The organism is Clostridium sp. 1001283B150225_161107_B6 (assembly GCF_015556325.1).
In the GTDB taxonomy this organism is placed as follows: Bacteria; Bacillota; Clostridia; order Lachnospirales; family Lachnospiraceae; genus Enterocloster.
On record NZ_JADNMD010000006.1, the window covers coordinates 115,344 to 173,014 of the forward strand.

Annotated in this window: 49 protein-coding genes and 1 riboswitch (2 of these 50 cut by a window edge); of the genes, 9 read left to right on the forward strand and 40 right to left on the reverse strand. The window is 52.7% G+C overall.

Annotated elements, in window-relative coordinates; genetic code table 11:
* The 3 genes from I2H39_RS15535 to I2H39_RS15545 form a co-directional block, all read right to left on the reverse strand.
* Positions 1-1,463 carry the 5' portion of a fructose-specific PTS transporter subunit EIIC gene (locus I2H39_RS15535; RefSeq protein WP_195626926.1) on the reverse strand. 475 nt of this gene lie to the left of the window's left edge, so the window shows 1,463 of its 1,938 coding nt (coding positions 1-1,463); it begins with the start codon at positions 1,461-1,463; its stop codon lies off the left edge, out of view.
* 21 nt (positions 1,464-1,484) lie between these two features.
* A complete protein-coding gene (gene pfkB, locus I2H39_RS15540; protein ID WP_138309321.1) occupies positions 1,485-2,387 on the reverse strand; it encodes a 1-phosphofructokinase in 903 nt (300 codons plus the stop codon).
* Positions 2,388-2,591: 204 nt separating this feature from the next.
* Positions 2,592-3,446 carry a MurR/RpiR family transcriptional regulator gene (locus I2H39_RS15545; protein ID WP_195626927.1) on the reverse strand — a complete coding sequence of 285 codons (855 nt, stop codon included), beginning with the start codon at positions 3,444-3,446 and terminating at the stop codon, positions 2,592-2,594.
* A 247-nt stretch (positions 3,447-3,693) separates the two neighbouring features.
* Between I2H39_RS15545 and I2H39_RS15550 the strand changes: the two genes are divergently transcribed.
* The gene (locus tag I2H39_RS15550; RefSeq protein WP_195626928.1) at positions 3,694-4,359 is read left to right on the forward strand and encodes a phosphatase PAP2 family protein; all 666 of its coding nucleotides are present in this window, start codon (positions 3,694-3,696) and stop codon (positions 4,357-4,359) included.
* 70 nt (positions 4,360-4,429) lie between these two features.
* Here the strand turns inward: I2H39_RS15550 and I2H39_RS15555 are convergent, their stop codons facing one another.
* The 10 genes from I2H39_RS15555 to I2H39_RS15600 all read right to left on the reverse strand — a co-directional run bounded on the left by I2H39_RS15555 (position 4,430) and on the right by I2H39_RS15600 (position 13,465).
* On the reverse strand, positions 4,430-5,704 hold the full coding sequence (locus I2H39_RS15555) for an MFS transporter (RefSeq protein ID WP_195626929.1): 1,275 nt from the start codon (positions 5,702-5,704) through the stop codon (positions 4,430-4,432).
* Complete coding sequence (locus I2H39_RS15560; RefSeq protein ID WP_240305327.1) at positions 5,704-6,912, reverse strand: aminotransferase class I/II-fold pyridoxal phosphate-dependent enzyme; 1,209 nt, start codon at positions 6,910-6,912, stop codon at positions 5,704-5,706. The genes I2H39_RS15555 and I2H39_RS15560 overlap by 1 nt, the downstream gene beginning before the upstream one ends.
* A gap of 26 nt (positions 6,913-6,938) precedes the next feature.
* Positions 6,939-7,706: a creatininase family protein gene (locus I2H39_RS15565; protein WP_195626931.1), complete on the reverse strand. Its 768-nt coding sequence runs from the start codon at positions 7,704-7,706 to the stop codon at positions 6,939-6,941.
* Positions 7,707-7,746: 40 nt separating this feature from the next.
* Positions 7,747-9,126, reverse strand: coding sequence for an amidohydrolase (locus I2H39_RS15570; protein ID WP_195626932.1), 1,380 nt, complete (start codon positions 9,124-9,126; stop codon positions 7,747-7,749).
* Between the two features lie 17 nt (positions 9,127-9,143).
* Complete coding sequence (locus I2H39_RS15575) at positions 9,144-9,860, reverse strand: hypothetical protein (RefSeq protein WP_195626933.1); 717 nt, start codon at positions 9,858-9,860, stop codon at positions 9,144-9,146.
* Positions 9,861-9,871: 11 nt separating this feature from the next.
* Positions 9,872-10,606 carry a DUF5058 family protein gene (locus I2H39_RS15580; RefSeq protein WP_347708590.1) on the reverse strand — a complete coding sequence of 245 codons (735 nt, stop codon included), beginning with the start codon at positions 10,604-10,606 and terminating at the stop codon, positions 9,872-9,874.
* Between the two features lie 148 nt (positions 10,607-10,754).
* Positions 10,755-11,234 (reverse strand): MarR family transcriptional regulator, encoded by a 480-nt coding sequence (locus I2H39_RS15585; protein ID WP_195626935.1) that lies wholly within the window; start codon positions 11,232-11,234, stop codon positions 10,755-10,757.
* A gap of 239 nt (positions 11,235-11,473) precedes the next feature.
* Complete coding sequence (locus tag I2H39_RS15590; protein ID WP_138309324.1) at positions 11,474-11,806, reverse strand: hypothetical protein; 333 nt, start codon at positions 11,804-11,806, stop codon at positions 11,474-11,476.
* A 70-nt stretch (positions 11,807-11,876) separates the two neighbouring features.
* Positions 11,877-12,896 (reverse strand): glycosyltransferase family A protein, encoded by a 1,020-nt coding sequence (locus I2H39_RS15595; RefSeq protein ID WP_195626936.1) that lies wholly within the window; start codon positions 12,894-12,896, stop codon positions 11,877-11,879.
* Positions 12,897-13,015: 119 nt separating this feature from the next.
* Positions 13,016-13,465 (reverse strand): CPBP family intramembrane glutamic endopeptidase, encoded by a 450-nt coding sequence (locus I2H39_RS15600; protein WP_195626937.1) that lies wholly within the window; start codon positions 13,463-13,465, stop codon positions 13,016-13,018.
* 184 nt (positions 13,466-13,649) lie between these two features.
* On the opposite strand from I2H39_RS15600, the gene arcC reads away from it, so the two are divergent.
* Entirely contained in the window at positions 13,650-14,579 is a 930-nt protein-coding gene (arcC, locus tag I2H39_RS15605) for a carbamate kinase (protein ID WP_195626938.1), read from the forward strand.
* Positions 14,580-14,795: 216 nt separating this feature from the next.
* Here the strand turns inward: arcC and I2H39_RS15610 are convergent, their stop codons facing one another.
* From I2H39_RS15610 to I2H39_RS15650, 9 genes are all read right to left on the reverse strand, one after another.
* Positions 14,796-15,302 carry a CarD family transcriptional regulator gene (locus tag I2H39_RS15610; RefSeq protein WP_138309328.1) on the reverse strand — a complete coding sequence of 169 codons (507 nt, stop codon included), beginning with the start codon at positions 15,300-15,302 and terminating at the stop codon, positions 14,796-14,798.
* A 161-nt stretch (positions 15,303-15,463) separates the two neighbouring features.
* On the reverse strand, positions 15,464-16,099 hold the full coding sequence (locus I2H39_RS15615) for a hypothetical protein (RefSeq protein WP_195626939.1): 636 nt from the start codon (positions 16,097-16,099) through the stop codon (positions 15,464-15,466).
* A 94-nt stretch (positions 16,100-16,193) separates the two neighbouring features.
* Positions 16,194-16,817 carry a hypothetical protein gene (locus tag I2H39_RS15620; RefSeq protein ID WP_195626940.1) on the reverse strand — a complete coding sequence of 208 codons (624 nt, stop codon included), beginning with the start codon at positions 16,815-16,817 and terminating at the stop codon, positions 16,194-16,196.
* Between the two features lie 170 nt (positions 16,818-16,987).
* On the reverse strand, positions 16,988-17,680 hold the full coding sequence (locus I2H39_RS15625; RefSeq protein WP_207746831.1) for a DUF4253 domain-containing protein: 693 nt from the start codon (positions 17,678-17,680) through the stop codon (positions 16,988-16,990).
* A gap of 235 nt (positions 17,681-17,915) precedes the next feature.
* Positions 17,916-18,380 (reverse strand): RidA family protein, encoded by a 465-nt coding sequence (locus tag I2H39_RS15630; protein WP_195626942.1) that lies wholly within the window; start codon positions 18,378-18,380, stop codon positions 17,916-17,918.
* 29 nt (positions 18,381-18,409) lie between these two features.
* The gene (carB, locus tag I2H39_RS15635; protein WP_195626943.1) at positions 18,410-21,628 is read right to left on the reverse strand and encodes a carbamoyl-phosphate synthase large subunit; all 3,219 of its coding nucleotides are present in this window, start codon (positions 21,626-21,628) and stop codon (positions 18,410-18,412) included.
* On the reverse strand, positions 21,628-22,701 hold the full coding sequence (locus tag I2H39_RS15640) for a carbamoyl phosphate synthase small subunit (protein WP_195626944.1): 1,074 nt from the start codon (positions 22,699-22,701) through the stop codon (positions 21,628-21,630). The genes carB and I2H39_RS15640 overlap by 1 nt, the downstream gene beginning before the upstream one ends.
* Positions 22,702-23,068: 367 nt before the next feature.
* Positions 23,069-24,319 (reverse strand): peptidoglycan-binding domain-containing protein, encoded by a 1,251-nt coding sequence (locus tag I2H39_RS15645; protein WP_138309335.1) that lies wholly within the window; start codon positions 24,317-24,319, stop codon positions 23,069-23,071.
* Positions 24,320-24,454: 135 nt separating this feature from the next.
* Positions 24,455-25,090, reverse strand: coding sequence for a cytidylate kinase-like family protein (locus I2H39_RS15650; protein WP_138309336.1), 636 nt, complete (start codon positions 25,088-25,090; stop codon positions 24,455-24,457).
* A gap of 222 nt (positions 25,091-25,312) precedes the next feature.
* Positions 25,313-25,427, forward strand: a riboswitch (FMN riboswitch).
* Between the two features lie 260 nt (positions 25,428-25,687).
* On the opposite strand from I2H39_RS15650, the gene ribD reads away from it, so the two are divergent.
* The 4 genes from ribD to ribE all read left to right on the forward strand — a co-directional run bounded on the left by ribD (position 25,688) and on the right by ribE (position 29,357).
* Entirely contained in the window at positions 25,688-26,791 is a 1,104-nt protein-coding gene (ribD, locus tag I2H39_RS15655) for a bifunctional diaminohydroxyphosphoribosylaminopyrimidine deaminase/5-amino-6-(5-phosphoribosylamino)uracil reductase RibD (RefSeq protein ID WP_195626945.1), read from the forward strand.
* Entirely contained in the window at positions 26,773-27,453 is a 681-nt protein-coding gene (locus I2H39_RS15660) for a riboflavin synthase (protein WP_195626946.1), read from the forward strand. The genes ribD and I2H39_RS15660 overlap by 19 nt, the downstream gene beginning before the upstream one ends.
* Positions 27,454-27,547: 94 nt before the next feature.
* Entirely contained in the window at positions 27,548-28,747 is a 1,200-nt protein-coding gene (locus I2H39_RS15665; protein ID WP_138309503.1) for a bifunctional 3,4-dihydroxy-2-butanone-4-phosphate synthase/GTP cyclohydrolase II, read from the forward strand.
* A gap of 82 nt (positions 28,748-28,829) precedes the next feature.
* Positions 28,830-29,357: a 6,7-dimethyl-8-ribityllumazine synthase gene (ribE, locus tag I2H39_RS15670; RefSeq protein WP_195626947.1), complete on the forward strand. Its 528-nt coding sequence runs from the start codon at positions 28,830-28,832 to the stop codon at positions 29,355-29,357.
* Between the two features lie 8 nt (positions 29,358-29,365).
* Here the strand turns inward: ribE and I2H39_RS15675 are convergent, their stop codons facing one another.
* The 13 genes from I2H39_RS15675 to I2H39_RS15735 form a co-directional block, all read right to left on the reverse strand.
* Positions 29,366-32,248, reverse strand: a complete 2,883-nt coding sequence (locus I2H39_RS15675; RefSeq protein WP_195626948.1) for a response regulator — start codon at positions 32,246-32,248, stop codon at positions 29,366-29,368.
* Positions 32,249-32,332: 84 nt separating this feature from the next.
* Positions 32,333-34,048, reverse strand: a complete 1,716-nt coding sequence (locus tag I2H39_RS15680; RefSeq protein WP_138309341.1) for a GGDEF domain-containing protein — start codon at positions 34,046-34,048, stop codon at positions 32,333-32,335.
* A gap of 301 nt (positions 34,049-34,349) precedes the next feature.
* Entirely contained in the window at positions 34,350-35,393 is a 1,044-nt protein-coding gene (locus tag I2H39_RS15685) for an NAD(P)-dependent alcohol dehydrogenase (RefSeq protein WP_138309342.1), read from the reverse strand.
* Positions 35,394-35,417: 24 nt separating this feature from the next.
* Positions 35,418-36,902 carry a glycerol kinase gene (locus I2H39_RS15690; RefSeq protein ID WP_138309343.1) on the reverse strand — a complete coding sequence of 495 codons (1,485 nt, stop codon included), beginning with the start codon at positions 36,900-36,902 and terminating at the stop codon, positions 35,418-35,420.
* 28 nt (positions 36,903-36,930) lie between these two features.
* A complete protein-coding gene (locus tag I2H39_RS15695; protein ID WP_138309344.1) occupies positions 36,931-37,869 on the reverse strand; it encodes a transketolase C-terminal domain-containing protein in 939 nt (312 codons plus the stop codon).
* Complete coding sequence (locus I2H39_RS15700; protein WP_195626949.1) at positions 37,862-38,695, reverse strand: transketolase; 834 nt, start codon at positions 38,693-38,695, stop codon at positions 37,862-37,864. Before I2H39_RS15700 ends, I2H39_RS15695 begins: the two co-directional genes overlap by 8 nt.
* A 13-nt stretch (positions 38,696-38,708) precedes the next feature.
* Entirely contained in the window at positions 38,709-39,665 is a 957-nt protein-coding gene (locus I2H39_RS15705) for an ABC transporter permease (RefSeq protein WP_138309346.1), read from the reverse strand.
* A 5-nt stretch (positions 39,666-39,670) separates the two neighbouring features.
* Positions 39,671-41,188 carry a sugar ABC transporter ATP-binding protein gene (locus I2H39_RS15710; protein WP_195626950.1) on the reverse strand — a complete coding sequence of 506 codons (1,518 nt, stop codon included), beginning with the start codon at positions 41,186-41,188 and terminating at the stop codon, positions 39,671-39,673.
* Positions 41,189-41,311: 123 nt separating this feature from the next.
* A complete protein-coding gene (locus tag I2H39_RS15715) occupies positions 41,312-42,376 on the reverse strand; it encodes a sugar ABC transporter substrate-binding protein (RefSeq protein ID WP_138309348.1) in 1,065 nt (354 codons plus the stop codon).
* A 330-nt stretch (positions 42,377-42,706) separates the two neighbouring features.
* Complete coding sequence (locus I2H39_RS15720) at positions 42,707-43,723, reverse strand: LacI family DNA-binding transcriptional regulator (RefSeq protein ID WP_138309349.1); 1,017 nt, start codon at positions 43,721-43,723, stop codon at positions 42,707-42,709.
* An 88-nt stretch (positions 43,724-43,811) separates the two neighbouring features.
* Positions 43,812-44,348: an anaerobic ribonucleoside-triphosphate reductase activating protein gene (gene nrdG, locus I2H39_RS15725; protein ID WP_138309350.1), complete on the reverse strand. Its 537-nt coding sequence runs from the start codon at positions 44,346-44,348 to the stop codon at positions 43,812-43,814.
* Position 44,349: 1 nt separating this feature from the next.
* A complete protein-coding gene (nrdD, locus tag I2H39_RS15730) occupies positions 44,350-46,509 on the reverse strand; it encodes an anaerobic ribonucleoside-triphosphate reductase (RefSeq protein ID WP_195626951.1) in 2,160 nt (719 codons plus the stop codon).
* Between the two features lie 353 nt (positions 46,510-46,862).
* Positions 46,863-47,885 (reverse strand): LacI family DNA-binding transcriptional regulator, encoded by a 1,023-nt coding sequence (locus I2H39_RS15735; protein ID WP_138309353.1) that lies wholly within the window; start codon positions 47,883-47,885, stop codon positions 46,863-46,865.
* A gap of 311 nt (positions 47,886-48,196) precedes the next feature.
* Here I2H39_RS15735 and I2H39_RS15740 point away from each other — a divergent pair, with 311 nt between their 5' ends.
* The 3 genes from I2H39_RS15740 to malQ all read left to right on the forward strand — a co-directional run bounded on the left by I2H39_RS15740 (position 48,197) and on the right by malQ (position 52,945).
* Positions 48,197-50,473 carry a PTS transporter subunit IIBC gene (locus tag I2H39_RS15740; RefSeq protein ID WP_195626952.1) on the forward strand — a complete coding sequence of 759 codons (2,277 nt, stop codon included), beginning with the start codon at positions 48,197-48,199 and terminating at the stop codon, positions 50,471-50,473.
* A gap of 65 nt (positions 50,474-50,538) precedes the next feature.
* Entirely contained in the window at positions 50,539-51,411 is an 873-nt protein-coding gene (locus I2H39_RS15745) for an endonuclease/exonuclease/phosphatase family protein (protein ID WP_195626953.1), read from the forward strand.
* Between the two features lie 34 nt (positions 51,412-51,445).
* Positions 51,446-52,945, forward strand: a complete 1,500-nt coding sequence (gene malQ, locus I2H39_RS15750) for a 4-alpha-glucanotransferase (protein WP_195626954.1) — start codon at positions 51,446-51,448, stop codon at positions 52,943-52,945.
* 91 nt (positions 52,946-53,036) lie between these two features.
* On the opposite strand, the gene I2H39_RS15755 is transcribed toward malQ, so the two are convergent.
* The 5 genes from I2H39_RS15755 to glnA form a co-directional block, all read right to left on the reverse strand.
* Positions 53,037-53,819, reverse strand: coding sequence for an N-acetylmuramoyl-L-alanine amidase (locus tag I2H39_RS15755; protein WP_195626955.1), 783 nt, complete (start codon positions 53,817-53,819; stop codon positions 53,037-53,039).
* Positions 53,820-53,988: 169 nt separating this feature from the next.
* A complete protein-coding gene (locus tag I2H39_RS15760; protein ID WP_195626956.1) occupies positions 53,989-55,209 on the reverse strand; it encodes an LL-diaminopimelate aminotransferase in 1,221 nt (406 codons plus the stop codon).
* A 199-nt stretch (positions 55,210-55,408) separates the two neighbouring features.
* Entirely contained in the window at positions 55,409-56,239 is an 831-nt protein-coding gene (dapF, locus tag I2H39_RS15765) for a diaminopimelate epimerase (protein WP_138309359.1), read from the reverse strand.
* A gap of 81 nt (positions 56,240-56,320) precedes the next feature.
* Complete coding sequence (locus I2H39_RS15770; protein WP_138309360.1) at positions 56,321-56,869, reverse strand: ANTAR domain-containing protein; 549 nt, start codon at positions 56,867-56,869, stop codon at positions 56,321-56,323.
* 45 nt (positions 56,870-56,914) lie between these two features.
* A protein-coding gene (gene glnA / locus I2H39_RS15775) for a type I glutamate--ammonia ligase (protein ID WP_138309361.1) crosses the window boundary here: on the reverse strand, positions 56,915-57,671 show its 3' portion. Its footprint extends 581 nt past the window's final position; the window shows 757 of its 1,338 coding nt (coding positions 582-1,338); its start codon lies beyond the right edge, outside the window — the gene reads right to left on this strand; the stop codon is at positions 56,915-56,917.

Sequence of the window (57,671 nt, forward strand, 5' to 3'; positions counted from 1 at the left end):
ACCATGCCCAGCACAACTCTGCTGGTGCCTCCCATTCCTCCCAGGAAACGGGTCAGGCCGTCATTAATCATACCCATATACGGGTTGATAAAGGTGGTGACCACAGCTGCCAGGAAGATGCCGATAACCGGATACAGAAGCACCGGCTTAATGCCTTCCAGTGACTTTGGCAGTTTCGAGAAAAGCTTCCTCAATCCCACTACAATGTATCCGCCCACAAAGCCTGCAAACAGGGCGCCCAGGAAGCCTGCGTTCACATCGCCCCCGGCGGGATTGGCAAACGTAGCGCCCATCTTGGCAATCAGTCCTGCCACCAGGCCCACTGCCAGTCCCGGACGGTCCGCAATACTCATGGCAATGAAACCAGCCAGGATAGGAAGCATCATTCCAAACGCCTGCTCTCCTACGGTTTTAAGGTAAGCGGCCAGAGGCGTATTCTTACCAAAGTTAGCCGGGTTAATGGAATAATCGTCAAACAGGAACGCCAGGGCAATGAGGATTCCTCCGCCGATTACAAAGGGAAGCATATGGGAAACGCCATTCATCAGGTGCTTGTAAATGGTGCGTCCAATGCTGTCATTGCTGTCGGATACAGACCCGTCTCCGACAGCCCCTGTGTGGTGGTATACAGGCACGGTGCCGTCCACTGCCCGTTTAATCAGCTCCTCCGCCTTGTGAATGCCGTCAGCTACAGGAACCATGATAACCGGCTTGCCGTCAAACCTGGCCATCTCCACATTCTTATCCGCGGCAATGATGATGGCGTCCGCCGCTGCAATCTCATCCCTGGTGAGCACGTTCTGGGCGCCGCCGGAGCCATCCGTCTCAGCCTTCAGCGAAATTCCCAGCTTCTTTCCTGTATTTTCCAGGTTTTCAGCCGCCATATAGGTATGGGCAATGCCGGTAGGGCAGGCCGTGACAGCCAGGACCCGGTATCCGGAGGCTGTTTTCACATCCACATCCGCTTCTGCATTCCGGTCCGCCTCTCCCTCAGGCGCCCCAAAACGCTCCACCTCAGCCCTGTCAATGATGCGTAAAAATTCCTCCTTATCCGAAGCCCCAATCAGCCCTTCCTTGAATCCGGGATTCATAAGCAGGGTGGACAGGCGGGACAATGCCTCCAGGTGCACGTCTGCCCCCTCAGCAGGCGCTGCAATCATGAACAGCAGGTTTGCAAGGGAACCGTCAAAGGCGTCGTAATCAACCCCCTCCGGCACAACCATGGCTGCCAGCCCGGGCTCCTTTACCGCCTCCACCTTTGCGTGGGGAATGGCGATTCCCTCACCAATGGCCGTGCTGCCCAGGGCTTCCCTTGCCAGTATGCCCTTCTTGTATCCGTCTGTGTCCTTAAGCCTTTTGCCTGCATCCATCAGGGATACCAGCCTGTCAATGGCCTCCTCCTTATTGGAAACCTTTACGCCCAGTTCAATGCTCGCTTTCTTTAATAACTCTGTAATCCGCATAAATGCGCCCCTCCTGACCGATTAAAGTGTGTTTAAGAGTCTCATAATTTCATCCTTGGTTCCTATGCCGTCAGAAAATGCAGTCGCGCCGCCGCAGGCTGTTCCCAGCTTCAGGGCGTATGCATAATCTCCTTTTTCCAGGTATCCGGCTATGAAGCCTGCCACCATGGAATCCCCGGCTCCAACGGAATTCTTCACAATTCCCCTGGCAACTCCCTGGCGGTATACGCTGCCGTCCTCAGCCACCAGGATGGCTCCGTCCCCTGCCATGGATACCAGTACATTCACTGCCCCCTGTTCCTTAAGCTTCCTGGCATGGAGAATGATTTCCTCTTCTGTCTTAAGCTCCAGTCCGAACATCTGTCCCAGCTCATGGTTGTTTGGCTTGATAAGGAAGGGATGGTACTTTAAAACCTTTAAGAGTAAATCCTTTTCCGCATCCACCACCATGCGGATTCCCCTGCCGTCCAGGCGCTCCATGATTCTCTGGTAGATATCATTGTCCATGGCTGCCGGTATGCTTCCTGACAGGACCAGCACATCTCCTTCTTTTAAATAGGAAAGCTTCTGAAAAAGCTGTTCCACATCACCGGCCGTAATCTCCGGTCCCATGCCGTTAATCTCGCTTTCCCGGTCTGACTTCAGTTTTACATTGATACGGGACATACCCTTCTCCACCCGGATAAAGTCAGAGTCAAAGCCCAGGCTCCGGACGCCCCTCTCAATCTCCTGTCCTGTGAACCCGGCTATGAATCCCAGGGCCGTGCTCTTATATCCCAGGTTTGCCAGAAGCGCCGAAACATTGATGCCCTTACCCCCGTAAAAGATGTTTTCCCTGATGGTCCGGTTTACGCTTCCCAGTGTGAAATGCTCCACTGCCACCACATAGTCCAGTGCCGGATTAAATGTTACTGTGTAAATCATATATCTCTGCACCGCCTTCTCATGAAATTTTATTTCTTATGTTGTCTATATCATAATACGATATCATATTTTCGTCAATAGTATTTTGTAAGAAAATATTTTTCATGCATTTTTTCGTCGCAATATACAAACAGACGGCCTGTTTCTGTAAAAAGCCGTCTGTTTTTTGTGCATTATTTTCTATTTTATCCTCTGTATGAATCATTACTTCTTATCTGGTGATATGGCTTTTTCATGACGCCGTATATGCTCCACGGATTCCTTCATGCCTGCCCTCAGCAGCAGGTACAGTATCTCCATGACCGCCGTGGCCGTGACCCTGGAAAACCAGAATTCTTCTGTCAGCAGCTTTTCCCTGGTGGCGGTAACAATCTTATAGTCGCTTATTCCGGCCAGAGGCGAATTTCCATTGTTGGTAATGAGGATGACCGTGCATCCGTTTTCCTTTGCCCCCTCCGCCAGGGTCTGAAGACGCTTGGAACTGCCGGAATTGGATATAACCATAACCACATCCTCCGGTCCCAGGTTAAAGGTATAGGCTGTCTGGGTCTCCCATATATCTCCTGCCACGGCCGGGATTCCCAGCTGGTTGAATTTAAAGGCTCCGTCCAGCGCCACAGGAATGGTGTTGCCCACGGCTGCCAGCTGCACCATGCGGGCGTGCTCCAGCTTGTCCAGAATATGCTCCAGATTGGCAGGGTCCATCATGTTCACTGTCTCTGTCAGCTCCGCCACCTTATTGGCCAATATGTTCTGAAGGGACTGGCTCAGGTCGCTGCGGTCAATGTCATTGGACACGTTCCTGTCCTTGTGTTCTTCTTCCAGCACCTCCCTGGCCAATGCCAGCTTCAGGCTGTGGAATCCCTTAAAACCGCACCGCCTGCAGAAACGGGATACCGTGGCGTCGCTGGTCCCGCTGGCCCTGGCCAGCTCTCCCACTGTCATGTCCACCACTTCCGCCTTATGCTCCATCATATAATCCGCTATCTTTTTCTCTGCTTCAAAAAATTCATCATAGGAGGAGCAGATGACTCCCAACGCGCTTCGTGTCTCTCCCATATCATATTCCGCCTGTCTCATGTAAATTTATTTCATGCTTTAAATATAGCACACAAAATTTAAAAATAAAAGTTGTTTTTCGTCATATATTATAATGCTTTCTGAAACTTTATTAACTTTTCGTTACTCCCCTTGTTTTTCCTTTTTTACTGTGCTATAATCTCTAAACGTTAACACATTATTAACAATTTGTTTATATTTAGCCGCATATTATCAGGTCTTCAAATGTGAGAAAGAGGCTGGTATCATGAAAAGTATTAAAACATTTTTATCCAGGTACAAACATGCATGGCTGCTGTGTTACGGCTTCATTTATCTCCCATGGTTCTGTTACCTGGAACGGACGGTCACACGTCATTACCATGTGATGCATGTTGCCCTGGACGACTTCATACCCTTCAACGAATATTTTATTATTCCCTACATGATGTGGTTTTTATACGTGGCGGGAACCATTGTTTTCTTCCTTTTCCGCAATAAGGAAGACTATTACAGGATTTGCACCTTCCTGTTCTCAGGCATGACCATCAGCCTGATTATCTGTACCTTTTTCCACAACGGCACAGATTTCAGACCGGCCATTGACCCGGGCAAGAACATATTTTCCAGCATGGTTGCAGCCCTGTACCAGACGGATACGCCTACCAACGTATTCCCCAGCATCCACGTATACAACTCCATCGGCACCCACATCGCCATCATGAAAAGCGAGTCGCTTAAGAAATATCCCTGGGTCCGGGCCGGTTCAGCCATCCTTATGGTTTCCATCTGCCTGTCCACTGTCTTCTTAAAACAGCACTCGGTCATCGACCTGGTAGGCGCAGCCATTATGGCTTATGTGATTTACGGAATCGTCTACGGATATAACTGGTCCGCAGAAGACAAAAAGGTCACCCAGAAGGCCCTCAGTTAGATGGACAAAAAAACAAAACCGTTGTACGCCAGTATGTGATTACCAGCCGGCGTACAGCGGTTTTTTATTATTATAGTGCCCTGCTGCACTGTTGCAAAACAGCCTGATTATGCTCCCTGTCAGCTCCCATATAGAGAAGGAAGATAACAGCGCTCAGCACCAGGTAGAAATACCAGGCAATGGCATAGGAGCCCGAGGCATCGTAAATCCAGGCGGACATGGAGGTTCCCAGGGCGATTCCTGCCATATTTCCCGCATTGCATATTCCGTAAATGGAAGTAAATTCACGGGTGCCGAAAAAGCGGGTCACCAGACAGGTGGCCGGTATGGACTGGATGGCATTGGCAAGTCCGAAGGCAGCGGCAAACAGATACGGAGCGCCAGGCAAACCTGCCATAATCAGGAATCCCAGGGAAGCTGCCAGTACCAGGCATATGTAGATGGACGCCCCCCTGATTCCCAGGCGGTCGTAGAGGGTTCCCAGTATGACCTTTCCCGCCATCAGGACTCCCATGGACAGTGAATATATCCCCGACGCATACTGCGCCCCATACCCCATATCCGTAAGGTATGCTATCATGTGCTGCTGAATCCCCATTGCCACCGAACTGGCCAGCACCAGCGCTGCCAGAACCAGCCAGAACCGCCTGGTCCCCATGGCCTGGGCCCTGGTAAGCCCGGTTTTTATGTCCGGGTTTATATCAGCCTTTGTATCCGTTTTTGCTGCCTTTCTATCTGCTTTTGCAGCTGCCTTCCCATCTCCCGGCGATTCCTTTATGACAAAGAGAATAACCGGTACCATCAGCAGCAGATACAGGCACCCGATAAAGCGGTATCCGTTCCTCCAGCCATAATCCGCCACAATGTGGGAGAGGACCGGCGTCACCACCATGGCCATGAGCCCGGAACCAGCCAGGGCAAAGCCTACTGCCGTGCCCTTTTTTTTCGTAAACCAGTTGGACAGAATCTTATTTACGGGAATCAGGTTTGAGAATCCGAATACCAGGCCGCACAGGACGGCATTTGCATAAAAGAACCACAGACCCGGGGCAAAGGAATAGCAGAACAGGCAGGCTCCCCCCACCGCTGCTCCGGAAACCATCAGCTTCTTCAGGCTGTACCGCTCCATAAGCCTGCCCTGGAACGGGGCTGCCAGCATGCCGACCATGGAAAATATACTGGAATATAAGGCAATCTGGCTTCTGGATACGCCCAGCTCCATGGAAACCGGCTTTAAGAATACACCTACGGTATTGGACAGGACCCCGATATTACACCCGCATACCACTGCACAGCCAAGTACAACAGACCAGCCATAGAATAATCTGTTATCCCGTTCTTCCATTACGCCGTCCTTTCTCCCCGGATGTGAAACACATGCTGTTCCAGCCGCGACATGGCTTCCTTGCACACCGCCATGGGACAGGCCAGATTGAGACGGATGTGCTCCGGCGCAAGGTAGGATGCTCCGTCATTTCCCAGCACGCCGCATGTCTCCATGTCCTTAAGAACCTGTCTGAAATCCAGGGAAGGCGAAGAACAGTCCAGCCATCCCAGGTATGTACCCTCAGGCAGCTGCATCCTGACCCCTGCAAACCGGTCTGCCACATAGTCATGTACGTATTCCTGGTTTTTCCTGATATAGCGGTTCAGCTGTTCCACCCACTCTCCGCCCTCCTGGTATGCGCCAATGAGCGCCTCGCAGGACAGCACATTGGGGTTGCTGAAATGGGTCATAACCGTTGCCTTCTCCATGGCATCCCGCAGCCAGGGCGCATATGTGACGGCATAGGCGCAGCGCAGGCTTGCCAGATTAAAGGTCTTTGTGGGCGAATACAAACTGATGGTAATTTCTCTTGCAAGACCCGACACCATGGCTGTGGGTATATGCTGCTTGCCTCCGGGTGTAAAATCAGCCCATATCTCATCTGAAATCAGAAGCACATGATATTTCCCGCAAAGGTTTACCACGGCCCGTATCTCATCCTCATCCCAGACCCTTCCCGTGGGATTGTGGGGCGAGCAGAAGATAAATGCTTTGGCCTTATTTTCCAGTATTTTCCTCTCCATATCCTCCAAATCCAGGCGCGGAACTCCTTCCTGGTCCGGCTTCAGCATGCTGGGGCAGAGCACCCGCCCCAGGTCCCCAACGGTACGGATAAATCCGGAATAGACAGGTCCGCTGCACATCACCCTGTCTCCCGGAAGGGTAAAGGCCTGCAGCGCTGCAGCGATTCCCCCCAGCACCCCGTTCTGGTAAAGTATGTGTCCCGCCCGCAGGTCCTGGTTGTGAAAATGTGTCCCATGCCATTTTATGATTGCCTGGTAAAACCGGTCGTCCAGATTAAAATAGCCGAACAGCGGATGCTCCATCCGCCGTTTTACTGCCTCGACCACACAGGGGGCAGTGGCAAACTCCATGTCGGCAATCCCCATGGGTATGATATCCTTCCTCCCCTCGTCAGCCGCCTTCCATTTTATGGTCCCGGTTCCTGTACGGTCCCATTTTTCATCAAATATAGATTGCATGTCTTGTTCCTTTCTGTCATCCATTCCCCGCGGCGTGTGTCCTGCGCCGGTTACTGCCACAGTTCCGGGTCCAGCAGCGCCTGTACCAGATGGCCGGTCACTGCCTCCCACAGTTGTTTTCCCTTTTCCCTGGTGGCAGCATAGCTGTTTCCCAGGATGCCTGTCTCTGTGCGCGTTTCAAACGGCAGGAAGGTATAGGGCCGGCCCGGACGCCCGTGGGGAGTTCCCTTTTGTATATTCCCCCCCTTTGCTTCCATATAGCAGGGGTCCACCAGGCTTTCGTCCAGGGCCAGCATAAGGGAGGTTTCCACCTCATCCGCGTGGAAAATATTGCTCTGGGTATCCAGAATGGCTTCAAAATCCTCGTTGCAGCCAACATAATACGGAACCCAGGAAATATGGATGCCGTATCGGGTGGCAATGTCCATGACAGCCATGTCTGTAGGCGTTCCATTGCCTCCGTGGCCATTGACGCAGCATATATTCCTGAAGCCATGGGACACGATTCCCCTGGCCATACTTGTGAGGCAGTCCATATACAGCCTGGGGTCCAGGGACAATGTCCCCGGATAATTCCTATGGTGCAGTGAATTTGATATGGTGACAGTGGGCGCTATGACTGCACGGCGTCCCATTCCAGCCAGCCTGGCTGCCGCAATATCACAGGCAGCCTCCGCCAGCATGGAATCCGTTCCTGTGGGAAGGTGGGGGCCATGCTGCTCCGTTGCCCCCAACGGTATGAGTACCAGCGCATTTTCCTCTGCCAGCCTTCTCAGTTCTTCCCTATTTAAATTATCCCATCTGTAAGGATGTTTCATCTCTGTCCAAAGTCTCCTTTCTTCTTCCCGCTCCTCTGCCTTATATCCGGAACGGGCACTTTTCGTAGGGCGGCATCTTTCTGGCTTTTCTGGATTCCATGAAGTCCTTCCGGAAATCGTCCGCCAGGCCCGGTTCCCTGAGAATATCAAGGGCGCTCTGTGAAATGATTTTGCTGGCATAAACAGCTGCCTTTTCTCCGATGGCTGTTCCCGCTGCCGCAGTCACGGTCCAGTGGTGGGCCCTGGTTCCCGTCACCTCACCAAGCCCGCTGAGCTGAATAGTGGGCAGGATGTGGCTTACATCCCCCACATCCGAGGTGCCCCTGAAAAATGGAATGGCATCCCAGTCCTTAACCGGAGAAGTCCTTACAGGAATCAGCGCGTCCAACTCACCGGGCGGCTCCTCCTCGAAGAAATTCCGGTGAAGCTTCCTGGCAAATTCATAGTCCTCTTCGCTGTATGTGAGAGGCGGTATCTTCTTTGCCTCCTCATATACATACCGGTTCAGTGCAATGGCCGGGAAATTACCCCTGCAGTAGGTGCGCAGGGTCATCTGCAGCTTTGTCTCCGTCATGATGGCCGCGCCCCGGGCAACCGCCTTTACCCGCTCCACCAGTTCCTTGTTCTCCTCATCCCTGGAACGGATATAATAGAATACGGATGCATGTTCGGGAACAACGTTGGGCATTTCCCCGCCATCCTCATATACATAGTGGATGGAGCACTCCGGCGTCATATGCTCCCTGAGGTAATTCACCCCGATGTTCATGAGTTCACAGGCGTCCAGGGCGCTTCTTCCGTTCCAGGCCCGCACTCCGTGGGCTGTCTTTCCGAAATATTCAAACAGCATACTGGTCAGAGCCATATTGGTATAACCCGCAAACTTAAGCTCATGGCCTCCCGGATGCCACATCAGGCATACGTCCATATCGTCAAAATACCCCCATTTGGCCAGCCACACCTTGCCGTCCAGGGTTTCCTCCGCCGGACAGCCCACATAGATAACCGTACCGGTCAATTCTTCCTTCTCTGCCGCGAATTTAAGGGATGAGGCGGCTGCCGCCCCGCAGCCGGCAATGAGATTGTGGCCGCACCCATGGCCGCAGCCCGGAATGGGGCTGTAATAGGGTACATTTTCCTGCCCCAGTCCCTTTAAGGAATCCAGCTCCCCCAGTATTCCGATAACCGGCTTCCCGCTTCCCCATTTTGCATATACCGTATTATGAGGCGCGGTCTTTGACTCCGGCTCCCTGGCATTGAAGGTTTGCGTCTCAAATCCCTGCGCCTTCATGAATTCCGCCAAACGCCCGGCCGTGTAGTATTCTTCCATGGCAAATTCCGGATGCTCCCAGATATCGTGCATCAGTTTTCTTGCCTCTGTCTCGTATCTGTCATACCATGACTGGATATAATCGTTCATATTTTATGCCACTCCTTTCACTGTGCAGTGCCCTGGCTTTTCCCTGCCTTTGACCGGTGCAGGATATATGCAAAAATACAGGTGACTGCTATGTCCGTCAGCAGTCCGTACCTGGTGAATCCGGTATACCTGCACACAAGGAATACCGCAAATGCCAGGGGGACATATTTGATACTGCCTCTGAAATTCGCCATAAGGCGCATGGTCAGCATGGAGCCGTACAGACACGGGAGCACGTAACCCAGGGCCTTAAGCACCGGCTCAGGCACCACCTGAAGCATGGCGGAACCCACCAGTATAATGACGGTCAGGACTATCAGGCTGAAAAATACGGACATACCCACGCCGATTACCGTTGCCATCTGCCCCCTGGGACTGCTGTTGTCGGAATCAGTGGCGCTCTGTACCGCCACTGCCACAGGCACGCGGGTATTGCCCACATTGCCGGCCAGATAAGACATGTAGGTTCCGGCTGCTCCCAGAATAGGGAAATAGGAAATAGGTTCCGCAATCCACCCTCCCACTCCGGCCGCACAGGCTGCCGCGGCACAAGCCATGTAGGCATCTGCCGGAGCCGTAAACCCTGCAACAAAATGCATGTACAGGACAGGGGAAAACATCAGTATGAAGGCAATGGCCATGGTGGCCCGCCCAATCAGATGCACCTTCTTAACATATACATTGCTGTAGTCTTCCTGAATCTGGTCCTTTGTCATCACGTTCTTCTCTTCCATGACCCTACCTCCTATAAACCTGCGTAATAAGCCACAGTGGCGCAAATCATGCCAGCCAGCATGGCAATGCTCATCGTAAAGTTCCCAAGACTCTTCTTACCGGACTTCTTCACATATTTTGTCAGTGCAAAGGTACAGGCGGCCGAAGCTGCAAATCCCACCAGGTTGGGCGAGGACTTGGATGCGTTATTGGCCCCCAGATAGACCAGCAGGGCCATCATGGCTGCCAGGGAGAAGGCAGGCAGGAAGCTGCGGCTGCTCTTGGCAGCCTTTACCATGGCGTCGTCCATGGGCTTTACCGTAATAAGTGTATTGATAAGGAAGGGCGCAGAACCAAGAGTCATGGTAAACAGGCACAGAGTCAGGGTACTCTCTGTTATGCCTTCGGTTCCCAGGGTTACGCCCAATGTGGAGGCCGCAATCTCCGCCATCTGGGTTTCATAGGCAGCCGACCCAATAACGCCCACTCTCATGAAGGACAGCACCGGTCCTATCAGGCTGACCAGTCCCAGGGCCACCACAATGATGGAACAGGCCGGCGCAATGGCGGATACGCAGCCGATTTTCATGACAGAACGCACTTCGTCTTCCGACAATACCCGGTGTTTCTTGTTAAACATCAATGCGTTGCGAATGAACAATACTGCCTGGATAATAACCAGGCCAATAATTAAAAGGCAAAACAGAAAACAAATTCGGTTTACAGTGACCATGGCTTGACTCATACTCTTTTTTTCCTTTCTCATTTGTCAACTTAGTTTACTTGTTGTAAAGTTACTTTACTTTATGTAAATATTCTATACCTTATTTTGCCCGATGTCAATACACAAAACACAAAAAAAGAAAGCATCCAAAAAAGATGCTTCCAGCTTTTCAGATACTTTATACAATTGACTACTTAAACTCATCCATCTGCATATGATAGTCGCTGTAGGCCTGCAGGACTTGAAAAGCAGATTCAATCTGCTCCTTTGTGAAACGCTGCTCCAGAAAAGCAATGAACTTGCCGAAATTCTCTGTGTCATACACCCGGTGCAGTTCATGCAGCTCAAGCCCTTTCTCAGTGGGATAATACAGGACCTTCTTATCATTATACCGTTCCCGCCCCCGGTAGAGGAGCCCGGAACGCTCCAGCTTGGTCAGCATCTGGGTTGCTGCTGCCCGCGTCTTATTCCAGCTATGGGCCAGCTCAATGGCGGATATTCCCGGATTCTCCACCACATACTTCAGAAAGTGGACCTCAGTGGCTGTGTAGCTTTCCCCGTTCCCATACTCATGGGATGAATTGGATGCCCGGCAGAAACTGGCCGCACGGTGCATGATATCCGAAGCCTCAAATGTTGTAAATGTATAATCCTTTCCTCCCTGCGTCAATCCCTGTTCCTCTCTTTTTCTATTATCTCAGATAAAAATCTTAGTTCCATTCTATCCAGTTTATGGGCAAAAGTCAACCTTTCCCTCAGGAATCTCCCCCGCCCCATCTCCCGCCATGCTGTCCCATTGGCGGGAAACCAAAAAATCCATGGCCCTCCCTGCCAACGGGATTTCCATGGATTTTCATATCAATTTTTGATTGGATGATGCCGGCTTCCCGGACTCCCGGTGCTCCCGGGTTACTGCTCCTTGGAAAAAGGATTCAGCATCTTGTTCACCACTTCCGCCTCAGAAGGGCCTTCGAACAGGGTGCTTCCCTGGTCCTTTGCAGGTATACTGTCAACCCTGGAGCCGTCAATGCTGCCCCTCATCTCTACTTCGTGCTTATAGTCAGCCAGGTATTTTTCAATGGCGCTGATTTTGTCTTCCGGCGCCTCCATACCTTCCCTAGATAGTCCCATGATGTCCATGACCGTATCCAGCTCTCCGTCATCCCAGTCCTTAAGGACAGTGTTGGCAAGAAACTGAATCCGTTCCCTGATTGAATTACACTTCAAAAATTCTTTTACCATTTTATAAGACCTCCATACATATGGAAATTTCCTGATACCGGCTATACTATACTACTCCGTTAAAAAAATGTCAATTAAAACCGTAAAATTTCTGCGTTATTTTATATCCCAGAATCAGCAGTTCCCTTCCGCCCTTGCCCGGAAGATTGCATCCCTGTCCCAGGAAACCCATCCTGAGCCGCAGGAACAGAGGAAGATTCTGCTTTTTCAGATATTGCCACAGCTCCTTCTTTTTCTCCAGGTTTTCTTCTGTCCCGGATTTGATGGCCAGGACAGAACAGATGGTCATCATGATTTCCAGGTACTGTATCATGTAATGGCGCAGTTTTCTGCTGCTTATCTTCATGGCGTCATAATACCCCAGCATCAGCTTGGTGACCCGAATCTGCTGGTCAATACGGCCAATCATCACCTCTTCATTGACTGACTGGTCCTGCCTCCCGATATAATAACGGTAGAAGTTCACATCCAGGTAATAGATATGCTTCACATGGGGCAGTGGCTGGTACACAAAAATATTGTCCACATAAAAGGTGTGCTTGGGCAGCTCCAGCCCGCACTGGATAAGCAGCCCTGTCCTGTAAATAACAGAATGCATCAGGATATACTGCCCTGTCATGAAGAACTTCACGTCATTCCATCCAAATACCTTGTCCTTTGGAAACGCCGTGTGATATTTCATCACCTTTTTCCTTCTGGCGCCCTCCTTTTCATAGACAAAGTTGGTAACCAGCATATCCAGCGTCTCTCCTCCGTATACAAAGCGCCTCAGGGTTGAAAGAACCTGCTCATACGCCTCCTCATTGACCCAGTCGTCGCTGTCCACCACCTTAAAGAAAATGCCTGTGGCATTTTTAAGTCCTGTATTCACAGCCTCCCCGTGCCCGCCGTTTTCCTGGTGGATGGCACGGCAGATAGTTGGATATTCCCGGGCATACCGGTCTGCAAGCTCCCCCGTCCTGTCCTTTGTGGAACCGTCATCCACAATGATGATTTCCACTTCCTCCCCGCCTGTAAGCAGGGTGTTGATGCAGTGCTCCATATAGCTCTCCGAGTTATAACAGGGGATTGCCACAGTCAATAACTTCACGTTTCTACCTCCTCGTTATGAGCGCTTGGAGACCGTCCTTTGGTCTCCTACGCGCGATACATGTCACTGGCGCTTAGCGAGGTCCTTTCGAGCTTAGCGCAGTGGCTCGTTATGAGCGCTTAGCCAAATACTGCCAGGGCTGCCAGATTAGCGGCCCCATGCATCAATACTGCCATAGGATATCTGCGGTATTCACTGCTTTCATAGCCCCATGCCAGCACCATTCCCAGCAGGAATGCATAAGTGCCTTGAATCCAGTTTCCATGATATATGCCAAAGGCCAGGGATGATATGACTGCTGAAGGAAGAAAAGCCATAAAGCGCCTGAGCCATCCGTACAGGACCAGGCGGAAGGCTCCCTCCTCCAGGATGGGGGCCAGGACCAGTGTCATCCACAAAAAGCCTGCTCCCTGAGATACAGCCGGACTCATGGCCTCCTCGTAAGATGAGAGGAGACTGCCCGGCCATGGTATAACCTTTACCAGCAGATTGCCGGCCAGCGCCGCTGCCGCTGCCGCCAGTACACGCTTCTGCCATCCTGCGGGCAAAAGCTGCTTTTCATCCCTCATACGCTCCCTGTCCTTCTGTTCTTATTCTGTGTTTTTATTCTGCGTTCTTATTCTGCTGACAGTATAGCATGGCTCCATGTGTTTTGCCACCATCTTTTTACTCTTTTCATTGCATTTTTTCCCATATTACCCTATAATAAACTTAATTTATATGACAATTTAAAAGACAAGCGAGGTATGGATTATGGCGAAAAAACGCATCGTAATGGCCATTGGCCACAAAGATATGGGAACCAATCTTCCTGAACAAAAGGCAGCTGTGGCGAGAACCGCCAAAATCATCGCTGATTTCATCCAGGAGGGGTGGCAGGTAGCCATTGTACACAGCAACGCTCCCCAGGTAGGCATGATTCACACGGCCATGAATGAATTCGGCAAACAGCATGACGGCTATAGTCAGGCTCCCATGTCTGTCTGCTCTGCCATGAGTCAGGGTTATATCGGATACGACCTTCAGAACGGAATCCGGGCTGAATTGATTAAAAGAGGCATTTACAAACCAGTAAGCACTGTACTGACCCAGGTGACAGTGGACCCATATGATGAGGCTTTCTATACCCCTGTAAAGGTCATCGGACGTGTGATGACCAAGGAGGAAGCTGATGCTGAGGAAGCCAAGGGCAACCATGTGACAGAAGTGGAAGGCGGCTACCGCAGAATCGTTGCATCCCCCCATCCCGTTGCCATAGTGGAGATTGATGCCATCAAGGCCCTTATGGATGCGGACCAGATTGTCATTGCCTGCGGAGGAGGCGGCATTCCGGTTATGGAGCAGGGCTATAACCTAAGGGGCGCCAGCGCCATCATTGAGAAGGACCTTGCCACCGGACTGCTGGCCAAAGAGATTGACGCGGATGTGATGATGATACTTACCAGCGTGGACAACGTGACCTTAAACTACGGTACTCCCCAGGAACAGCCCATCAGCCGCATGACCATAGACCAGGCCAGGGATTATATCAGCCAGGGCCAGTTCGAATTTGCCTCCATGCTGCCAAAGGTATCTGCCTCCATTGATTTCCTGGAGAGCGGCAAAGGCAGGAAAGCCATCATCACCACCCTGGATAAGGCAAAAGAAAGCCTGAAGGGACATGCAGGCACGGTAATTGAATAAAGACCCTGGTTCTGCCAGACAACCGTACGTAAACAACAAAAAGGAATCCATTCATCCCTTAAGAACAATAGGGGTTGATGGATTCTTTTTGTGATTGTTTCTGTTATTATTTCTGTTATTATTTTGCTGTCCGTATACTTTTAATCTGACAGAATCCGGCAGACATGCAGATATATAGCCGGCAGACATGTGAAGCCCTATGCCTCCGCAGCGTCATCATGCCTCCGCCAGCACCCGCTCCGTAATATAGCTGACCATCTCCTCCTTGGGCATCCCCAGGGACAGGGCCAGCTCAGAGTACAGATTATCCTCCGCCGTCTTAAAATACCGCTCGTCCAGGTCCGTCATTTTCTTTCCCTGCTCCATGCGGTCCTTCCGGCGCAGGTACAACGCCTTTATCATGCTAATCCACACCCGGCAGTCACAGGTCTTAAGGGCTTCCTTATACCGTTCCTCCCGCTGCTTATCATTGGTCACCTCCATCTCCTTCACATCAGAGATTTCGTCAATCAGTTCAAGGGCCTCTTCTTTGGAAAGAAGCGGCCTGGTTATGGTTTTCTCCGAATCAACAGGCGTCACAATCTTGCTGTCTTGCTGATAATAGGGACGGAGTACATAATACAGCCGGCCCTTCGGACCGTCAGGCCTGTCAATTTTGATGATATCCATCACCTCGCAGACGCCTCTGATGCCGTATATGATATACTGACCTTTCTGATACATATTTTACCGCCTACTTCCCTTATTTTATAATACATATATTGTATCACTAAAAGGGTGTCGATGTCAGAAGTTTTTTGGCGGCGCCGTAAACTTTGTAAAAAATACACCATGGAGCCGTATATTTTTTTGTATACAATAGCCAGTCTCCGGGGTATATGCATCTATTGTATCTCTTTCTCCATTTGCCCTGAGCCGGACTTTATGGTAATCCTGACCGCAATATTGGCGGTATCTGTTTCCACACAAACCATGTCCCCGGCTTTTACCTCTGCTATATCAGCGGCTTTTCCCTCCGAATCCATAACCTCAGTGGAAGAGGACAACAGGATTGTCACAGCGGCGGCGGAATCTTTGCCATCCCCTGTGTGTTTGTCCGGGCCCCTGCTTCCGGCCTCATTCTGGTTCCGGCCTTTTCCCGTTTCACCGCCCTTATCTCTCCGTCCAGGTCTGCCTCCTGCCCCCTTTTCCGGCCCGTCTCCGGCTTCTTGGGTGTCCGGGACACGGTCTGTGCCTGCCTCATCAGGTCCGCCGTCAGTCTCTTCCCCGTCCATCCTTTTTCCCGCATCGCCCTTCCCCTGCCCGCCGCCTCTGGGGCTAGGTCTTCCGGTAACAAGGGATATCTGTGAATCAGAAATTTCCTTCACCATACCAATGATTTCCGTCGCCTCCGCATTGCTGCTTTCTTCCGGTGCTTCAACAGTATCAGAAGCCGCGGCATCCTCTTTCCCCTGACCTGCGCAGCCGGATGCCAGAACCGCAGCAGCCAGCACTGCCAAAATAAATACTCCTTTTTTCATGAATATACTCCTTTTAATCCTGTAATCCTCTGTCCCGGCGGCACAGGAATGCCGTATATGCATCCCTGGGCCAGTTCCTGCATTTCCTCCATGACTATTCCATGATGTCAATACTGATAATCTGTGTATCCTCCAATATCATTCTTACAATGCTTCCAACTGCCAAATCAGATTCCGTACCTTCCCGGCCCTCCATTCCTTTTGTAATGACAGTGGAACCGGTCAGATAAACGGTTGTTTCATCCGCGCTGAATTCCATTGTCATACCTCCGCTCCCCTGTCTGTCCCAGGGATTCCCGCCCTCCGGCATTGCAGGCATGGTCCCCTCATCTTCAGGTTTTGCAGGAGGGTTCTCCCCATCCGCCGGTTTTTCCGGCGGAGTTTCTCCATCTGCCCGTTTTTCCGGCAGTGTCTCCCCTTCTGCCGGTTTTTCCGGCGGGGTTTCCCCGTCCGGCGCCCTGCCTTCTGCAGGACCGGTTCCGTCACCATCCCTCTGTTCCGGCTTTAAAGCAAATGTCACGGTCAATGAGCCGTCGCCTGCCCCAGTTATTTTAGCCATTACACTCCCGTCATCCCGGGGAGTCATCCTGTTATCTGTCTGTGCTGCTTCCGAACCGGAGGATGACCATGATGCCGCGTAGCTCATCACCCCGGTACCAATCACAGCCGCCGCGCACAGACCTGCACACAGTAACATCCTTGCTGGATTTCTTTTCATTGTAATCTCCTTCTTTCCGCTTTATTTCAGATTTTCATCTGATTCCAGAAGTATAACGGCCCTGGCTTAAATCAAACTGAAATTCACAGATATTTCATAAAATACCTTTGTTTGCACCAAAATAAAAAAGCAGCGGTTTCCCGCCACTTTTTCCATTTCTCCATCCTCCATCAATCCCACCAGAAAAACCATACATGGGACCTGGACAGGGACCCTGCCAGGGTCATGACCTCCTCCGTAAAACAGAAGCCGAACTGTTCCATAGCCAGCTTCTCGGCCTGTTCCTGGTCTGCCACCGGTGTATCCACATAAAACTGCAGGGTATCGGCACCCATAACAGCCGGCACAGCTCCCCACATTTCATACCACCGTTTTGCAAATGCCAGCATCCTGCCGCTGTCCGGACACTGGTTCCATCCGCCAAAGGGAAGCCAGCCCAGCACCTTCCAGGGCTGGTCCACCGGAATCTCCGCCAGTATGACATCTGATTTTTGTCTGGTCAGATAATCCGTGTCCTCCTGGAAATGCTCCGCCGCTTCTCCGTCCTCAAACCTTCCCAATAAGGACTCCGGCATTTCCATGGACGATTCCGCCAGGTTCGTTGTCACCATGTCTATAAAATTTTCATCCGGATAAATGAACAGAGGAACAAATCCATCCCTCTTTCCCTGTTCCCTCTTTCCCTGTTCCCTCTTCTCCAGATAAAGTTCCTCCAGGGGCTGTTCCGCTCCCCTGCGGTCAATCACCTGACATGGGCATCCCATAATTTCCAGCATTTTACGGTAACTCTCTTTCTTCTCATCTCCGGTCTGCATCATTTCTTTCCCTCCATACGCATCCCTGCCGTTTTTCAGAACCAACATTCAATCTTCATGCTTCCATTATATCGGATAACCCCCTCTGCGGCTATCCCCCATTCCAAAAACAGCCATCCCGCCGGAAAACAGGAACCAGCCTATGGCTGGTACCCGGCAAAGATATGAAAAGCCCGGGGACTCCGGTTTAAACAAACCGGAGTCCCCAGGCTCCTATCCGGTCAAACCAGACTCTGCTTACATCTGCTTAACCGCCAATCCTTTTACCCTGATGGAGGACCCATCAATCTTCCTTTACTTCCACTACCGCCAGTATTTCCGTGGCGCTGCCGCCCGGAAGCTCATTGGCTCCAATGGCAAGCCTTGCAGCGATTCCTGCTTCTCCATATAAATCACGGAACAGTCTGGAAGCCCCGTCTATGACCAAAGGCTGATTTCCAAACCCCTTGGCGCAGCGTACATAGCTGATAATCTGTACAAACTGTTTCACTCTATCCAAATCGCCCAGTTCCGTTTTCAGAACAGACAGAATATTCAGAGCGCAGATTTGGGCGGACCTCTGGCCATCCCCTATGGTCAAATCCTCCCCCACAACACCCACCACCTGGCGCACTCCATGGATATCCGGGGTCTGGCCTGCAATATAAATCAGATTTCCCACCCTTCTTGCGGGTACATACAATCCGTTGGGCCTAGGGAGCTCCGGAAGCTCAAGTCCCATTTCCTGCAATTTCTGTTCAACTATCATAGCCTTCTCCTTAGCGTGTTTCCATTCCCTCAGGCATTCTTTACCGTGGCAATATCAATCAGCGTCAGCTCCTTGGCCCGGTTTTCCAGGCTGGTTACCAGCGCATTGGCCGTATCCAGGGAGGTCAGGACATTGACGCCTGTCTCAATGGCATTGCGGCGGATGATGAAGCCGTCATGGCTGCGCTCTGCACCCTGGGCCGGGATGTCGATAATCAGGTCAATCTGATGGCCCAGCACCAGGTCCAGGATATTGGGGGATTCCTGCTCCAGCTTACGGATTTCGTAGGCCTTTACGCCGTTCTTATTCAGTGTCCTTGCCGTGCCTCTGGTGGCAAATATCTGATATCCCACAGCAGCAAACCTGCGGGCAATGTCCACTGCCTCCTCCTGGTCGCTGTGGCGCACAGACATAATCATTTTCCTGTATTTCGGAAGGCGGATGCCTGCGCCCTCAAATGCTTTGTAGAGCGCTTCATTGAATGTCTTTGCAATGCCCAGGCACTCGCCGGTGGACTTCATCTCAGGTCCAAGGCTGATGTCAGCACCGCGAATCTTTTCAAAGGAGAATACCGGCATCTTGATGGCAATATAATCAGCTGCCGGCTGTAATCCAGGCTGGTAGCCCAGCTCCCGGATGGTGTGGCCGCAGATAATCTGAGTGGCCAGCGGAACAATGGGGATTCCGGTTACCTTGCTGATATAGGGAACCGTACGCGAGGAACGCGGGTTCACCTCGATGATATATACGTCGTCCCCGTCCACAATAAACTGGATATTAATCATGCCCTTTACATGGAGGGCCCTTGCCAGCTTCTCGGTGTAGTCCACAATGGTGTCAATGTTATGCTGGCTGATATCCTGGGCCGGGTACACGGAGATACTGTCGCCGGAGTGGATACCGGTACGCTCAATATGCTGCATAATGCCTGGAATCAGGATGTCGGTGCCGTCACAGATGGCGTCCACCTCGATTTCCTTGCCCATAATATATTTATCAACCAGAATCGGATGCTCCTGGGCAATCTGGTTGATGATGCCGATAAACTCATCAATGTCCTCGTCGCTGATGGCAATCTGCATCCCCTGTCCGCCCAGTACATAGGACGGTCTTACCAGCACCGGATAGCCCAGCTTATTGGCTGCTTCCTTGGCCTCCTCTGCCGTGAATACGGTGTGGCCCGCCGGCCTTGGGATATTGCACTGCTCCAGGATAGCGTCAAAGCGCTCCCTGTCCTCTGCCGCATCCACATCCTCTGCCGCCGTGCCCAGAATGGGAACCCCCATCTTCATCAGGGCCTCTGTCAGCTTGATGGCTGTCTGGCCGCCGAACTGGACCACCGCGCCATCCGGCTTCTCAATATCCACAATGCTCTCCACATCTTCCGGGGTAAGGGGTTCAAAATACAGCTTATCCGCAATATCAAAATCCGTGCTGACGGTTTCCGGGTTATTGTTTATAATAATAGTCTCATAGCCTTCCCTGCTGAAAGCCCAGGTGCTGTGGACAGAACAGAAGTCAAACTCAATTCCCTGTCCAATGCGGATTGGGCCGGAACCCAGCACCAGCACCTTTTTGCGCCCGCCGGTCTGCTCCGCCTCGTTAAAACCGCCGAAGCAGGAGTAATAGTAGGGAGTCTCGGCTGCAAACTCAGCCGCACAGGTATCCACCATCTTATAAACCGCGCGGATATCATTGTGGTAGCGCAGCTTTTTGATTTCTTCCTGGGAAATGCCTGTAAGCCTTGCTATGACATTGTCAGGATACTCAATTCTCTTGGCCTCAGTCAGAAGTTCCACGGTCAGCTGCTTTTCTCCGGCTCCCACTGCCTTCAGGGCATCTTCCATCTCCACCAGGATGGCCAGCTTGTCAATGAACCAGAAATCAATCCTGGTGATGTCATGGATATGCTCATAGGTGAATCCGCGGCGCAGTGCCTCTGCAATTCTCCAGATGCGCATATCATCCACCCTGGATAATTCCTCTGTCAGCTCTTCATCGGAAAGGTCTGTAAAATCATAGGACAGCAGGCAGTCCACATGCTGTTCCAGGGAACGGATGGCCTTCATCAGCGCACCTTCAAAATTGGTGCAGATACTCATGACCTCACCTGTGGCCTTCATCTGGGTGCCCAGGGTACGCTTGGCGCTGATAAATTTATCAAAGGGCAGCCTTGGCATCTTGACCACGCAGTAATCCAGCATGGGTTCAAAGCTTGCATATGTCTTTTTTGTAACCGCATTCCTGATTTCGTCCAGGGTATATCCCAGGGCAATCTTGGCAGCCACCTTGGCGATGGGATATCCCGTTGCCTTGCTTGCCAGGGCGGAGGAACGGCTAACCCGGGGATTTACCTCGATAACGCAGTACTCGAAGCTGTCCGGATTCAGGGCATACTGCACATTGCAGCCGCCGGTGATTCCCAGCTCGCTGATGATGTTAAGGGCAGAGGTGCGGAGCATCTGGTACTCCTTGTCCCCCAGCGTCTGGGAGGGGGCCACCACAATACTGTCGCCTGTATGAACGCCCACAGGGTCAATATTCTCCATATTACAAACAGTGATTACATTGCCCGCGCCGTCGCGCATTACCTCGTACTCAATTTCCTTCCACCCTGCGATGCAGCGCTCCACCAGCACCTGTCCCACACGGGAAAGGCGAAGTCCGTTTTCCAGGATTTCGGCGCACTGCGACCGGTTGTCTGCAATACCGCCGCCGGAACCTCCCAGGGTGTATGCCGGACGAAGCACAACCGGATAACCGATTCGCTCGGCAACCTCCAGACCATGCTTTACATCCTCCACAATATCAGAGGGAGCAACTGGTTCCCCAATCTTTTCCATGGTTTCCTTGAACATCTCGCGGTCCTCTGCCTTCTTGATGGTCAGGGCCGTGGTGCCAATCAGGCGCACATTGTGTTCTTTTAAGAAGCCTGCATCCTCCAGTTCCATGGCAAGGTTAAGCCCTGCCTGTCCGCCCAGGGTGGGCAGTACGCTGTCCGGTTTTTCTTTTAATATAAGCTGTTCCACCACTTCCACGGTAAGAGGCTCAATGTAGACCCGGTCCGCAATGTCCTTGTCTGTCATAATGGTGGCAGGGTTGGAGTTGAGGAGAACCACCTCAATTCCCTCTTCCTTCAGGGAACGGCAGGCCTGGGTGCCTGCATAGTCGAATTCTGCTGCCTGTCCGATGACAATGGGGCCGGAGCCAAGCACCAGTACTTTTTTGATATCAGGATTCTTTGGCATTAGTCATTCACCTCCATCATTTTAAGAAAACGGTCAAAGAGGTAACCGGAATCCAGGGGTCCCGGGCATGCTTCCGGGTGGTACTGCACCGTGAAGATATTCTTGCCAACGTACTTTAAGCCCTCGTTGGTGCTGTCATTTACATTGACAAATGCCGGTACGGCCACTGATGGGTCCAGGTTGTCCGTATCCACCACATAGCCGTGGTTCTGGGAGGAAATATAAACCCTTCCGGTCTCCAAATCCTTTACCGGATGGTTTCCGCCTCTGTGTCCATATTTTAATTTATGGGTATCCATGCCGTTGGCAAGGGCCATGAGCTGGTGTCCCAGGCAGATGGCAAAAATAGGAACATCTGACTCATACAGTTTTTTCACTTCTCTGATAATAGCTGTGTTTTCCTTCGGGTCCCCGGGGCCGTTGCTGAGCATGATGCCGTCAGGGTTTCCTGCCAGTACTTCCTCTGCGGGGGTATCAGCCGGATATACAGTTACTTCGCATCCCCTCTGATTCAGGGAGCGGGCAATGTTTCTCTTGGCGCCGTAATCCATGAGGGCAACCTTCTTACCGGTTCCGGGAAGGACATATTTTTCCTTTGTGGTGGTTTTAAGCACTACGCCGGTCACAATATACTCCTTCATGCGTTTTATGGGCTCGCTGAAATCGGTATATTCCTTTGTAGTAATCATACCGTTCATGGTGCCTTTTTCTCTTAATATTTTGGTAAGGGCTCTTGTATCGATACCGCAGATACCGGGAATGTCGTGTTCTTTTAAGAAGTTCTGAATGGTATCCTCGCTTCTGAAATTGCTGGGGATTCTTGATAATTCTCTTACAATATAGCCATCCGGCCAGGGCTTTGCTGACTCCATGTCCTCATGGCAGATTCCATAATTGCCAATAAGGGGATATGTCATGACAACGGCCTGTCCTGCGTAAGACGGGTCGGTCAGCACTTCCAGATAACCGGTCATTGATGTGTTAAACACGATTTCACTGATGACTTCTCGCTGGGAACCAATACTTGTCCCGGTGAATACAGTTCCATCTTCCAGTATGAGGTATGCTTTCATATGGGGGGTACCTGTCCTTTCTCATGTGTTTGGTTATGGGCCTGGTGACCTCAGCCCAAATTGTAAAGATTATACTGTATTTCATATGAATTTGCAATGACTTTGAATGCTAAATTTTTTTGTATTAATCAAATATTTTTTTAGTACAAAAAGGCAGGATACAGCAAGGGCAGGACCCATAAATCAGTGTCCTGCCCATGTCTTTGACAACCGTCTTTCATGACTGTCTTTGAAGCGTTATTGGCTACCTTTTATACGCAGGCCGTTGCTCTTTATAGGGAATTTCCGCCTCCCATCCTTCCTCTCCGGCGCCGGCAAAAGTTCTCTGCTCCTAAACCGATTTCACCATATTACCCTGTCATATTCATTACACCAGCTCCGCAATCCGGGTAATTCCCACATAGATATGCGATATTTTATACCATGTGGCAAAGTCCACCACCCCTGTCTGGGGCAGTCCGAAAATGGACTGGAATTCCCGCACCGCATTGGCTGTCCTGGTGCCGTATATCCCGTCAGGCGTCACCCTGGGAATGGCTGTGTAAACCGTTGCGATTTCATCCAGCTGTTCCTGCATCTGCCGCACCTTATCCCCGGAACTTCCTATGGTCAGGTCATTTCCCGGCCAGGAGGCCGGAATCCCGGATATCTGCTCCGCCGTATTCACATAGATGCTGTCCCCGTAAAAATGACGGAGAATCTCAATGGGACTGTACCCCTGCTCTCCAAGGGAACAGGAGCCCCACTGTGTCATCCAGTTGGGGCACTGGACCTGGCGTCCGTCACAGTACTGGGTCAGGATAGGCTGTCTCACCCCGGGACGGGACAGGTAGTTGTCAAATATCTCATCCACTATCAGGTTGATGCTCTCAAATATATTTCTCCCGTATATCCACTTGTGGTCAAAGGCAGTGGAGGATGTAATGGTAAAATCATAGCCCTGGTTCCTGTACCACTCCGTGTATACACGGTTCAGGGTAAAGGACATGATTGCCAGCACATTGGCTGTTATGGTAGCCCTGGGCCAGGTGGAATAGATTTCGCTGGAAGCCACATTCTTTATGTAGTCCCTGTAGGGCACATAATAATCCTTGGCCGTGCTGTCCGTGGGAACCCCGTCGTGGACCACCACAGTCTGAGGCACCACCACCCGGCTGAGTACGATTTCCCCGCTTTCGTTCACTGGCTTTATCTCTGCTTCCGCTATCTTTGGAGGATAATTCCCATACAGGGTATGGTCCGGTATTACCACCGGGTCTTCGGGAGGCGTTTCCCCGCCAGCCGGCGTCATGCCGGCTGGCTGGATGGCCGTTGCGTCTGCCAGTATCTCGGTGCCGGATATGGCCAGAGGCTCAAAGCCCTCTGCCTCCACCATCACATTGTATTCCGAATAGGGCTGGATAATACTCGGTTCCAGGCTGTATTCCACAGGGGGAGCCGGAAGCTGTACCTGTTCTGTCTGACCGGAGCTGTTGGTAGTCAGCTGCTCCACTGTGCGGTCCGGTTCTCCTTTATAGCTGATGGTGACCCTGGCGTTCTGTATGGGAAAATTGTTCTGTATGTTGATTACGTTAATCTGCAGCAGTCCACTGGATGTCCGTTCTGGATTGGTTGCCATGTAATACCTCGCAATTTCTTTTCATTACCTAAATATAATACTGACCATCCTATTATATGCATACATTTTCAATCATGCTCTAAACCGGAAACGCACAGAAAGAGAGCAGGCATCAGCCTGCTCCCTTACAGCTCATTACAGTTCATACTCCTTAATCCGCAAATAAGCCCGTATAGCCTCCATGGCCCCCTCTGTTCCCAGGGATGCCGTATTCAGCATCAGGTCATAATTCTCCACATTCTCCCAGTCCCGGCCCGTATAGTACCGGTGGTAATCCCTTCGTTCCCTGTCAATGCGCTTGATGTTCTTCCTGATATCCTTAGGCTCATAATACCCCAATTCACTGATTCGCTTTTCCCGGTATTCCATGTCCGCATACAGGAATACCCTTACCAGCCCTTCCGTGCCCTCCAGCACATAATCAGCGCAGCGTCCCATGATGACGCAGCTCTCCTCCGCTGCCAGCTTGCGTATGACTTCAGACTGGAACCGGAACAGATTGTCCGCCGACACCAGGTCGGAACCAAAGGAAGGGCTCCCCTTTTCCGGAGTCAGGCTCTTGACAATCTTATACAGGAGCTTGTTACCTGCCTTCTCATCTGCCAGATAATAATAGCTCTCCTTGATGCCGCTCTGGTCTGAATTCATACGCAGGATATTCTTGTCATAGAAATGGATTCCCAGTTCCTTGGCCAGCCTGGAGCCGATTTCACTGCCGCCGCTGCCGTACTGTCTGCCAATGGTCACAATGAGTTTCTTTCCTTCCTTCATACGCCCATCCTCCTGTTCTGACAGCGCAGGCTCACGCCTGCTTCCATGGTTTGCTTTCATGGTTTTATTATATCACAATGCGTTCTAACATTTAACAGTTATTCCTGGTTTTTCCCAAGTTTGCCCTCCATCATTTTCCGGAAAACTCCAAATCCATGCATCCATGACGAAAATCCTTCTTGACATACCGCCATACAGTGTTTATAATAACACTCAATTGAATCATATCTTCAGGGCAGGGTGCAATTCCCTACCGGTGGTACAGCCCACGAGCCGCAAGGCATGATTCGGTGAAACTCCGAAGCCGACAGTACAGTCTGGATGAAAGAAGATAAAAGAATGGCATGGATGCGTTTACCCGCTTCCCATGGCTGACCGACAGTGCCCTGGAATGACTATCATTCCAGGGCTTTTGTGTGTCTCCCATGTTCCCTATATCTTTTTTGCAGGCACATAATCCTGTGCCGGCGGCTTCACATGTTCTGCCTTGAACGATACGGTTCAAGGCATTTTTTATTGCAGGATTCACGGCAATCAACCAGGGACGGACCATGGCAGCCCCATGCAGGTCCCGTATTATGTAAAGGAGGCGCTGTATTGAACGATACTGATTACATGTCCATGGCACTGAAACTGGCGGAAAAGGGCCGCGCAGGAGTCAGCCCCAATCCAATGGCAGGGGCTGTCATTGTGAAGGAGGGCCGCATCATCGGGCAGGGCTGCCATCTTTTTTTCGGCGGTCCCCACGCTGAACGGAACGCCCTGGCATCCCTGACCGAATCTCCCAGGGGAGCCACCCTGTATGTAACCTTAGAGCCCTGCTGTCACCACGGCAAGACCCCTCCCTGCACGGACGCCATCGTGAAAAGCGGCATCCGGCGGGTTGTGATTGGTACAAAGGACCCCAATCCCATGGTATCCGGCAAGGGCGCAGAAATTTTAATAAGCCATGGCATAGAGGTAACAGAAGGCGTGCTGGAAGAGGCGTGCAGGGAAATCAATCATGTATTCTTCCACTATATAAAGACCGGACGCCCTTTTGTGGTCATGAAATATGCCATGACGCTGGACGGCAAGACAGCCACCTGCGCCGGACATTCCCGGTGGATTACCGGAGAGCGCTCACGCCGCAGGGTCCATGAGGACAGAAACAGGTATTCCGCTGTCATGTGCGGGGTGGGAACCATACTGGCCGATGATTCCCTCCTTACCTGCCGCCTCCCGGATACCAGGAATCCGGTCCGGATTATCTGTGATTCACGGCTTCGCACGCCGCCGGACTCCCAGGTTGCCGCTACCTGTTCCCAGGCCAGGACCATACTGGCTACCTGCTGTGCTGACAGGAAGGCATGGCTTCCCTATGAGGAAAAGGGCTGTGAAATCCTCCTCCTTCCGTCCAGGGAGGGGCACACGGACCTGAATGCGCTGACAGAACATCTGGGGCGGATGGGCATTGACAGCATATTGTTGGAAGGCGGGGCCTCCCTCAGCTGGTCCGCCCTTTCCCAGGGAATTGTAAACAGGGTCCAGGCCTACATTTCCCCAAAACTCTTTGGGGGCGCATCCGCCAAAACACCGGTGGGCGGCAGCGGCGTACAATTTCCATACCAGGGCTTCACCCTGGGAAAGACCAGAATCACGGCTTTGGATGAAGATATTCTCATAGAAGGGGAGGTTAGGCCATGTTCACAGGAATCATAGAAGAAACCGGAATTCTGCTGTCTGTTCAGGGGGGTGCATCCGGTTCCCGCCTGGTCATCAAGGCCGGCAGGATTCTGGAGGATATAAAAAAAGGGGACAGCATTGCTGTCAACGGCGTCTGCCTTACGGCCTCTTCCTTTGACTCCGGCTGTTTTTCCGCGGATGTGATGCCCGAAACCCTGAATCGTTCCAGCCTGGGACAGCTGCCCCTTAAAAGCCTCCTTAACCTGGAGAGGGCCATGATGGCCGGCGGCAGGTTCGGCGGACATATTGTAACCGGCCATATTGACGGCACCGGGACCATTACCAGTATTAGGCGCGACGGCAATGCCCTTTGGTATACCATCTGCTGCGCCCCGTCTATCCTGCGTCTTATCATTGAAAAGGGCTCCATCGCCATAGACGGCGTCAGCCTTACGGTTGCCCGGGTACGGGAACGGGATTTCAGCGTATCCCTGATTCCGCATACAGCCTCCCGCACCACCCTTGGCTCCCTGAAACCCGGCTGCAGGGTCAACCTGGAAAATGACTGCGTGGGGAAATACATTGAAACCCTGATAAAAATGCCTCCCCCTTCCCAAAACACGGCAGAACCGGACACTGCACACAGGAATACAGGCGCCAAAATCACACCGGAATTACTGAAACAATACGGCTTTTAAGAAGTACCGGAACAGGAAAACAGAACGCAGGACAACCGGATTGTCCCTGTTAAAAACAAGAGGAGAACTAACAACCATGGAAGAACTCAATGCCATAAAAGGATTCAACACCATAGAAGAAGTGCTGGAGGACCTGCGCCAGGGTAAAATCGTACTGGTAACAGACGATGAAGACAGGGAAAACGAAGGCGACTTTATCTGCGCCGCCCAGTACGCCACCACGGAAAACGTGAATTTCATGGCCGTACACGGCAGGGGCCTTATCTGTATGCCCATGAGCATGGAGCTGTGCAGAGAGCTTAAATTCCCCCAGATGGTATCCCACAATTCCGATAACCATGAAACAGCCTTTACCGTGTCCATTGACCATGTCAGCACCACCACCGGCATTTCCGCAGCCGAACGGGGCGTGACAGCCAGGCAGTGCGCCAGTGCCCAGGCCCGCCCTGAAGATTTCCGGCGGCCGGGCCACATGTTTCCTCTGACAGCCCGCAAAAACGGTGTGCTGGAACGGAACGGCCATACCGAAGCCACCGTTGACCTGATGCGCCTGGCCGGTCTCAGGGAATGCGGGCTTTGCTGTGAAATCATGAAGGAGGACGGAACCATGATGCGCATGCCCCAGCTCCTTCAATGCGCCGTGCAATGGAATATGAAAATCACCACCATCAAGGCATTGCAGGACTACCGCAAGCAGCACGACAAGCTGGTGGAATGCGCGGCCGTGACCCGTATGCCCACCCGTTACGGCACCTTTAAGGCTTACGGCTACCGGAATCTGCTGAATGGTGAACATCATGTGGCCTTAGTAAAAGGAGAGATTGGGGACGGACAGGACCTGTTGTGCCGTGTCCACTCGGAATGCCTGACCGGCGATGCCTTTGGCTCCCTGCGCTGCGACTGCGGACAGCAGTTTGCAGCCGCCATGTCCCGGATTGAACAGGAAGGCAGGGGCGTGCTTCTCTACATGCGCCAGGAGGGAAGGGGCATCGGCCTTCTCAATAAACTCCGGGCCTATGAACTCCAGGACCAGGGCATGGATACCCTGGACGCCAACCTGGCTCTGGGATTTCCGGGGGATTTGCGGGAATATTTCATAGGCGCCCAGATATTAAGGGACCTGGGTGCCAGAACACTGCGGCTGCTGACCAACAACCCGGATAAGGTATACCAGCTCTCCGGCTTTGGCCTGGATATCAGAGAACGTGTTCCCATCCGGATGGCCCCCACGGACCACGACCTATTCTATTTGAAGACAAAGGAACAGCGCATGGGGCATTTCATGCATTATTAAAATATAAAATAAAAGTGTATCACTATGATGCACCACCGTTTAAACAGCCAGTTATCACAGACACAGAAAAGGAGAATCCGCAATGTATATATTAGAAGGAAAGCTTGTTCCAAAAAAAATAAGGGTAGGCATTGTTGCCTCCCGTTTCAACGAATTCATCACCTCAAAGCTCCTGTCCGGGGCCCTGGACTGTCTGACCCGCCATGAGGTGCCGGAGGACAATATCACAGTTGCCTGGGTTCCGGGCGCCTTTGAGATTCCGCTCATTGCCTCCCGTATGGCTGCCAGCGGGCGCTGCGACGCCGTCATATGTCTGGGCGCCGTCATCCGGGGCAGCACCAGCCATTACGACTATGTGTGCAGTGAGGTTTCCAAGGGCATTGCCCAGACCTCCCTTGCCACAGGAGTCCCGGTCATGTTCGGTGTGCTGACCACGGAGAACATTGAGCAGGCCATTGAACGGGCCGGGACAAAAGCAGGCAACAAGGGCTATGACTGCGCTGCGGGAGCCATTGAGATGGTGAATCTGATACATGAAATTGACGGGGAGACGGCCGGCAGCAGCCTGTCCGGCACCTCTCCTGTTCAGGATGGACCTAACCGCCCATAATCCCACTTTTATAAATGCTTTTTCAGCTCATCCAGCACTGCCTCCATATCCAGAGGCTTTACCAGATATCCATTCATCCCTGCCTCAAATGCCCTGGCCTTATCCTCCTCAAAGGCATTGGCCGTCATGGCAAGTATGGGGATGCTGCCCATACCGTCACCCTCCATGGCCCGGATAGTCCTGGTGGCCTCCAGTCCATCCATCAGGGGCATGCGGATATCCATGAGCACCGCGGAAAAATACCCGGCCCCCCTGGACCGATACAGGTTCACTGCCTCCTGTCCGTCCTCTGCTGTTTCCACTTCCATGCCCCGCATCTCCAGGAGGGTCCTGGCGATTTCCCGGTTCAGCTCATTGTCATCCGCCAGCAGCACCCTGCAGCCTGCAAAGTCCTCCCGTTCCTTTTGCGCTGTCTCCTCCTGACCCCGGTCCACTGCCTGGGCAAAGGCATCGTATATGGTGCTTCCAAACAGGGGCTTTGAGATAAAACAGTTGACCCCTGCGCTTCTGGCCTCATCCTCAATCCGGCTCCAGTCGTAGGCGGAAATCATGATGATGGTGGTATCCGGCCCGACCATGGCCCGGATGCGCCTGGCTGTCTCCACGCCGTCCATATCCGGCATCTTCCAGTCAATCATGGCAATGTCATAATGCCTGTTCTCCGCCAGCAGGCGCTGCACCTCCTCCACTGCCCTGAACCCGGAATCCACCCACAGGGAATGGGCTCCGGCCTTTTCAAGGATGGACGTGGCCTGGCTCCCCACCAGCGGGTCATCATCCACCACCAGCACAGCCAGTCCCTTCAGCAGTTCACGCTTCTTTCTCTGGCGCTCCATCTCCTGGTCATCCTCAGCCAGCTTAAAGGGAAGAGTGACCGTGAACATGGAGCCCTTCTCCTTCTCACTCTCAACCTCAATGCTGCCTCCCATGAGCTGGACCAGATTGTATACAATGGAAAGGCCCAGACCACTGCCAATGTTGTTGCGGGCTGTCTCCGACGCTTCCTGTTCAAAGGGCATGAACAGGCGCTTGCGGAATTCCCTGGACATCCCGATGCCGGTATCCTTCACCTGGAACATCAGGTATGAAAATCCGTTGGTCCTCTTCGTTTCCTCTATCTGAATCTGTATTTTCCCTCCGGCCCGAGTGAATTTAAGGGAATTGGACAGCAGGTTCATGAGAATCTGCTTCAGGCGCAGCGGGTCCCCGATATAAAATTGCTCCAACGGCTCTTTGTGGTAAATCACATAATCAATCCGGCGTTCCTCGGCCTGGGGATATATAATCTGGTCCACCTCGCCCATAAGCTCCGTAAAATCAAAGTATTCGTGGGCCAGTTCCATTTTACCTGTCTCTATCTTGGACATATCCAGGATGTCGTTAATCAGGGAGAGCAGGTACCTGGACGAGGCGTCAATCTTGCAGAAACAATCCTGGACACTCCGTCTGTCATCCAGCTTCAGCTGGCCGATGGTGCTCATGCCCACTATGGCATTCATGGGTGTGCGGATGTCATGGCTCATTCTGGACAGAAAATCTGATTTAGCCTGGTTTGCAGCCTTGGCCGATGCCAGGGCATCCCGGAGAAGCTGCTCCTGCCGCGCCTGCTCCGCCCTCTGGCTGTCCAGCACTTTTACCAGGCCAATGGCCAGCACATCATCGTTAAAGGGATTCTCCACATAAATAATCTGAACGGACAGCCAGTGATACTCACCGTCACTCCCCATTTCCTGCAGCTCCATGTAAACATCCCGTTCTCCCGCAGCAAATCTGGCCAGGATGTTCTCCCTGGCAAAGGACGCTGCAAAATCCTCCTGATAGGACGGGTATACATTGGGCAGGCTCCCATTTATCATCTCCGTATAGCCGCCGTGACGTTTGGACAGCAGGGAATCCTGGTCCTCAATAAAACAATTATAGGTATCCTTTGTAAGATTCAGGCTCATAATCAGGGGATAGGCCGTACAGATGGCCGCCCTGAGGGAACGGTTCTCTATGAGCTGCTGCCTTTCCTGTTCCAGCTCCAGCTGCTTTATATCCGTCACATCCGTGAATACAGCCTGTATAACCTCCTGGCCGTCCGCATTGACAATCCGGCCCATGATAACGCTGACCCATATCTGTTTTCCGTCCCGCAGAAAGGTATGGCGTATATAGGATGCCGTATCCCCATTGAGCGCCAGTCCGGCTATGATGCCTTCAATCCAGTCCTTATCCTCATCCTGAACCATCTGGAAGGGATTCTTCACCTCACGCCTGTATTCCTCCTCGGAGCTGTATCCGTAAAGCTCCCATCCCATCCGGTTCACATTGACAATCCGGTGGCCTTCTCCCCGTTCAAACTGTATGATGCCGCAGGGCACTGAATTGTACAGCTGGCTTAAGAACCGGGCCTGCTGCACGTATTCCTGCTCACGGCGGCGCAGCTCCCCCTCCAGCTCCAGATAGGTGCGCTTTCCTGATTCCGCCGGAAACAGTTCATCCTCTTTCAGTTCACTGAACGGTATGGAGTTATGGATATGGATTGTTTCCAGTCCGTCCCCCTTTTCCCTGAAAACAAAGGTAATCCTCTGCTGTATCCTGAGGTAGACTCCCGTGCCTTCCTTTGATTCAAGCTCGCTGACGCCCTCACAGAGCCACAGGCCGTCCCCCATCTCCATAACCTCGTACTGCTCATCAAACATATCACAGGGCGACAGTTCATCCTTCCCCTCCCGGAACCAGGCTGCCACGGCGTCACGCCCCTCTGCCTTCTGCATCTTTCCGCCGCCCAGCCATATGATATCATCCGCAAATGTGGATATCAGAAGCTCCACATCGCTCTCACAGAAATACGAAGAAAGAATGCTTCTGGCAAACTCCCTTACTTCTTCTGCCGACCATTTTTTCATTTAAATCCTCCCTTAATCTGTAGCAACCGGCATCCAGGACCGGCTGCAGCCCCGCATGAGGATTACTAAAAACACCGCCCCATCCTATAACAAATCCGAATAAAATGCAAATCCATTCTTGCCCTTGCGCTTCACCGCATATGCCGCCTTATCCGCTTTTTCCACCAGGGAGGCAACATTTATCCCATCAGCCGGATACATAGCTATGCCGATGCTGCATGTGACGGAAAAATCCTGGAAATCCCTGTCCATCACGCTGCGGACAGAGGTGCATATTCTCTGGACACACTGGCGCACACCGGCAGGCGAGCTGACCGGATGGAGCAGGGCAATGAACTCGTCCCCTCCCACGCGCCCGCTTAAATCAGAGGCCCTCAGTGTCTTTTTAAGGACCCCGGCCACCTCCTGAAGCATCAAATCCCCCTTGATATGGCCCAGGGTGTCGTTAATCACCTTAAAATTGTCTAAATCCATAAACAGAATCGCAGCTGTCCCATCCTCCCCTTCCAGACGTTCTGAAATCATCTCCTTTACCGCCTGGTTGTAGAGGCCCGTAAGAGGGTCGGTCTGCGCCTGCATGAGAGCCCTTTGCAGCAGTTTGTTCTGCCGCCTCTGTTCCAGATAAATGTCTGTGACATCGGTCCTTGTCATCAGCACCATCTGGCTCTCTTTATCATAGTAAAGATACTGCAGCCTCTTGCGGGTATATCCGCGTTCAGCGTCCATGACGCCGCAGTAAAAGTTGTGTTCCCCTGTCCGGTCCAGCTCCTCCAGTACGCGGCTGATGCGCATCTCCCGGATTGCCAGCTCCTGGTCCTCCGGGGCTATGTACTTCCTTACATATATTTCAATGGCCTTCTCATAATCATCGCAGTGTTCAGGCGGAAGAGGCGTGCCGTCTCCCTTGCTGCTGAACATGACATAGCTGTTGTTCCTGGCATTGAGATAGATAAAATAGTCGCAGTGGCTGTAGACATACCGCTCCACGATTCCCTTCAGCAGATGCTGTTCGCTGGTATCCCGCATGGCCAGGTATACCTTGTCCGGCATGTCCTCCTGCCTGAACAGCATGGCGTTGACCTCCGCCCACCGGAAGTTCTCTCCATCCTGGGAATACCGGACCTCCAGGGACATGTTCTTATGCCCGTATCCCCACACCTCCCGCATATGCTTAAGGGAAAAGGTACCTGCAAATATATCCCTGTCCCCTGGGTAAATAACCGTACTGCACAAATATCCTATCATCCGTCCCCACTTAAAGGAGCGCAGCGCCAAATCCGGCATGGGGATGCACTGGATGATTGTCCCGATTCCCTGGTCCAGGTCCAGTTGCGCAATCCCGATATAGGCATCCAGGAACACACCGAACAAATCACGGTTCAGCTGCATAAGTCTGGCGGCATTGCGGCTTTCAATATCCACGGTGTAAAACAGCGCCTTATCCCTGCCGCAGGCGTCATTGGAAAAAAGAATGCCTCTGACCCAGCTTTCCCGTCCGTCCGGCTGCTTTCTCCGGAATTCCGCCTGTTTCCTGATTTTATGGCTGCAAACCTCATCCAGGCTCTGGGGGCTGAACAATGCCAGGAAACCGGCCCTGTCCTCCTCATGGACAAATGCCTCCGCCGCTGCCCGGACCTCCATATCTCCTGTTTCGGAAACCGCAGCACCCTTTCCCGGAGTCAGAAAAATAGGCTTAAGAGTCCCTTCCGCCCCATCCACCTCAAAGAATTCATCATAGGCATCCTCCAGGACAAATGCATATTGCTCCATTTTCACCGGGTCCACTACCACATGATTCATATTCATTCCCTCCCGGCGGCCGTGTGCACTGCCGTCTCTTTCGTTCTGAACTGTATCATATGTATTCTATCATCATCCCCACCCTCCGTCAATGACCCGGCGGCCGGGATTGGCAAAAGGCGGATGCGGTACGGCGGGCGCCAAACGCAATACGGCGAACCCGGATACCGGGGCCTTATGCCAGATATATAAAATAAACAAAAAGATGCTTCCGCCAGGAGGGCATCCCCAGCGGAAACATCCGGTTATATGTATCCTGCACCATATATTCTGTTTTATCATTCCTCTCCTGCTGCATCCGTTACATCTTGATGACTGCCTTGATTACCTCGTCCTTGTGGTTCAGGCTGTAATCCACGCCCTCGATGACATCCTTAAAATCAAAGGTATGGGATACGATTTTCTTAAGAGGGATAAGCCCCTTGCTGACAGCGCTGATGGCAGAGGGGTACAGGTTGCGGTAACGGTACACCGAGTAAACAGTTCCCTCCATGGCATTCAGCGTGGCTATATCCAGTTCCAGAACCGGCTCAGGGGAAACACCCACAAGGGTAATCTTACCTGCCCTCTTAATCAGGCGGCATGTCTGAAGGGTGGTGGCGCGGTTTCCGGCGCACTCATAGACCTGGTCCACGCCGCCGCCCGGAAGGGTTTTCACAAACTCCTCTATGTTTTCATTCCTGCTGTTAAATACCCTGGCAGCCCCCAGCTCCATGGCTTTTTCCAGACGCTTATCCAGCACATCCGCCACATATACCTCGCTGACTCCCCTTGCCTTTAGGGACATGAGGGTGACCAGTCCGATACACCCCGCCCCCAGTACCACTGCTGTCTCGCCCAGCTTTGCACCCGACAGTTCGCACGCGTGCATTCCCACTGCCAGGGGTTCCATCAGGCCGCCCTCCATGGTGGATACATTGTCCGGAAGCTTGAAGGTCATGCTGGCCGCATGGGTGCAGTACTCGGAAAACACCCCGTCCTTCTCGCCGGGAATAGCCATAAACCGTACGGACCTGCAGAGGTTGTAGTGCCCCTTAAGGCAGTCCTCACAGTGACCGCAGGGAACCCCCGGCTCCAGGGCCACCCGGTCCCCAATCTCAAAACCAGTCACGCCTTCACCGATTGCGCTCACCACTCCGCCCGGCTCATGGCCCAGGACCAGGGGGCCCTCCGGCACCCAGTTGGCCAGGCGGCCCTCTGAGTAAAAATGCAGGTCGGAGCCGCACACGCCCACATACTCCAGTTTAATCTGAAGCTCCCCCGGGCCTGGCTGGGGAATCTCCCGTTCCCTCCACTCCATTTTCTTTTTACCTGTCATAACTGCTACTTTCATTGTTCCTTCCATCTCTTAGCCCTTCTTTCATTATGATTATTTTCTGGTCAGTACGCTTTCCACCGCATGTTTCCAGCCTTCATGCTTTCTCTGCATGACAGCACGGTCCATCCCCGGCTCAAACACGCTGCGCTTCATTTTCCCGAAAATGCTTTTGTCAAAGAATCCCAGTGCCAGACCGGCTGCATAGGCTGCCCCGATGCCCGACAGTTCCTCTGCATCCGGCACAAGGACCCGGATATCCAGTATATCGCTCTGGAACTGCATCAGGCAGCGGTTCCTGGTGGGGCCTCCGTCCACCCGGAGCTCTTCAATCTGAATCCCCGCATCCCGGCTCATGGCGCCCACCACATCTGCAATCTGATAGGCAATACACTCCAGACCGGCCTTCACCAGCTCCGCTCTTCTGGTTTTGCGGGTAATTCCCACAATAGCGGCCTTTGCCTCGCTGTCCCAGTAGGGAGCCCCCATGCCAGTAAACGCAGGCACCAGATAGGTGGTATCCTCCCCGCTGGCCTGCCCGGCAAGCTCCTCTGTCTCAGAGGCAGAGGATATGAGCTTTAAATCATCCTTCAGCCAGGTAATCACAGCCCCTGTATAGTTGATATTTCCCTCCAGCACATAGTTCACCCTGCCGTCCATGCCCCAGGCCAGGGAGGTAACCACGCCATGGGTGCTTATGACAGGCTTGCTGCCAATATTCATCATGATGGAGGAACCTGTGCCGTATGTGGTCTTAATCATTCCTTTTTCAAGACAGCCCTGGCCGAACAGGGCGCCGTGGGAATCCCCCAGCACGCCGTGGATGGGAATGGGCTCGTCGAAATATCCCTCAAAGTCCGTGTCCCCGAACCACGCATTGGAATCGCATACCCTGGGCAGGGCGTCCATGGGAATTCCAAACAGGCTGCACAGCCCCTCATCCCATTTCAGGCTGTGAATATTGAACAGCTGGGTCCTGGAGGCATTGGAGTAATCCGTCAGGAACGATGTTCCCCCTGTCAGCCGGTAGACCAGGTAGCTGTCCACGGTTCCCAGGCACAATTGGCCCTCGGCCGCTTTTTGGGGCGCTTCCTTCACATGTTCCATAAACCACGCCAGCTTGGAGGCAGGGAAATAGGGGGATAGGTTGATTCCTGTTGTCCGGCGCACCCATTCCGCTTTTCCCGATTCCTCCACCCGGGCGCAGATATCCTTTGCCCTGGAGCACTGCCATACAATGGCGTCCGCCAGGGGACGGCCCTTTGTCCTGTCCCAGACAGCCGAAGTCTCCCTCTGGTTGCTGATTCCCAGTCCGGCCACCTGGCTCTTGTGAATCCCGGCCTTTTCAATCACATCCCTCACCACCTTAAGGGTGTTGGCATAGATTTCATTTAAATCATGGGAAACCCAGCCTGCCTCGTTGATAATCTGCCGGTGGGGCAGGTCCCCGCGGCATATCAGGTTTCCTCCCCTGTCAAACAGCAGGGCCTTGGTTCCCTGGGTACTCTGGTCAACCGATAAAAGATACTGTTTATCCATTTTTTCTCCCTTCCGCCCGGTCCTCCGCTTAAAGCCGCCCCAGAAGCTCCTGCACCGTACCGGCAATCCCCTGGCCCGTAAGGCCGTAGTGTTCAAACACCTGGTCCGATGTGCCGGTGATTACAGGTTCGTCCGGAAGGCTGAGATTTACCACCATCCTGGGACAGCATGCGGATACCACCTGGCTTACCCTGGAACCCAGCCCGCCGAAGGGAGCGTGTTCTTCCACGGTCACCACCAGCCTGGCGCCCCAGGCAGCCTCTCTGACCGCTTCCCCGTCCAGGGGCTTCACGCAGTACATATCCATCACGCCGGCGCTGATTCCGGATTTCCCAAGGAGCCTCCCGGCGTCCAACGCAGGCTTCACCATCTCGCCGCAGGCAATGATTGCCACATCACTTCCCCTGGAAAGCACTGTGGCCTTATCCATGACAAAGGGTACATTTGCCTCCTCATAGATATCCTCCACCGCATTCCTGCCCACACGGATATAGGCAGGCTTATCATCCTTTAGCAGCGCCTTCACCAGACAGGCTGTCTGGAAACGGTCGCTGGGCAGATATACCCTCATATTGGGGATGGCCGACAGGGCCGCTATGTCCTGGGCCGAATGATGGCTCATGCCCAGCGCTCCATAGCTGATGCCTCCGCTGATGCCGATAAGCTTTACATTGGTGTTGGAATAAGCTGCATCCACCTTAATCTGTTCGTAGCTTCTGGTACTGAGGAAACAGGCCGGGGAAGCAGCAAAGGGCTTCTTGCCGCATTTTGCAAGTCCGGCGGACACGCTGACCAGGTTCTGCTCTGCAATTCCCATCTCCACAAACTGGTCCGGATAGGCATCCGCAAAAGGCGTCAGGGATGCTGACCCCCTGGAATCACTGCACAGCACCACAATATCCCGGTCCTCCTTCGCAGCCTCCATCAGCGTATCGCAGATGGCCTTTCTGTTGGGTATCTTATTCATGAAGCAGGGCCTCCTTCCTTTTTTCAAAATCGCGGATGATTTCATTATATTCCTCCGGCGTTGGAACCTTGTGATGCCAACCGGCCTTATTCTCCATCACAGGAGAGCCGCAGCCCTTTACCGTGTTTGCAATGAGTACAGCCGGTTTTCCCTTTACAGTCTTTGCTTCCTCAAAGGCAGCGTCCAGCTGGTCAATGTCGTTTCCGTCCGCCACGTCAATCACGTGCCACCCAAAGCTGCAAAACCGCTCATGCAAATCATCGTGGCCCATAACATCCTCCGTACACCCTGAAATCTGCAGCCGGTTTCTGTCCACCACGGCGCACAGGTTATCCAGATGATAATGGCTGGCTGCCATGGCTCCCTCCCACACAGAGCCCTCTGCCAGTTCCCCGTCCCCCATGACCACATAGACGCGGTAGTCCTTCCGGTCCATCTTTCCCGCCATGGCCATTCCCACGCACACAGGCAGGCCATGGCCCAGGGAGCCTGAGTTCATCTCAATTCCAGGCAGCTTGTTGTTGGGATGTCCTATGAATTCGGAGCCGAACCTGCTGAAGGTGGCGATAACCTCTTCTATAGGAAAGAATCCTTTTTCTGCCAATACCGCATAGTAGCTTTCCACGGAATGCCCCTTGCTGAGCACAAAACGGTCGCGGGTGTCATGGTCCTGGTTCTCAGGGCTTATGTTCATCTGTTTCATATACAGCTCCACCAGTATCTCCATGACACTCATATCGCCTCCGATATGTCCTCCCTTTCCCGCGACAATCATATCCAGTACATGTTTCCTCAAGTCATATGAAAGGACCTTAAGTTCGTTCATTCCTTTTCCCCCTTTATTTTACCGACTTCCTGAACCGGTCAAGACCCACTGCCAGCAAAAGGACCACGCCCATGCAGACCTGCTGCCAGTATGTGTTTACATTCAGGATGGTAAGCCCATTCTGGAGTACGGAGATGAAAATGGCTCCAATCAGGGTTCCCACCATGCTTCCGATTCCGCCCTTTGTCAGGCTGGCGCCTCCAATGACAGCGGCGGCAATTGCATACATCTCATAGGACTGGCCTGCAATGGGCTGGCCTGAATTCAGACGTCCCATGTACACGATGCCGCTGAGCGCGGCGCAGAAGCCCGACAGCACAAAGGCTGCCAATGTAACCCGTTTCACGTTGATGCCGGAGAGCCTTGCAGACTCTGAATTATCGCCCACCGCACAAACCTTGCGGCCCGCCGTGGTCTTCTGCAGGGCCACGTGCCCTATAATATAGACAATGGCAATGAGCCAGACAATATTGGGTATGTAGAGTATGCTTCCCATGGCAAAGCTGGTCATGCCCTGGGGAAGGCCCACCACTGCCTGGCCTCCCGTATACAGGTACGCCATTCCCCTGAACAGCCACATGGTGGAAAGGGTCACGATGAAGGGAGGAAATCCCAGATAAGCCACCAGGCTGCCGTTGAACAGTCCCAGCAGGATACCGGTCAGCAGCACCGCCGTGATTCCCAGTCCCACATTGCCTGTCTTTACCATAAGGGTGGCGCCCACACAGGAGGACAACGCAAGGGAGGCGCCCACGGAAATGTCAATGTTTCCGGAAATGATTACATAGGTCATGCCCACCGCAATAATGGCATTGGTGCCGCTCTGAATCAGTATGTTCCTGATATTGCTGGGGGTAAGGAATATGTTGCTGAGAGCGGTAAACACCACTACCAGGATGACAAGCCCCAGAACGGTTCCCAGGCTTCCTGTCAAAAGTTTTTTCAATGAAATATTCTTAGCTTTATCCACTGCATTTACCTTCCCTTCGTCGTAATGTGCCTGAGCACATTGTTCTGTTCTATCTCTTCCGCTTCCAATTCACCGGTTATCTGGCCCTTGGACATGACGATGATACGGTCGCTGACCGACACCAGCTCATTGACCTCAGAGGAAATGACAATGGCCGCTTTCCCCTTCTGGGCCGCAAAATCCCTGATTAGCTGGTGTATCTCCGCCTTAGCGGCCACGTCAATGCCCCTTGTGGGCTCATCAAAGATGAGAAGGTTGCAGCCCGCGTGGAGCCATTTGGCAATGGCCACCTTCTGCTGGTTTCCCCCGCTTAAATTTACCACCTGGGTGGCGGATGTGCCCTTGGTCTTAAGCATCTTTATATAACGGTCCGATACCTGCCGGACTTTTTTCCAGTTCATGAATCCGCGGGCGCTGACCGCCCTCATATCGCAGTGGATGGTATTTTCCTCTATTTTCAGTCCCAGGGACAGGCCGTCCTCCTTGCGGTTCTCACTCAGGTACCCCAGCCCCGCGTCAATGGCCTGTCTGGTATTCGCAATCCGCCGGACCTTTCCGGAGACTTTAATCACACCGCCCTTTAACGGGTCTGCCCCGCATACCATCCTGGCCAGCTCCGTCCGCTTGGACCCCACCAGTCCTCCGATTCCCAGCACCTCACCCTCATAGACCGTCAGGTTCAGGTCCTGAATAAAACCGCCGTCTGTTATATGCTCCAGCTCCAGAAGGGGAATGCTTCCCGCCTTATCCCGTCTGGTGCGTCCGCCTCCCATGGGCCGGCCCAGCACCTTGCCGCTCATCATCATAATTACATCGTCCGGCGTGCTGGTCTTTACATCGGAGGAGCCCACCAGCTTCCCGTCCCTCATGACGATTGCCTTGTCGCATATCCGGAATATCTCGTCCAGGCGGTGGGATATGTAGATGGTGGTGATTCCCCTGGCCTTTAAGGCTGCAATGATTTCAAATAGCTGCTCCGACTCCTCATGGGTCAGGGAGGTGGTGGGTTCGTCCATGATGAGTACCTTGCAGTCCACGGCCAGTGCCTTGGCTATCTCCACCATCTGCTTTTCCGGCAGGGACAAATCCCCCACCCGGCGCCTTGGGTCAATATGTCCCGCGTTCAGCTTTACCAGCTGCTCCCTGGTATCCCTGTACATCTTCCCGAAATCAATCAGGTTTCCCACCCGCCTGGGCTCATGGGACACATATACATTTTCCATGACATTCATCTCCGACATAAGGCTTAACTCCTGATAGATAATTGCCACGCCAAAGCCCCTGGCCTCCAGGGTGGAATACTGTTTGGGAAGGGACCGGCCGTCCAGGATAATATCCCCGCTGTCCCGTGTATAGGCGCCGCTCAAGATTTTCATCAGCGTGGATTTGCCTGCTCCGTTCTCTCCCATGAGGGCGACGACCTCGCCCTCATAGAAGTCCATGGAAACATCGTCCAGGGCCCTGACACCCGGAAATTCCTTCACAATATGCTTAAACTCCAATATAGGTTTGGAATGTTCCATATCTTACTTCTCCAATCCGCCCGTTTCCGGGGCTGTTCTTCCTGGCTTTCTGCCTGACTGTTCCGCCCGGCTTTCTTCTCCCGGCTTTCTGCCTGCCTTCCTTTTCCCGGCTGTTCCCTGATTTTAATATCCCTTCTCGGTAAGTCCTCTGAGCGGGAACCGTTCTGCCGCGTACTCATAAATGGTCTGGTCCGTGAGCCCGTCCACAAACTGGCCTGTAACCAGTGTACAGTCATAGAGAATTTCCCTGTCATAGTGGTAATCGCTGTTCATGACCAGGGCCGTGGCCAGCTTTACTCCCATGGCGCCCTCGTCCAGGTTTGGAAGAGACACAAACGCATCCAGGTCGCCGTCCATGGTCATGTTCACTGCATCCAGGATTCCGTCATAGCCCACCAGAATTAAATCATCGGCTTTTTTGCCCGCTGCCTTGGCCGCATTGACCATTCCTACTGCCATCTGGTCGTTGCAGGCAAATATGGCTTTCACATTGGGGTTTGCCGTAAGGATGTTGGTTGTGACGTCAGCCGCCTTGTCGCTGGACCACTCTGCTCCCTGTTCCGCAACCACCTTGATTCCCGGGTATTCGGCACATGCCTCCATGAATCCTGCATGGCGGTCAACGCCTGTGGACTGTTCCATAAGCCCTGTGATAATGGCAACCTCGCCTTCTCCGCCCAGCTGCTCGCATATGTACTTGCCTGCCTTGTATGCCCCGGCCACATCGTCGCCGCCCACAAAGGCATCTATAACGCTTGTATCGCTGATTCGCGTATCAAAGTTCACGATTTTAATTCCCGCTTCCCTGGCCTTCCTGATGGCCGGAATCACGCCGTCTGAGCTGGCCGCCGAGACCACGATGGCATCCGCCTTCTTTTCAATGGCCGCCTCAATCATGGACACCTGCTTTTCCAGGTCCACCTCCTCCTGGGGAATGGCAATGGTCAGGTCCACACCCAGGTTATCCGCTGTCTGCTGTGCAAAATCAGATACGGAAATCCACCACGGGTTGTTCAGTGTCTTTCCCACCCAGTAAACGCTGATGCCTTCCTTTTTCTCAGTTCCTGCTTCCGCCTCCCTGGCATTGTCATTGGTGGTGGATGCTGCCTCCAGTCCATTGGACGTACAGGCTGCCAGGCTCAGTGCCGCCATACCGGTCAACAGGATGCTGAATAACCTTTTTTTCATTTTGTTCCTCCTTTTTGATGTGAGAAAACAGTTTATGCACCTATGCTTTATGATTTAACTAAATTTTATTAAGTCATGTATTTGTGCATTATAACCATTTATTCTCTGTGTTTACAGGTTTCATTGTGCTTGTTACACGTAATATAACAGGTTATTCCCTTGGTGTCAATAGTATTTGACTAAATTTTAATTAATTTAATTAAATTAAAAACAAAATTTTAACAATTTTTACTTAATAATATTTAGTATATTGTGACTTCTGACAAAAAAAGAGCATATACAGCATTAAATGCCGTACATGCTCTGTCCGTCTTCTGTTTTTGCTTTGTTTTAATCTGTTATTTTTTTCACACTTTCCCGTTTCACCAGACTGGTGCCTATCTCCACCTTCAGGGACTGTTCCCTGCCCTGGTCCAGCCGGGAAATCAGCAGGTCCACGGCAGCCGGTCCGAATATGTCCTTGGGCACATTGATGGTGGTCAGCTGAGGCTCCACCAGGGTGCTGATGGGCCGGTTGTCAAACCCCACCACGGATATGTCCTCCGGAATCCGGTATCCGCACTCCTGCATGGCCCTGATTGCGCTGCACCCAATCAGGTCATTTTCCGCAAAGAATGCCGTGGGAAGGTGTTTGCGGCCCTCCAGGTACTTCTTTACATCCTGTTTCACACCCTCCTCCGAGTACCCCACATCAATGACATACTCCTTGTTGAAGATGCCTCCCAGACTTCTGAGCTTATGCTTAAAGGCACTGTAACGCTCGTCAAAACTGTTGATTCTGACCTTGCTCCGGATATACCCTATCTCCCGGTGCCCCATGGAGCACAGATATGCCACGGCCTTGCTGGTGCCCTGCACATTATTGATGGACACGGCATCCACATCGTTTTCCTGAAAAGAATTGTCCAGGATGGCAAAGGGAATCTGGGAATCCTTAAAAAGCTGAAGGTCGTCATAGTACATTTCCACTGCGAAAATGATGAGCCCCTTATACCCTCCTGATTTTATCTGGTGCTCCTGCTCCGTCCTAGGCATGGTTTTGTTGATGTAGAGGAAGTTAAGGGTATATCCGTAGTGGTTGATGCGGTTATTGATTCCCTCCAGGATATATGTGAAAAAAGGGGACTCATCCACGATGCTCCCCTCCCGTTTATAGACTACGAAACCGATGGAGCCATTATTAATTCTCTGCTCCTTTAACATGTATCCGCAGTCCATTTCCTTTATCTTCTGTATGATTTCCTGACGGCGTTTCTCGCCCACGCCCGGCTTGTTATTTAAAACAAGCGAAACCGTAGCCGTGGACACCCCCAGCATTTCCGCTATGTCTTTTGCTCTCAGCGCCATTTCCGGACCCCCCTTTGCCTTGCAGTTAAGTTGATTTTACTAAATTATTAACTAAATTGCAATAGTAAAAGGCATCCCCCATTGTATCTCAGATTCTTCCGTTTCCCATTTCCAGCAGTTTCACGCTCCCGCATTCCAGGGTGGCCTTAAGGTCTATGATGCGCTGGTTGGATGACCCCCTGAAGGGAAGGCTGATATCCTTAAGGGCTTCCACGAAACGCCCGTCCACCAGCACGTCTATCATGGACAGCATCCGGTCCGTATACCCGCACCTGGCCCGGCTGTCCCTTAGAAGGTCTGTTTCCAGGGTGTACCCCGTGTAGCACCAAAGGGTTTTCTGCGGATAACGCTCCCTTACCTTTTCCAGGAAAGGCACCAGCGCCATCTGGTTTTCCGGTTCAAAAGGCTCTCCCCCCAGAAGGGTGAGGCCGTCTATATAATCCGGAGACAGTGCGTCCAGGATTTCCCCCGCGGTCTTTTCTGTAAAAGGGTTCCCGAAACAAAAATCCCACGCCTCCTCATTAAAGCAGCCGGGGCAGTGATGGGTACACCCTGATACGAACAGGGATACCCTCACGCCTGAGCCGTTGGCGATATCATTTTTTTTAATTGTACCGTAATTCATCTTATAAATGGAGCACCCTTTCCTTGATTTCCTGGGTCCTGCCCTGGTTCCAGAACTGGGTTCCGATGTAACCGCATGTCCTTCTGGCCACATTCAGCTTGTTCTCATCCCGGTTGCCGCACTTGGGGCATTCCCATACCAGCTTGCCGCTCTCATCCGTCACAATCTGAATCTCGCCGTCAAACCCGCATTCCTGGCAGAAATCGCTTTTGGTGTTCAGTTCCGCATACATGATATTGTCGTAGATATACCGTATGATTCCCAGCACAGCCGGAATATTGTTCTGCATGTTGGGCACTTCCACGTAGCTGATGGCTCCTCCGGTGGAAAGGGCCTGGAACTGGGACTCAAATTTAAGCTTTGAGAAGGCATCAATTTCCTCGGAAACATTCACATGGTAGCTGTTGGTGATATAGCTTCTGTCCGTCACGCCCTCGATGATGCCAAAGCGCTTCTGAAGGCATTTGGCAAACTTATAGGTGGTGCTCTCTATGGGCGAACCATAGATGCTGAATCCGATGTTTGTCTCGTCCTTCCAGCGGTTGCAGGCCTGATTCATATACTCCATGACCTCCAGGGCAAAAGGAGTGGCCGCCTGGTCTGTATGGGACTTTCCAGTCATATACCTGACACACTCATAGAGTCCTGCATATCCCAGGGAAATGGTGGAATAACCGCCGTAAAGGAGCCGGTCAATGGTCTCCCCCTTCTTAAGCCTTGCCAGGGCGCCGTTCTGCCAGAGAATCGGAGCCGCATCCGACAGGGTGCCCTTCAGACGGTTGTGGCGGCACATCAGGGCACGGTAGCACAGGTCCAGCCTCTCGTCAAATATCTTCCAGAAGGCATCCATATCGCCCCCCGAGGACAGGGCCACGTCCACCAGGTTAATGGTCACCACGCCCTGGTTGAAACGGCCGTAGAATTTATAATTGCCCTCCTGGTCCTTCCAGGGGCTTAAGGCGCTGCGGCAGCCCATGACAGGGAAGCAGTTGCCTTCCTTTAACTCCATCATCTTCTTCTCGGAAATATAGTCGGGGACAAGGCGCTTGGCCGTACATTTCGCAGCCATCTCAGTGAGGTAATAGTACTCGGTTCCCTCGTTGATATTATCCTCCTCCAGCACGTAAATCAGCTTGGGGAATGCCGGTGTAATCCATACGCCTGACTCATTTTTCACTCCCTGGTAGCGCTGCTTCAGAGTCTCCTCGATAATCATGGCCAGGTCCTTTTTCTCCCGTTCATTCTTAGCTTCATTCAGGTACATGAACACGGTCAGGAAGGGAGCCTGTCCGTTGGTTGTCATCAGTGTGATGACCTGATACTGGATGGTCTGGACCCCCTTTGTAACCTCCTTGCGGAGCCTGTTTTCCACCACCTGATGGATGGCTTCCTCAGAAGGCGCGCAGCCAAAGGTCTTTACCTCCTCCTGTACCTCCGCGTATATTTTCTTCCTGGATACATCCACAAAAGGAGCCAGGTGGGCCAGGCTGATGCTCTGCCCGCCATACTGGTTGCTGGCTACCTGGGCAATTATCTGGGTGGCAATGTTGCAGGCCGTGGAAAAGCTGTGGGGCTTCTCAATCCTGGTTTCGCTGATAACCGTGCCGTTCTGCAGCATATCCTCCAGGTTCACCAGGTCGCAGTTGTGCATGTGCTGGGCAAAATAATCGGAATCATGGAAATGGATGATACCCTCCTTGTCCGCCTCCACAATGTCCTGGGGCAGGAGCATTCTCTTGGTCAGGTCCTTGCTGACCTCCCCGGCCATGTAATCCCTCTGCACACTGTTGACCGTTGGATTCTTGTTGGAATTTTCCTGCTTCACATCCTCATTATTACACTCAATCAGGGACAGGATGCGGTTGTCCGTTGTATTGGCCTTGCGTATAAGGGAGCGCTGATAACGGTATCTCACGTAGTCCTTTGCAAGCTCAAAGGCGCCGGTGGACATAATCTGGTTCTCCACCATATCCTGGATTTCCTCCACGGACACAGCCCTGTTCAGCTTCTCACATTTGTACTCCACGTAATCCGCAATGTCCTTAATCTGCTCCAGGCTCAGCTTGCTCTTTCCGGCAGCCGCATTGGCCTTTGCCACGGCCACCACTATCTTATTGTTGTCAAAGTCCTCTTCTGCGCCATTCCTCTTAATAATTTTCATCGTCACTACACTCCTTTTATCCAAATGCTCTCCCACGCTGCCTGTCTTCAGGTAAACGGTTTAAAGGCATCTTATCACAAAATATTGGAAAAATCTGTTGCTTGTGCAACAGTATAAGATTTTAACACTAAATGTTGTGTTTTTCAAGAGGAAGTATACGATAAGATGTATTTCAGAAAAATAGGGCAATTGGCTGAAATCCCGGCTGAACCCGGCAATAAGTCTGACAGCAAAAAGGCGCCGCTGAGACACAATGGCTGTACGGCGCCCTTTTCCATCCTATTCCAGATAATGCCCCACCGGAGATGTGTTATACTGCTTCAGTATCTCAATCACAGCAGAGCCACATGCTGCTATTCTCTCCCTGCACAGCTGTCACGCTCCACCAGATGATGGGGAACAATGATTTTCGTGGCCACCAGCTCCGGGTTCTCCACATGGCTTATCATCTGGGCAGCTGCCTCGATTCCCAGCTGGCAGGCGTTTACATCCACGGATGTCAGGGGCGGAAATGTAAGCCTGGATAGCAGGGAGTTGTTAAAGGACAGGATGGATACATCTCCCGGAATGGAAAGTCCCAGGCCGATGCAGGTCTTCTCCAGAGCCACTGCCAGTATGTCGTCGCTGACCAGCACGGCCGTGGGTCTGTCCTCCTTTCCGAACAGGGAAGCCAGCGCCTGGTCCTGCTCCTCCGGCACAGAAGGAACCTCCACGCACAGCTCATTTTCAAAGGGTATCCCCCGTTCTGTCAGGGCCAGCATGTACCCCATTTTCCGGTCGTGGTTATATAGAAGGGAATGGTCCCCGGACAGACAGGCAATCCTTACATGGCCCAGATTCAGCAGGTACTCCGCTGCCTCTTTGCCGGCAAGCACATTGTCGTTGTCCACGTAAATGGTCTGGTTCACATTCCGGTATGCCTTTCCTATAAGCACATACAGCAGTCCCTCCTCATAGAGATAATCCAGGACCGGGTCCTGTTCTTTGGAATAGAGCACGATAAAGCCCTCTGCCAGGCCGGTTCTTGCCATGGTTTTTATGGCCTGAAGGACCTCTTCCTCATTCTGGCCTGTAATCACTGTATTGATATACTGCTTCTGGTTGCAATACTGGCTGATTCCCCGTATCATCTCCAGATAAAATGGATTCTGATACGCCTCCCGCTCCGACGGGGGCAGTATGATTCCGATGGTACGGGAATTCTGGGTGGCCAGACTGCTGGCCTGGAAATTCGGTTCATACCCCAGCTTTGCCATGGCCTGGCGGACCTTCTCCTTGGTCTGGCGGCTGATGGAGGGATGGTCCTTGCACGTACGGCTTACGGTCGATGGCGACACCCCCGCAAGGGCGGCCACGTCTTTGATTGTAACAGGCATACACAGCCTCCTTAAATATACATTTCATTTTCATGGACATGCAGATGTATATGAATCCATATACGCTCTTTCTTTATTGTAAGGTCTAATGCAACTTTTGTCAACTTGTTTGCGCTTCATTTGCGCAATTCTTCCCTGCTCATTTGCACTGCTCCCTAAGAAAGTTGCACAAATACAACTGCCTGTTTTTGTCTAAAACGTAGAAAACATGGGTTTTCTAAAAGTATCTATTGCATTCTTCATGCAACCGGATTATATTTAATGCAAGCGGTTGCGCAAACAGTGCAACAATCAAATTCAGGAGGTTACATATGAACAAGAACACTGACGGCTGTATTGGAATCAGGATTCTCTCCCCCTTAACCGGAACAGCGGTCCCGCTGGAGGAAGTTCCGGACCCTGTATTCTCGCAGAAAATCATTGGAGACGGCATCGCCATCCTGCCCCAGGACGGCAATCTGGTCAGCCCCATTGACGGAGAGGTGGTTTCCGTGGCAGAAACCCTTCACGCCTATGGTCTCCGCTCCGAAGACGGCATAGAAGTCATGGTCCACTTTGGCCTGGAGACAGTGGCCTTAAAGGGAGAATCCTTCCAGTGCTGCGTAAAGGCCGGAGATAAGGTAAAGGCCGGGGACCTTTTGGCAAAGGCTGATTTAAAGGCCCTTGCTGAAAAGCAGGTCAACACCATCACGCCTGTCCTTATCTGCGGAGGAATGGAAGGCCGTTCCATGAATGCCTTCACAGGTCCTGTAAAAGCCGGGACAGATGCCGTGATAACAATATTGGACCACTGTCCGCCCGACGGGGCAGGAGAACCCGGGATAACCGGTTCAGCACATACAGATGATGGCGTAAAAACAGACGCATCTTCCCATGCAGATGGCGGCGTAAAAACAGACGCAGCTTCCCATACAGATACCGCGGGCAGAAAAGCCGGAAAAGCAAAAAAATCCCTGATAAATTTCGATTTCCTCCAGAAGCTGGGCAAGGTGCTGATGACCGTCATTGCGGTCATGCCTGCAGCCGGACTGATGATTAGCGTAGGAAAGCTCATACAGATGGCCGGCGCAGACATGAACGCTGTCCTTACAATCGGAAGCACCATGGAAACCATGGGCTGGGCCGTAATCAACAACCTGCACATCCTGTTTGCTGTTGCCATCGGCGGTTCCTGGGCAAAGGAACGGGCCGGCGGAGCATTTGCAGCCGTCATTGCCTTCATCCTCATCAATGTCATAACAGGCGCCCTCTTCGGCGTCAGCAGCGCTGACCTGAATGACCCTGCCGCCGTCACCCGCACCCTGTTGGGCCAGGAAATCCTGGTAAACGGCTATTTCACCTCGGTCCTGGGCGCTCCTGCGCTTAATATGGGCGTGTTTGTGGGAATCATATCAGGCTTTGCAGGCGGAGTTATTTACAATAAATATTATAATTACAGGAAGCTTCCGGATGCCCTGGCCTTCTTTAACGGCAAGCGCTTTGTACCCATGGTGGTCATCCTCTGGTCCGTTGTTATCTCCCTGGTGCTGGCCATTGTATGGCCGGTGGTCCAGACAGGCATCAACACCTTCGGCGTGTGGATTGCCAATTCCTCCTCCACCTCCCCTGTGCTGGCCCCCTTTATATACGGAACCCTGGAGAGGCTTCTTCTCCCCTTCGGCCTGCACCATATGCTGACCATACCTATGAACTATACCTCCTTCGGAGGCACCTACACCATTCTGACCGGCGTCAACGCAGGTTCCCAGGTCTTTGGCCAGGACCCGCTGTGGCTGGCCTGGGCCACAGACCTTATCAACCTTAAGGACGCCGGCGACATGGCCGGTTACCAGAGCCTGCTGGCCGCCATCACCCCGGCCCGCTTCAAGGTGGGACAGATGATTGGCGCCACCGGCCTGCTGCTGGGCATTGCCCTGGCCATGTACCGCCGTGTGGACCCGGATAAGCGCCGTAATTACCGTTCCATGTTTATTTCCACCGTGCTGGCCGTATTCCTTACAGGCGTCACAGAGCCTCTGGAATTCATGTTCATGTTCTGTGCGCTTCCGCTGTATCTGGTATACGCAGTCCTGCAGGGATGCGCATTTGCCATGGCCGGCATCATCCACCTCAGGCTCCATTCCTTCGGCAACCTGGAATTCCTGACCCGTGTGCCCATGTCCCTCCGCGCAGGACTCGGCGGTGACCTGATTAACTTCATTCTCTGTGTGGCTGTATTCTTTGCTGCGGGATATTTAATCGCCTACTTCATGATAGGAAGGTTCCATTTTGCCACCCCCGGCAGACTGGGCAACTATAACGATGACTCTGCCTCAGAGGACAGCCAGAACCAGACCGGCTCCAAAGCACCGGGCAGCGGCCAGGCGGAGCGCATTATCTCCCTCCTGGGAGGAAGGGACAACATAGTCCTGGTGGACGCCTGCATGACCCGTCTGCGCGTCACGGTGAAGGACGTGGACAAGGTAGCCGAACTGCCTGAATGGAAGGCGGAAGGCGCCATGGGACTGATTAAAAAGGACGGCGGCATCCAGGCCATCTACGGACCAAAAGCCGATGTGCTTAAATCCGATATCAATGATATACTGTAACAAGGGCGCTGCCATTGCCCCGCAGCACCAGACTGCTGCTGCAAAAAACACCGGAGACAGATAATATGAAAATAATGACCCTTAACACACACAGCCTGGCGGAACCGGATTATGAATCCAAGCTCACCGCCTTTGCGGGTTCCCTTGTCCAAATCCAGCCGGATATCATAGCCCTCCAGGAGGTCAGCCAGTCCAGGAATGCTTCCCCGGCAGCCCCTGACCGGCTGCCGGACTGGGGCTATGTCCCCTGCAGCACAGGGGATATAGGCCAGGGCTCCCCCTCCGGGCCCCGGACAGTCATCCGCACAGACAACCACGCCTTTAACCTGGCGCTGCTCCTGGCCCAGTCCGGCCTTTCCTATGAATGGACCTGGATTCCGGCCAAGATAGGATATGGAAAATATGACGAGGGCCTGGCTGTCCTCAGCCGTTCCCCCATACTTGGAACCCACCAGTTTTACATCACCGGCAGCCGGGATTATGGGAACTGGAAGACCCGGAAAATACTTGGCATCAGCACCCGTACAGAGCACGGAACCGAATATTTTTACAGTGTCCACATGGGCTGGTGGAATGACAGCGAAGAACCCTTTGAGGGACAATGGAAACGCATCTGCAGAGGCCTGGCCCCCTTATCCGGGGAACAGGTGTGGCTCATGGGGGATTTTAATTCCCCGGCCCATGTGGCCGGCCAGGGACATGACCTGGTTCTGGCCTCAGGCTGGTTTGACAGCTATGACCTGGCTGCCTCCAGGGATGGGGGAATCACCGTGGAACATGCCATTGACGGCTGGCGGGAACAGGGAGAAATATCCGGAATGCGCATCGACTACATCTGGACCAGCCGCAGGGTGCCGGTCATTTCCTCCCGGACCATATTTAACGGCGCATCCTATCCCATTGTATCAGACCATTTTGGAATCATCACAGAATATTAAACAGGGCAATGCCTGCTAAAAGGAGCATACAGACATGAAACGAGAAAGCGGAATCTTACTGTCCATCACCAGCCTTCCCTCCCCTTACGGAATCGGCTGCTTTTCAAAGGAGGCCTACGAATTCGTGGACCGGTTAAAGGAAGCCGGCCAGTCCTACTGGCAGATTCTTCCCCTGGGGCCCACCAGTTACGGCGATTCTCCCTACCAGTCCTTTTCCACCTTTGCAGGCAACCCCTATTTCATAAGCCTGGAGGACCTTATACAGGAGGGTGTTCTCACAGAGGAGGAATGCAGCCAGGCCTGCTTTGGAAGCAGTCCCGAATCCGTGGACTATGCAAAGGTATACGAAGAACGGTTTCCCCTGCTCCGAAAAGCCTATGAACGCAGCAGCATAAGCCTTGACCCCCAGTTCAGGAAATTCACGGAGGAAAACAGGTGGTGGCTGGAGGATTACTCCCTCTTCATGGCGGTGAAGGCCCGGTTTGGCGGGATTGCCTGGCCCCAGTGGGCACAGGACATCCGCCTGCGCTGGCAGAATGCCCTGGACTACTACCGCAGGGAGCTGTATTACGATATCGAATTCCACCAATATCTTCAGTTCAAATTCATCCAGCAGTGGAAAAAACTGAAATCCTATGCCAATGCCAAAGGAATCCGCATCATCGGGGACATTCCCATTTATGTGGCCATGGACAGCGCCGACACATGGGCCCATCCCGAACTCTTTGAGCTGGACCGTGACAATGTACCCACCGCAGTTGCCGGCTGCCCTCCCGACGGCTTCTCCGCCACCGGGCAGCTCTGGGGCAATCCCCTGTACCGCTGGGATTACCACCGAAGCACCGGCTATGAGTGGTGGCTGTCCCGCCTGTCCTACTGTTACAAGCTGTACGATGTGGTAAGGATTGACCACTTCCGGGGATTTGACCAGTACTATTCCATCCCGGCCGGTTCTGACACAGCCATAGGAGGCCATTGGGAGCAGGGACCGGGAATCGGTTTCTTCCACACGGTGCGCAGCGCCCTGGGAGAAAAGGAAATCATTGCAGAGGACCTGGGTTATGTGACAGACTCTGTCAGACAGCTTGTGAGGGACAGCGGTTTCCCAGGCATGAAAGTGCTGGAATTTGCGTTTGATTCCAGGGATTCCGGCTGTGCCAGCGACTACCTTCCCCACAACTACCCGGAAAACTGCGTGGCCTACACAGGCACCCATGACAATGAAACCATCCGGGGATGGTACGCCTCCATCACGGCCCAGGAACGGAAGCTGGCCAGGGACTACCTCTGTGACAGCTGCACCCCCGCAAACCGTCTGCATATGTCCTTTATCAGCCTGATTATGCGCAGCCAGGCCAGAATGTGCGTCATCCCTCTTCAGGATTACATGGGCCTGGACAATGACTGCCGCATCAACACTCCCTCCACGGTTGGCTCTAACTGGAAATGGCGCCTTCTTCCGGGACAGATGTCGGACCAGCTGGTAAAGACCATTGCCTCGGTTACACTGCGCTACGGGCGCTGGAACTGGTAACCGGAACCGGCAGCTGCTGCCCGCAGCCGGAACACGCAAAAGTGCCCCGGGTCAAATCCTGAAACATTTGACCTGGGGCACTCTGCGTCAATCAATATATGGCCCGTTCCCTCACCAGCACAGTTGGATATCCCATGTTTCTCAGGTTTCTCTCCATCTGCACCGCATAATCCATATTGAGGAAAGCGCCGACCCTGACCTTATATAATCCGTCGTCATAAACCAGAAAAGCAGGGAGGCCGCTGGCCTGAAGCTCATTCACCAGCCGGTCCGCCGGCATTCTGGTGCGGAAGGCTCCTACCTGGACCTGATAATATTCAGGCCGCTGGGCTTCCTGCTGGCGTATGGTCTCCAGTATACCGTCTGCTATGGCCTGGGCAATGGCATCAAAGTTCTCATCAAAAAACCGGTTGTCATCCGGATTGTCAATGAACCCCACCTCCACCAGCACGGCCGGCATCTCTGTTTTACGCAGCACGATAAGACCGGGGCGCTCCTGTACTCCCAGGTCCCTGAATCCTGTTTCCACCAGATTGCGCTGGATATTATCCGCCAGCATGGCCGGCACCCCGGCGTCCTGGTACACCAGGGTCATTGCGCCGCTTGCCGTCCCCGGTACCGGAAATGCATTCCTATGGATGGATACAAAATAATCAGCCCCTGACTGGTTCGCTATCTGGGCCTTTTCAAGAGGCGTATCATATACATCCGTGGTCCTGGTGTATACCACATCCACCCCGTTATTTTCTAATATCTGTCCTATTGCAAGAGCCAGCCGCAGGGTATCGTCTTTTTCCCGGCGCCCGTCGTAAATAGCGCCCGGCTCTTCGCCGCCATGGCCGGCATCAATGATGACTCTCTTAACATCTGTCATACCAGATTCTCCTTCATATATGACTCTACATTATACCATATGTGAAAGTGAGACAAATGTTGACTGAACCTGGAACTAAATTTCGTCCATATAACTTCCTGCCTCCCTGCTCTCCTGCCCGGGGCATGTCCGCAGCATGCCTCCCATAGCCGCACGCCCTCCTGCGCTGTTACTGCCTGAGAGCCTTCATCCTTTTTACGGCCTCCGCCGTATTTTCATAGGTGCCAAAGGCCGTCAGGCGGAAATATCCCTGGCCGCTGGGCCCGAAACCGCTTCCGGGCGTTCCCACCACGCCGGCCTGCTCCAGAAGATAGTCAAAAAACTCCCAGCTGTCCATTCCGTCCTCCACCTTAAGCCAGATATAGGGGGAATTAATTCCGCCAAATACAGTATAGCCCGCCTCTTTTAACCCGTCATAAATAACCCTGGCGTTCCTCTTATAATACGCCACCTGCTCCATGACCTGCCGGCTGCCTTCCTCCGAATACACGGCTTCCCCGGCCCTCTGCTCGATGTAGGGGGCTCCGTTAAACTTGGTGCCGTGGCGTCTGGCCCAAAGCGAGTGAAGCATCACATCCCCGCATTTTATGTCCCTGGGAACCACAGTGAACCCCAGACGCACGCCTGTGAACCCGGCTTTTTTGGAAAAGGAACGGAATTCAACGGCGCAGGTCCTGGCACCCGGAATCTCAAATATGCTGTGAGGCACATCCTCCTCGGATATATATGCCTCGTAAGCAGCATCGTAGAGAATCACAGCCCCCGCCTTGTTTGCATAGTCCACCCACACCTTTAACTGTTCCCTGGTCAGCGTGGTTCCCGTGGGATTATTGGGTACGCACAGGTAAATCAGGTCCGGCGTTTCCTTCGGCAGTTCCGGAACAAAGTGGTTCTCCGCCGTGCAGGGCATATAAATCACATTGCTCCACATACCCGTGGCAGGGTCGTAGCTGCCGGTCCGGCCCGCCATGACATTGGAATCCACATACACAGGATATACCGGGTCGCACACCGCGATGCGGCTGTCCTCACTGAATATCTCCTGGATATTACCGCAGTCGCTTTTGGCGCCGTCCGATACGAATATCTCGTCCGCCTCCACATGGCATCCCCATGACTTGTAGTCCTTTTCCACAATGGCCTCCCGCAGGAAGGCATAGCCCAAATCCGGGGCATATCCGTGAAATGTTTCAGCACGTCCCATCTCATCCGCTGCCCTGTGGACAGCCTCCACAATGGCCGGTGCAATGGGAAGGGTCACATCCCCGATTCCCAGCCGTATAACCTGCTTGTCCGGGTTGGCCTGTTCATATGCAGCCACCTTTTTCGCAATGGTTGAAAAGAGATAGCTGCCCGGCAGCTTCAAATAATTTTCATTGATTTTAAACATATCTGCGTCCTCCAACAAATGAAAACACTCCCAAAAACCGGATACGCCTTTGCCGCAGCAGGACAGACGCCATGTTTTTCCATGTCCGCCCCCTATTGCAAAAAGGTGTACCAGGACGCACGCCGTCGTGCGTCTGGTTCCTGAGAGTGTATATTGATAATTCTTCGCTTTAAAGTACTAACTGGTGAAATTCACCTTATCAATCATAATATATTTCTTCTGGTATGTCAATAGTGCCCCTGAACACCTCCACGGCAGGCCCTGTCATAAACAGATGGCCCGATTCCCTGTCATACCGGATTACCAGCTTTCCCCCGCGGAGGGCCACCTCCGCCTCATCATCCGTATATCCCATAAGGATGGAAGCCATAACGCTGGCCGTGGCCCCTGTGCCGCAGGCCCAGGTTTCGCCGCTGCCCCTCTCCCATACCCGCATCTTCAGGTGTTTCCGGTCCACCACATGGATGAACTCCGTATTGACCCGTTCAGGCGCAAACCGAGCATGGTTCTCAAAAGCCGGACCAATCCGTTCCAAATCCAGGCTGTCCACCTCATCCACATAATAGATTGCATGGGGATTTCCCACGCTGATGCCCACAAACCGGTATTCCTTACCATCTACCGTGATATCCTCCGGCAGCCGGGATGTGAGGACCCCTTCCCCCATGTCCACGGTTATGGACACTGCCCTGCCATTCTCTGTCTCCAGCTCCAGCGTCTTAATTCCCGCCAGTGTCTCCACCGTAATGGTTTTCTTATCCTTATCCACCAGACCGTGGTCATAGACGTATTTGCCCACGCAGCGCACGCCGTTGCCGCACATAATTCCCTGGGAGCCGTCCGCATTGTACATCTCCATCCTGCAGTCAGCTGCCTGGGAGGGACATATGAGAATCAGTCCGTCCGACCCGATTCCAAAATGGCGGTCGCTGACGTAAACCGCTGTCTTTGCCGGTTCCCTTACCGGCTCCTTAAAGCAGTCCACATACACATAATCATTCCCTGTTCCCTGCATTTTTGTAAATTCCATATCCGTCTCCATTCTGCTTTATCCATAGATATTCTCTTATCCATCCTGTCACGTCCGCCGGTATCTCCTCTGACGCCCCAATTACACGTGTATCAGGCTGATAACCATCTGGGCTGTCTCCACCAGATTGGTGCCGCTGTCCATACTGCATTTCTGTATATATCTGTGAGCCTCGGACTCTGTCATATTGTTCCGCTCCATCAGCAGTGTCTTTGCCTCTGTTATGATGTCCTGCTCCTCCTTGCTGCGTTCCCTGGGCCTGCTCCTTCTCTTCCTGCGGATTCTCTCCTGGGCCTGCACCATCATCTCCAGGGTATTCAGAAGGTCGTGGACCTTAAGGGGCATGGGCAGGCAGATAACCCGGTCCGGGGTCTGTCCGCCCCACCTGGCAGGAGATGAAATCAACAGCAAATCAAAATCCCCCGGCAGACACTGGCGCAGCTCGTCATACATCATGTCCTCAAACCGGTAACCGCCTACCACGATTCCGCCGTTCAGGCTGTCTGCGGCCGACAGGACCTGACCTCCCGAGGTGCAGACTGCGACTACCTGGAATCCGTTTCGGACCAGTATGCTCTTTATGTTCTTCCCGTCCTCCGGTTTGGAGAACGCTACGATGATGTTAGTCACATGTCCCACCTCCAGGCAGCACCTTATTCACAACCGCCGGCGCCATCAATATTTATACAGATACTGGCTTACTTCCCAATCCGTGACCTGAGCCCGGAAATCCCTCCATTCCTGCTCCTTGGCCTCCAGATACTTGGTGTAAATGTGCTCTCCAAGCACCTCCTTCATGAAGGCATCCCCGCTGTACGCCTCAATGGCGTCACCCAGGGTTTCCGGAATCCGCTCCACATTCCTTCCCCTCAGCTCCTCCGGTTCCATGGTAAACATATTTCCTTCCACACAGGCGGGAAGCCCTGTTTTCTTCTCAATCCCGTCCAGACCGGCTGACAGGCAGGCTGCCAGCGCCAGATACGGGTTCATGGCAGAATCCGGGCATCGCAGTTCAATCCGCGTGCTCTCCCCCCTGGGGGACGGTATGCGTATCAGGGAGCTGCGGTTGGAGGTCGGGGACCAGGCAATATAAATCGGCGCGTCGAATCCGGGAATCAGCCTCTTGTAGGAATTCACAAGGGGATTGGTAAGGATGGTCATGGCCTTCATGTGCTGAAGAATGCCTGCCATAAAATAGTAGGCGTCCCGGCTCAGTCTCAACCCATCCTGGTCGTCTGCAAACAGGTTTCTGCCCTCCTTGTCTGACAGGGACATATTGATATGCATGCCGGACCCGTTCATACCCTCCCTGGGCTTTGGCATGAAGGTGGCGTGAAGCCCGTGGCGCTTTGCTATGGTCTTGGCAGCCATCTTAAAGGTCATGATATTGTCCGCGGCCCTAAGCGCATCCGTATACTGGAAGTCAATCTCA

Bases quoted from the DNA above. Each gene is read 5' to 3' on its own strand.
- pfkB (WP_138309321.1), bottom strand. From the start codon at position 2,387: ATGATTTACACAGTAACATTTAATCCGGCACTGGACTATGTGGTGGCA.
- I2H39_RS15545 (WP_195626927.1), bottom strand. From the start codon at position 3,446: ATGGGAGAGACACGAAGCGCGTTGGGAGTCATCTGCTCCTCCTATGAT.
- I2H39_RS15550 (WP_195626928.1), top strand. From the start codon at position 3,694: ATGAAAAGTATTAAAACATTTTTATCCAGGTACAAACATGCATGGCTG.
- I2H39_RS15555 (WP_195626929.1), bottom strand. From the start codon at position 5,704: ATGGAAGAACGGGATAACAGATTATTCTATGGCTGGTCTGTTGTACTT.
- I2H39_RS15560 (WP_240305327.1), bottom strand. From the start codon at position 6,912: ATGGATGACAGAAAGGAACAAGACATGCAATCTATATTTGATGAAAAA.
- I2H39_RS15565 (WP_195626931.1), bottom strand. From the start codon at position 7,706: ATGAAACATCCTTACAGATGGGATAATTTAAATAGGGAAGAACTGAGA.
- I2H39_RS15570 (WP_195626932.1), bottom strand. From the start codon at position 9,126: ATGAACGATTATATCCAGTCATGGTATGACAGATACGAGACAGAGGCA.
- I2H39_RS15575 (WP_195626933.1), bottom strand. From the start codon at position 9,860: ATGGAAGAGAAGAACGTGATGACAAAGGACCAGATTCAGGAAGACTAC.
- I2H39_RS15580 (WP_347708590.1), bottom strand. From the start codon at position 10,606: ATGAGAAAGGAAAAAAAGAGTATGAGTCAAGCCATGGTCACTGTAAAC.
- I2H39_RS15590 (WP_138309324.1), bottom strand. From the start codon at position 11,806: ATGGTAAAAGAATTTTTGAAGTGTAATTCAATCAGGGAACGGATTCAG.
- I2H39_RS15600 (WP_195626937.1), bottom strand. From the start codon at position 13,465: ATGAGGGATGAAAAGCAGCTTTTGCCCGCAGGATGGCAGAAGCGTGTA.
- arcC (WP_195626938.1), top strand. From the start codon at position 13,650: ATGGCGAAAAAACGCATCGTAATGGCCATTGGCCACAAAGATATGGGA.
- I2H39_RS15610 (WP_138309328.1), bottom strand. From the start codon at position 15,302: ATGTATCAGAAAGGTCAGTATATCATATACGGCATCAGAGGCGTCTGC.
- I2H39_RS15615 (WP_195626939.1), bottom strand. From the start codon at position 16,099: ATGAAAAAAGGAGTATTTATTTTGGCAGTGCTGGCTGCTGCGGTTCTG.
- I2H39_RS15620 (WP_195626940.1), bottom strand. From the start codon at position 16,817: ATGAAAAGAAATCCAGCAAGGATGTTACTGTGTGCAGGTCTGTGCGCG.
- I2H39_RS15625 (WP_207746831.1), bottom strand. From the start codon at position 17,680: ATGTTGGTTCTGAAAAACGGCAGGGATGCGTATGGAGGGAAAGAAATG.
- I2H39_RS15630 (WP_195626942.1), bottom strand. From the start codon at position 18,380: ATGATAGTTGAACAGAAATTGCAGGAAATGGGACTTGAGCTTCCGGAG.
- carB (WP_195626943.1), bottom strand. From the start codon at position 21,628: ATGCCAAAGAATCCTGATATCAAAAAAGTACTGGTGCTTGGCTCCGGC.
- I2H39_RS15640 (WP_195626944.1), bottom strand. From the start codon at position 22,701: ATGAAAGCATACCTCATACTGGAAGATGGAACTGTATTCACCGGGACA.
- I2H39_RS15645 (WP_138309335.1), bottom strand. From the start codon at position 24,319: ATGGCAACCAATCCAGAACGGACATCCAGTGGACTGCTGCAGATTAAC.
- I2H39_RS15650 (WP_138309336.1), bottom strand. From the start codon at position 25,090: ATGAAGGAAGGAAAGAAACTCATTGTGACCATTGGCAGACAGTACGGC.
- I2H39_RS15660 (WP_195626946.1), top strand. From the start codon at position 26,773: ATGTTCACAGGAATCATAGAAGAAACCGGAATTCTGCTGTCTGTTCAG.
- ribE (WP_195626947.1), top strand. From the start codon at position 28,830: ATGTATATATTAGAAGGAAAGCTTGTTCCAAAAAAAATAAGGGTAGGC.
- I2H39_RS15675 (WP_195626948.1), bottom strand. From the start codon at position 32,248: ATGAAAAAATGGTCGGCAGAAGAAGTAAGGGAGTTTGCCAGAAGCATT.
- I2H39_RS15680 (WP_138309341.1), bottom strand. From the start codon at position 34,048: ATGAATCATGTGGTAGTGGACCCGGTGAAAATGGAGCAATATGCATTT.
- I2H39_RS15685 (WP_138309342.1), bottom strand. From the start codon at position 35,393: ATGGAAGGAACAATGAAAGTAGCAGTTATGACAGGTAAAAAGAAAATG.
- I2H39_RS15690 (WP_138309343.1), bottom strand. From the start codon at position 36,902: ATGGATAAACAGTATCTTTTATCGGTTGACCAGAGTACCCAGGGAACC.
- I2H39_RS15695 (WP_138309344.1), bottom strand. From the start codon at position 37,869: ATGAATAAGATACCCAACAGAAAGGCCATCTGCGATACGCTGATGGAG.
- I2H39_RS15700 (WP_195626949.1), bottom strand. From the start codon at position 38,695: ATGAACGAACTTAAGGTCCTTTCATATGACTTGAGGAAACATGTACTG.
- I2H39_RS15710 (WP_195626950.1), bottom strand. From the start codon at position 41,188: ATGGAACATTCCAAACCTATATTGGAGTTTAAGCATATTGTGAAGGAA.
- I2H39_RS15715 (WP_138309348.1), bottom strand. From the start codon at position 42,376: ATGAAAAAAAGGTTATTCAGCATCCTGTTGACCGGTATGGCGGCACTG.
- I2H39_RS15720 (WP_138309349.1), bottom strand. From the start codon at position 43,723: ATGGCGCTGAGAGCAAAAGACATAGCGGAAATGCTGGGGGTGTCCACG.
- nrdG (WP_138309350.1), bottom strand. From the start codon at position 44,348: ATGAATTACGGTACAATTAAAAAAAATGATATCGCCAACGGCTCAGGC.
- nrdD (WP_195626951.1), bottom strand. From the start codon at position 46,509: ATGAAAATTATTAAGAGGAATGGCGCAGAAGAGGACTTTGACAACAAT.
- I2H39_RS15735 (WP_138309353.1), bottom strand. From the start codon at position 47,885: ATGCCTGTTACAATCAAAGACGTGGCCGCCCTTGCGGGGGTGTCGCCA.
- I2H39_RS15740 (WP_195626952.1), top strand. From the start codon at position 48,197: ATGAACAAGAACACTGACGGCTGTATTGGAATCAGGATTCTCTCCCCC.
- I2H39_RS15745 (WP_195626953.1), top strand. From the start codon at position 50,539: ATGAAAATAATGACCCTTAACACACACAGCCTGGCGGAACCGGATTAT.
- malQ (WP_195626954.1), top strand. From the start codon at position 51,446: ATGAAACGAGAAAGCGGAATCTTACTGTCCATCACCAGCCTTCCCTCC.
- I2H39_RS15755 (WP_195626955.1), bottom strand. From the start codon at position 53,819: ATGACAGATGTTAAGAGAGTCATCATTGATGCCGGCCATGGCGGCGAA.
- I2H39_RS15760 (WP_195626956.1), bottom strand. From the start codon at position 55,209: ATGTTTAAAATCAATGAAAATTATTTGAAGCTGCCGGGCAGCTATCTC.
- dapF (WP_138309359.1), bottom strand. From the start codon at position 56,239: ATGGAATTTACAAAAATGCAGGGAACAGGGAATGATTATGTGTATGTG.